Consider the following 57,671-nt stretch of genomic DNA (forward strand, 5'->3'; position numbering starts at 1 on the left):
CTCCTGCCTACCGCTCTAGTCTTCCTCGTGACCACGTTCCTCTGCGGGGCCACCCTCGCCCACCAAGTTGCGGGCTGTATTGACCAACCCGACGTGGGAGAACGCTTGGGGGAAATTGCCGAGCATTCGTTTGTGAAACGGATCGTACTCTTCGGACATCAATCCGACATCGTTGCGAAGTCCGAGCAGCATCTCAAACAATTCGGTCGCTTCTCGCTCACGCCCAGCCAGCGCGTAGTTGTCGGCTAACCAAAACGAGCACAACAAGAACGCGCCTTCGCCTTCGGGCAACCCATCAACGTTCGATTCGGTCAAATAACGAACCACCAGCCCGTCTTTGACCAGCCGCTCTTCGATCAGCCGAAGCGTGCCGATCATCTTGGGATCGTCGGCTTCGACAAAACCGACCAACGGCAACATCAATAGACTGGCGTCCGTTTCCTCGGCACCGTAGGACTGAACGAAGCCACCAAGCTTTTCGTTAAATCCTTTAGCACACACTTCGGCGTGGATTCGATCACGCAACTTTTTCCAACGCGCGGCGTCCCCAGGCATCCCAAAATGCTCGACGTCTTTGACCGCGCGATCAGCCGCAACCCAAGCCATCACCTTAGAATGGGTGAAGTGACGTTGGTCGCCGCGGATTTCCCAGATCCCTTCGTCTGGTTTCTCCCACTGCGTTTCTAGAAACTCCATGACGGCCGATTGCACGCGCCACGCGTCTTCGTCCGGGTCCAATCCGTAACGGCGTGCCAGGTGCAACGTCTCCATGATTTCCCCCGGCACATCCAATTGGTGTTGGCGATAAGCGGCGTTGCCAGTTCGCACGGGCGACGAGTTTTCATAGCCGGGTAGCCATTCAAGTTCCACCTCGGTCAATCGCCGTTCACCAGCAACCCCATACATGATTTGCAACTGCGATGGATTACCCGCTGCCGCATTGACGAGCCATTCCCGCCACGCTTTGGCTTCTTCGGTATAACCGCCAATCAGCAACGAGTAGAGTGTGAACGTCGAGTCACGAATCCAGCAGTAGCGATAATCCCAATTCCGCACCCCTCCGATATGTTCGGGTAGTGAAGTGGTTGCCGCCGCGACAATGCCGCCGGTCGGTGCATATGTCAGCGCCTTCAACGTGATCAGCGACTGCTGTACCTCTTCACGCCATCGCCCTTTGAACGTGCAGCGTCCTGACCATTCTTGCCACCACGCGGTAGCGTCCTCGAGCGTCTGCAGCACATTCTTTTCAAGCGGTGGGGGATCTTGGGTACGGGTCCAAGTCAACTGGAATGCCGCTTGTTGATGCGGGCCAAGGTGAAATTTCGAGACCATCGTTTGGTCTTCGACGTTGACGCGTAGGTCACATGTACAATAAACGCACTCGGGCCCCGCGATCGCTCGAATGCCGCGATCGGTATGCTGGACCCACGGCAAGATCGAGCCGTAGTCGAACCGCAACGCCAAACGACTCTCAACCTCGACTTCCCCCTCAATCCCTTCGACCAACCGAAAAATGTCGGATTCACGTGTCTGTGGAGCCATGAAGTCGGTCAAACGGATCGTTCCCGAGTCGGTCGTGATCTCCGTTTCCAGGATCAATGTCCCTGGGCGATAACGTCGCTGCACTTTTCGAATCGGTTGAGTCGGCGAAATCCTCCAAAACCCGTGGCGTTCATCTCCGAGTAGCGCCGAACAACATGCGGCCGAATCAAAGCGGGGCAGACACAACCAATCCAACGATCCGGTCTTGTCCACCAACGCGGCTCCCCGGCAATCTCCCAATAGCGCATAGTCTTCGATCTTCGAAACCACCGGCAAACCCTCCAAAATCTTCTTCGTGAACGGCAACTCTGCACGGCCAAAATCGTCCTCCGCGACGGTGAACCGTCCGTCGTGGCCGTGGAAAAACTGCCTAGTGCTAATTTCAGACCAACACAGCAACTAGACATCGAGAATATGACGATCCATCAATACGGTTGCCGCTCGGTTTGCCGGAACACCGTTTCATGCGGTTCGAGACGCCAAATCGTCGAAGGGTGTCAGCAACGTGGTGGCATCGAGTCAGACCGATTAAAATTTCCATTTGGATCCGATCGATCCGCCAGCGTCGTTGCCGCAATCGACTTCTGCGCAGCTGCTACAATAAAGAATATTGCTTCGTGGCGGATCAGGTTTGACGCCCTGTTTTGAGGTTGTGTTTTGCCCGGAAAACGACAATAGCGCAACTTAAAAAAACTCGCCGCGAAGAGCCGGAGCATTGATGATTGTTTTTCCAGAATCATCCGTCGGTCATTTTTGACAACAGGGGCCAAATTTGGACGAAAGCACGACCGAATCGGAGACCAACCGCAACGACGCGGACCAAGGCGAAGCGTTTGTACGACTGTTGCTTGAACATGAACCTCAAGTCCGCTCGTTCTTGCGGGGGCTGTTACCATCCTGGAATGATGTGGACGAGGTTGTGCAGGAAGCGAGCCTAGTCGCTTGGCGAAAATTCTCGAGTTTTGAACAAGGCACTGCGTTCGGTGGCTGGTTTCTAACCATCGCGAGATTCGAAGCGTTAAAACATCGCCGCCGAATTGCTCGCACGCCTCTCGTGTTCAGCGATGACATTTGGGAACGGTTGGCGGAAGAATCACCTCAGCACGTTGCCCAGCCGATCTATCGCCAGCACCTCGAAAACTGTCTCGCAAAAATGCCGCCCGACAAACGTGACCTGTTGTTAAAGGTGCATTCGGCGGGCGTGGTGATTCGCGACGTCGCCGTTGAATCGGGTAAAAGCGAACAAGCGTTTTACAAAGTGATCCAGCGACTTCGTGCGAGCTTGGTCCAGTGCATCGCCAACGCGATGAAGACGGCGGAGGCAGTGCCACACCACCACTTGTAACTATGATGTGGTTGACAATGTGGCTTTAGTCGCCCGCCAGTCAATCGCCGAGCTTCCGATTAAGAAGGACGGTTGCTCTTTTCAATATCGCCCGCAAGCTTGCCTCGTCGATGTGCCCCGCACGTTCGATTCAGCGTGTTGCTAATTCGTCGATGATTGTAGTTTCCAGTACCAATAATCGACTCGATCTTAATCGTCCTCAGCTGCTGCGTTTCAATCCGGCGGTGATTCAGGCGTCGAATCACTGGCATGCTCAGGAGCAAATCCCCAAAGCTCCGCCGTGTCGCCTTGCACTCAAAAACCCGAAGGTTCTTTCTCCAATCAATTCGTTGTCGACCGGCAATCCTCGTGCGACAATCTCGGCAGTTTTGAAGCTAACTTTGCCGCCGCGATCTGCTGTCGCCCAAACCACCATGTCACGGTGCCCAAACAAAGTCGAATTGGGAGCCCCCAACACAGACAGCAAAATGGCAATTTGACGAAAGCACCGGCAGTGCGGATCCGCCGTGGACATGCCCTCCCCTCGGGGGCGATGCGGTTGAAAACCGACTACTCGTTGACGCTGGTGTTAGCGTCGTCGCTGTGCAGGTGGGCCGCATAGACTCGCGCGATATCGCCCATGTAATGGTGCGGTGCATCTTTCGCAGCGCGGTCCAGCAGCTTGCGTGCACGCTCGATGTCGCCAGCGGCGTCGGCATAAAGCCCAAGATAAAAGTCGCCATAAAATGCGGCGTCTGCTCGCTCAGGGGTGCCGACTGCGGTCTCATTGACGCGGGCGTTGACAGCTTCGGTATCGCCGCTGGACAACATTTCCAAAATTTGCTGCATCGGGACGCGTCGATCGCCGGGCGCCGGCAGAATCAATTTTTTCGCTTCGTCAAACGAATTGGCTTTGGCGACGCACAAAAAGTGCCACGCCGCATTTTCGACATCGTTCGGATTGACGCTGCGGTGGGCCTCAAACTGTTTCGCTGCTTCCTGAAAATTCCCGGTGAAGTACAACGCGATCCCACGCTGCCAAAGCTCGGGCATCTGTTCGGGGGCAACACTGACGTACCGGTTGAACAATCGCGTGGCCCAATCGACTTTGCCGCTTCTTAGATAGATGTCCGCCGCCAAGCGAACAGCGCGAGCATCTTTGCTGTGTAGACGCACGATCGCATCGGCCGACTCGACCGCAAGATTGCGATTGCCCTCTTGCAAAGCTTTGAGTCCAGACGCCCGAAGCGACGAGATCGACATCGAATTGGCCTCTTGGCCAGGGCAAGCCAGCGAAAGACAGGTCACTTGCATTGCGAGCGATGCAGCCACGCCCAGCAAAAGCGAAGTGGATGGACGTTTTGAGACGAGACGACGCAATTGCATTTCCAAGGCCTCAGCAGAGAGAAGAAGGTGAATCAATCAGCGGGAACCGGCGCGACGATTTCAAGTAGTTCGATCGCGGGATCGCCATCGCAATAGATTAATGCAGTCCTCCCAAAAAGGGTGTCCCCTTTTTCGACTTGCATGATAGAAGCCAGCGAGGGGCCTGCTTCCACTCGCCACAACCCGCACAATTGGACCTGACGAAGCACGTTGTGCTCGATCAATACACGGCCCAGTGGTGTCGTTTCACTCTCGATCCGGCTCCACACCGGTTCGCTCAACTGGTCGACGTTCAATCGGACGATACCGTATTGAACGATTTTCTTGTCATTTTGCGTGACCAAGGTGATTTCACGCGAATACCAATTGTCGACTCGTTTGGTGCGATGCACGACGACATCGACCTTTTGCCCATGGAACGCCTCGACCGTGACGGTCATGTGTTTGTTGTGATCAAGCAATTGGTCAAACGGAGGCGGAACGACCACTAGCGATTCGAACGAGGCGAGTTCCGAGGAAAGGCGGCCTACCGAATCGCGATCCGCCTCTTCGGTCACCGAGTAGAACTGGCCAACGAGATGCTCGATTTCGATGCTAAGTTTTTTAGGCGACATCGAACCCTTCATGAATGCGTGCGTGGTGTGTAGTCAACATCGTGAGCGAGGATGGATCGCTGGCGGACGCTGTTAAAAGTGGTGTGACATTGCGAGCGACATCAAACGACGGGTAGCGAGTTGACCGGTAGCGAGCTGAGCGCGACGACGTTGGGTGTGGGGACTTCCGGACGTTCCAAGACGGTGTCGACCAAGAAGTACAGCAGTCGACGCAACGACTCGGGTTCGAGTTCGTCGGCAATCATTTCGGCGCGGGCTTGATGCTTGTCGACCAACTGCATCGCGGTGTCAAACACGCCTGCCGAGTGATACAACCGCGTGGCGATCGCCAGCCGTTCACTGTCGCTATAGGCATCTGGATTTTCGACCAGATTGATCAACAGTTCTCGCTCGTCGCCTTGCAGCGATTCAAGTGCAAGCGCCCAAAGGATGGTCGGCCGTCCACCGAACAAGTCGCCGCCGGCTGCGAGTTTGTTGTTTTCGTCGCCGGTCCAGTCGCCGATATCGTTCAGAATCTGGAAAGCCACGCCAAGGTTGCGAGAGAAATCGCGGATCGGCTTGCGATACGCTTCGGCGTCTCCGGCCAAGCGGATTCCGCTATACAAGGCCGCTTCAAATGCGGGAGACGTTTTCAGTGCATAGACCTTCAGCGCATCAAGCGGCGAGAGTTGTCGGCTCTTGGAATCTCGCCACAGCAGTTCGGCCCCCTGTCCTTCGGCCAATCGCGTGTGAGCTGTCGCCAACGCATCAAGGACATCAACGCGTGCTTCGGTCGAGATCGAATCATCGGCATCACGCCGACTGAGCAATCGATACCCCAGCCCGATCAAGTAATCGCCCACATTGATCGCCGTGGGCAAACCGAATCGCTGGTGCACGGCTGGTTGTCCATATCGAAACGCATCGTCGTCTTCGATATCGTCGTGGACCAAACTGGCTTTATGGAACGTTTCGATACTCATCGCGGCACGACGCACCGTCACCGGCAACGCGTCCACCGCCTCGGCTCCCTTTTCACTCGTACAATCGCCGCCGATCATTGCATCGTAAGCCGCCAACGTAATGAACGGCCGAGAATGTTTACCGCCGCGGGCTAGAAAGTCGTAGGCGATATGCTCGGTCGCGGCAATCGTGTCAAGCTTGGCAATCGAATCGGGCGTCACCGCGTTGGTTCCTAGCGGCGACTGATCACGCACGCGGGGTGCCAAATCGTTCATCGCATCGGGGGAAAACAACTCACTCGCAGCTCGCATCAAGTGAACGTAGCTTTTTGTTTGCTGAGTTGCCGGGACGTAGGGGGTACGAATCATCTGCTCGACCCAAGATTCGTCGACCTTGGTGTTGCGGCAATCGCTGCTCAACAACGGCACCGCCATGCAAGGGATCCCTGCCAACAGGACTTTGTCGATCGCTTTTTCAAGCACATTCAAACAGGCGACGCCGACCACGGCATCGACGTAACCGCCAATGATGATTTTCAGCACCACGGGCGATCCTTCGGCAACCAACACTCGATATCCCATCTCTTCGGCGATCGAGCGGAAATCGGCGATACTGCACGCCCCGCACTCCTTGCAGTTCATCCCGAATTGATCGTATTCCGCCGGACACCCTTCGGCATGTTTCAAGCAGTGAGGCAGCAGGAACAACCGACGCTCCGGTGGCACCGACGCCAATTGGTCTTTCCAAAACTCGCTGCTAATCATCACCATCATCCACCCCAAGTAGCCTTCGGGCAGATCGGCTTCTTCGAGGAACCGCCGAGCGATCTGTTCCATTTGGTCCTTGGTCAACGGGACCGAGCGGTCAATTCGATTGGCGACTTCGGCGCAGCGTGATCGCAAACTTTCGCGAAGTTCGAGCGTCGGTGGAACGTCTTTCAGGTGGCTCGTTTTGCGACGCGTTGGACGCGATGCCGATTCGGCACCATTGTTCGCGGCATCACTATTCTCGGCGTGATTCTCTGCGGAGGTGGCCGTTTTATTTGAAGTGGTTGCGGTCGACAAACCAGATTCCTTAGGTGGGATCATCAAGGGATGGAGCCGATGGGATCTCTTGCCAACTTTAATCCAATTCGGATCGCAGGAAGCTTGATAACGCAGCGACCGTGAACACGTGTGGATAAAGTTTTTCGTGGTACCAAAGTTTGGCAAAATAAAATCCAATCGGCCAAGGCACACGATGACGTCCATCGTGGACACTTTGCAGTAGGAATTCAACGCCACGGATTATAACTTGTTTCGGGTCGTTCTTCCCAGCACTCAGGCCGGTTTGAGCCAACTCGGTGGAATCCTTTGGCATTTTTCCTTGATCATTCGTGCTAAGACGTCCATTTTTACCAAAAATTGCCGTCAACGCTTCGATCGCGACCGCCGTTTCTTCGACACTGCTGGTCAATCCCTCGGCCGCCCGGATCCCCGCATCACGAATTTGGTCGCGGTTCATCCAGGGTAAAATGGACGCGCCCCCGCCCCATCCGCCATCGGGGTTCTGGCTATCACAGAGGTAGCTGCCCCCCCGGCGAACGGCTTCGTCACTCAAAAATCCAGCCGCCCCCGCCAACAACACCCGCGACGTGCCATAAACCGGATTGTCTTCGTCCGGGCGATCTTGGTTGCCAAACCAAAGCGGTAGCCAACTTCCGTCATCCGCTTGGCTGCGTGTCAAGAATCGTTCGGCGCGATCTTTGGTTGTGGAACTCACCCCATCGATACCGAACGCCCGAAGCGAGTGGGCGGTCAAATCGGTACTGCTGCGATCAAACGGCAATTTTCCCCAGCCGCGGCAAAATGTCGGCCAACCACCATCACGGTTCTGCAAATCAATCAGCCATTGCCGAGCATCCTGGATCGCGTCGTCCATCCGAGCGGCCTGTGCGGGCGAAGCATGACGCCGCATCTGTTTCACTGCCAACACGGCCGCGGGAGTATCATCGCCGTCGGGAACGGCGCCTGACAAATCGGTCCATCCCCAGCCGCCAGGTTGAGCACCGGTAAACGGGTGACGTCGCCGATGTTGACACCCGAGATGCCAATCGACCAACGATGGCGAGAACCACGAACCGTCGTCTTCGGGGTCGCCGGCCAAGGCCGAGACCGCTAGCGACGTGATCCAGGTCGCCAAATTGGTATCGATCGGCCAGCTGCCATCTGCGTTCATTGACTGATGCAGAAAACGAATCGCGTCGCGGCTGACATCACAATCGCCTCGCCCGGTCGCAGCAAGACTCATCAAAACAAAGGATGTCAGCGGCGTCGCTTCCAAATAACCACCGCTGTCGGGTTGCATACGCCGGAGTACCTGCATCGAACGGTTGATCGACGCGGCACGAACCATCCGAAGTGGCAGCCACGTTTTTGAGCCATGAAAGTGTCGTGCCTGTCCGATCGCAACGAGTGCTGGAATCGCATAGCTGACCACCGGCATCTGCAGGACGCGGTACATCGACTGCGGAAATACTGCCGCCTCGAACGGCAAACGGGGAACGTCGTCCCACGAAACCAGACCCGCAATCGCCATGTTCGCTAAAATCGGAACGACAAACGTTTTGTCTTTGCCGTAGCGTCGACGTAGCCCCTCGATCTGTCCTTCGGATTTAATGTAGGACTTCAGCGCCGCAAGTTGGTCCGAATCGAGCCCCACCGATTTGCTTTGCGTCGCTAGCGTCGACGCGGCCAAAACCAGATAGCTGGTCGCAATATTGGAATGGCTGCGATCGGTGTCACCGAATCCGCCGTCGGCGTTTTGCTGCTGCCCGAGGTACTGCATCCCGCACACGATCTGGTCTTCGATCGCAGATGCATTGGCAATTCCGGTCGGAGCATGAATCAGGGTTGCCGACAACGCGCTAACCGCCGTCGCGGTGCTCAACGCGGAAGCCGACAGTTCACCGACCCAGTGTCCGTCGGCGGTTCGCTGCTCTAAAAGCTCGCTGCGCAGTTGGTCCAGCGTGTTGCGGACACGTTGGCGAAGATTCGATTCCATGAAGCTTGTCGGTGGGCGTGAACAGGAGGGTGCAGGGAACCGCATCCTACACGCTAGTGGCGATTTTTACTGCGCCACTGCGCCGGACGGTGCTACCGAAACAACGGAAAAGTTGTCTAGCGGCATAGGTCGCTCGACGCGGCGGGTGACCACGCCACGTTCATAGAGTGTGACCGCCAATCCGGCCGCAAAAAACAGGAACATATTGACCATCGGGATGATCGTGACGTCTTGGAACATGCCGTTACAGAAATAGGCGGCAAACACCCCCAACCACAACAATCCCCCACAACGTATGGCGACCGAATGGCCTTCGTTGCGTGCCAGATTCCAAGCCATGCTGGTGATCGAAATCAACATCACGGACAGCATCGACAAACCAATTAACCCCGAGTCGACTAGCATCGCCAAGAACACGTTGTGCTGGGCATACGGCCGCGCGTCCTCCAGTGGCATGTCGTAACTGCGAATGCTGTGGTACTTGCCCGAGTGCGCAAAGTAGTGCCCAAAACCATGACCAGTGATCGGCCGATCTTTAAACATTTCCCAAGCGACCACCGCCAGCAAGGGACGCAGTTGAATCGATTTTTCGGCATCGGCGGACGTTAGGTTTTTGTCACGTTTCATTCGTAGCAATTGGTCCTTTAACCCCAGCACTCCTGCGCCGCCAATCAGCACCGCCGTGGCGAGTCCGAGGACACGAACCCAACGTGGCGAAAAGATCAGCGCAACCACCGCAATCGTGGCGATCGCTCCCATCCACGCACTTCGTGTTAATGTGCAATAGACGCCTAAAACCAACAGCATGCACAGCAGCAGATAGAAAACTCGCATGCGAAACGTCGACCGGATCACACCCAGCACAGCAATCGCCAACGCGCCGCACATCACAATCCCGTTGCCAGAGGGATTAAGCAGCGGACCACGACCGCGGCCGAAAAATTCCCAATTAGTGGGATCAACGATGTAAGTTGGAAAAACAAGGGCATGCAGCCCCGAGACTTCAAAGAGCGCCATGACCGCCAGATAACAACCGAGCGTCAATAGCACTCGATAGGCCCACTGTAGATCAGACTCTTTGACCTCACTAATGCGAGCGATCACATACAACCCAAGTGGCATCGCGATGCAGAACAACCACTTGGCAATCGGCGGCGGTTCGTTTGCCGGATTGGCTCCGCCGATCATCACGCTGACCAACAACCACACCGTGATTGCAGCGACGGCCGCGTCGACGCGGTTGAGCTGTGGAATTCGAAGCTCGCCCATCCGCCACTGAATGGCCACCAACCCAAACATTGCGATCCACAACAATCGATCCAGGCTAAGTTGAATGGGGCCATTGATCGCAAAAAACGATGGTCCTAATACCGTGCCGATCACCAGCACGAGGGTCGCCATTTGAAACGTCCGCCCCGCATGAATCAGGGGAATCAACCAAACGATCGCTGCAAGTGCGAATAAGACAACGAGAAGCATCATGATAAAGGATTGCCTTAGCGAGTCGTTGCGGCCGAGGAGGAGGGATCCACAGAATAGACCGGGCGTCGGACCTCAGCTCCGGTAAGCTTGATCGCCGAATCGGGAGTCCTACCGCCTGTCACCAACGCGATCACACGTGGAGTGAAACGATTCATCAGCATGGCGGCGGCGAAACAACCGGCCGTCACCCCCGGGGCAAGTACCCAGAACCAAACTCCTTTGTCCAACATTGTTCCTATGATCCGTTCCAACACCGCACGCAGCGGAAACTCGTGTATCAAATAAACAAAAAACGCCGCGCCCGACAATCGAACCAACGCAGGGTGGCGAAGTTTCCATGCGACCATCCAAATCGAGAAACAGCCGCAGAGGATCGACGCCTTATGAAGCAGTAAACTTTCGACGCTGTAGTCGGTGGTGTACCAACAATCAAAATCAGGTCGCAGCATGATGCGAGCGATGATCAAGTCGATCCAAACGATGACGAAACCTAGCACCGTTGGTGTGCTCAGTCGACCGAGCCGATCGAGTGCCTCGCTGTGTTGATTCGCTTCACAGCCAACGCAAAAGAAGAACAGCGTTTCGGTATGTAACAGGTACCATCCATGGACGAGCGGAAACGGCTGATAATGACTCAGCCACAGCAACCCGACTCCCCACAGTCCTGCAGAGGAAGGCAGGCGAACGATTTGGCGGATCACCGGTGCCGCAATGATCAGCACCATCAAATCGCGTAAAAACCACAATTGTTCGGCTGGCGGCCGTAGCAGCCACGTAGCCAGCAGATTCAAGGTCGACATTTCGCCGATGGACTTGCCATCCGCAAGCCGCGAGACCAGCCAAATGGCGGTGGCGAAGCCGCCAAACACCAAATAAGGCAGCAGTACACTGCGACAGCGCTGACGAATTTTTCGTAGGTAACATCCGAGCGACCCGTCATCGCTGCGAAAATAAAAGAATCCGGCAGCAAACGCAAACATCGGAACTGCAAACCGAGCAACACCCCCAATTAAAAATTCTTGGACGAGCTGATTGGTCGAAGCCGCTTCCAGCGATGCGGAAATGGGTGCCGCTGACTGATAATGGATTGCTACAACGAAGACCGTCGCCAATAAGGCAACGACTTGATATGTCTGTTTGGTTTCGGCGGACAGCTCGGTTCGCACGTTTCAGGTTCCGGTCGTAACAGTTTCATCGATTGCAGGGCTGTGATTCATGCGAAGCACGCCATCATCGATGGTGCACTCACACGCACGCTCGCTGAAACATAGTTTACGGTTGATCGCAAACCAGAATTTCTCGGCACAGAGCCCGAGATTTGTGATCGCGCGGAATCACGTGGTGAACGGTTTGTTGATTTAAAGAGCCGCGACGCGTCAGCGGCCGGGTCCCACGCACGCCCCGGTGCCTCGCGGCCCACGGCTCACCGTTTCGAGTTGCGTTTGGACTAAATCAGCAGCCCGCGACCAGGTTTCGCTACATAGTAGATTGAGTTCGAGCAGAGCAGTACAAGAACGTCCTTGCTACATCACGCTTTGCACGGCAAATGCCAACCGCTGCAGCTCACTCGCCAAATCCACGTTGACGACTGCGATACGTGGTGGCAGTTTTAAGGTCGTCGGTGCAAAGTTTAGAATTCCCGAAACGCCTAGCTTGACCAGCAGCGTTGCCACTTCGGCTGCGTTATCGGCCGGCACCGCTAGGATTGCCAAACTCGGTGGTGCCGCTGTTACTACGCGTTCGAGCTCCTTTGCATCAAGCACTCGTACCCCACCAATGGTTGAACCGATTCGGGATGGATCGATATCAAACGCAGCGGTTAATTTGAACCCAAGTCGGCTAAACCCACGATATCTCAGCAACGCGTCGCCGAGCGAGCCGACCCCGACCAATACCACTTCCCATTGCCGGCCCGATCCGAGCACCTGCCCGATCCGCTCGATCAACGCATCGACCGAATAGCCCACACCTCGTTGCCCGATCGTGCCAAGGGCACTCAGATCACGCCGCACCACCGGCGACGACACATTCACCAGCTTGCCCAATTCTTTGCTGTTGATCGTGGTGGTCTTTGAATCGCGAAGTCGATAGAGCTCACGAAAATAAAGGCTCAACCGCCCTACCGCCGGCTGCGGAATCTGTGTTGGAACGTCGTTTGCATGATCTGGTGTTGGTTCAGTCAAGCGGTCATTCCTTCAAAGGAAAGGCCTCGAATTTACATAAGATTCGACAGCGTTTGCGAGCGTTGTCACGACATTCGGCTTTGGGAAACCAAAGTGCAATGTCATGACGACAATCAAAAGTGTAGCTTCTCGCCCGCAAGGAAGTTTGCGGGAAAATTCGAGAATTCTTGAGCTTGGAACTTAATGATAACGAAACTTTAAAACAGACACATTTTTTTAGTCACATTCTTGCGTCATTTCCCGCTTACTCATGGTAGTGACCTACCCAGAACCGGGAATTCGGAGGCAAATAAGATGTATGCAATCAACAACACAGAATCGAACATAAAGCGGACGCTTGACCGGATTCAGTCGATGTTCCGGCTGAATGACCGTTTACGCCGCTACTTGGCTTCATTGGAAATCTCGTTCGAGAATCGATCCGTCGTGCTTCGCGGCAAGTTGCCTTCGGACGAACTCCGCGGAGAACTGGTACCCACGATTCGGCAGGCCGGCATCCTCTGTCAAGTTTGTAACGAAGTGCAAGTGAGTTAGCGAACGCTCAGTCGACGCTGGCACTTACACCATCGGTGCCAGCGTTCCATTTAGACCGCGATCTTATTCGCGTCGAAGACCGCGACCGGGTGTAATCGGCGACTCCTTATCTTCGCGGTCGACTTACGTCTTGCTCTGGGTTGCTAGAACGAACCCCTCACCCGCCACGATTGGATTGCCACAATCCGAGTGATGGGTTTTGAATGAAGTAGAATTCGCTGCCGTCTTCGTCCGTGTGGAAACCGTTCTGCAACGTGTCGACATCATAGCGACGCATCAATTCGGGCAAATTGCCTGGGGTGTAACCGACCGATCGGATTTCTTCATCCGATAAATGCCCGGCCCCATAGACCACCTCGAAACGATTTTCGGGTGAACCATGAATCAAGTGGGCAGCGGCCGAAAGATTAGCAGCCAGGTCTTCGTTCTCGGCCACCAAACGAATGACCTCTTCTCGCGTGCGATATCCGTATTTTCGAATCAGATGATCAATCTGTTCGTCTTCGCCGAATTCTTCGACTGCAGGGCCAAGTACAGTCAATCGTCCACCATCGGCAATAGCCAATCGAGTCCGATAGATCGCCTTGTTGCCCAACCAAGTGCTTTTGAATTCGTTCGGATCCAAATAGGCGACCACATGTTTGGGGGCCTCGGGAATCATCGTGATGTTGACTTGGCTTGCCAACTCTGCGGCTTGAAAGAACGTTTCGTGATCATCGCCGATGAAAAGACCGCGGGTGTGCAAACTGCGGTCAGGCATTTGTTCGATCACCGTCAACGCGTAAACCAGTGGCAGGTTTTTGCAGAAATGATCGGAGGCGTAATTTAGAATCTGACGCAGCGGCGTGTTGGCTTGTCCGAGCGTCTGTTCGATTCCGTAGACCGCACTTAGATAATGGCTTTCGTTGATGCCATCTTTGCCTCCGGTGCCGACGAAGACGTTCTTGTTGTAATTCGCCATCCCGATCACTTCATGCGGCACGACTTGGCCGAGCGAGAAGATCAAATCGTGACCTCCATCGCGTAGCAGTTGGTTGACCTGAGCTTCCCAAGGACGGTCATACATGCCACCAGTGACCTCGGAAACAAATTCCGAGGGAACCGTGCCCAGCCGAACAACATCGTCACGCCACAGATGGGGCCGGAACAGATCATGCGGCACGCCGGGGAACATGTGATTCAATTTGTCCGCCTTCATCGGCGAATGCGTCCCCAAAGCGGGCATGATGTCCTTGACGCGGTCCCCGAGAATCTCGTGGCATAGCACGGTTAGCTCACCGGCGCGGCTGAACAGCCGTGTGTGGTCGGGCGGCAACAACAGAGCCCGCTCGGGCGTTCCAATCGCCGAAAACGTCTGCAAAAGTGCATTGCGAAGGTCTTCGCTGGTTAGCGAACTGTCTTTTGAGCCAGTGGCGAAAAATGTGGTCATTTGTGTTTGGCGACAAGAGTTTTGCGAAACGGAAAAAAGTCAGTTGGCCGCAACCGCTTGACCGGTAAATTACCACGCCGCTGCTGGTCGACAAGTCGTGCAGCCAGCGAGGCTGGCATTCTGCTAAGAAATTTGCCCCGCTCGGCCAAAAGAACCGCAGGCGATTTTCCGGTCGCACAGCACGCTTCCAATTCTCGACAACGTAGGAAGCTGCGTCATATCTAGAGAAAACTTATCTAGCGAAACGCCGCAATCCTAATGTCATCGACCATGTTAGCGGTGCGGTGAAGCATTAGACTGGTGAACTCGGTGGCTTCACCGCGACGAAAACGCTCTCCCCCCTTCGCACCTGTATATTGAAGTTGCGCTACTGCCGTTTTTCCCGGCAAATCACTACTTCAAAACAGCCGAAACGCCTTCGCACCTGCCACGAAGATTCGCTCCTACGTTACCTTCCCTCCTTTCATTGTAGAGTAGCCCACCATGAACCGTGTCCTCCCGATCCTTGCGTTCGCTCTGTTTCCCATCGTCGTCAATGCAGCCGATAACGCGATTGCTACGAATGATTCGCGTAGCAATCCAAGTGAGAATCAAGGTGAACTGGTCCTGGTCGATGTCCAACGAATTTGGAACGCCGCACCCCATAACGCATTCACTGACTTGGTCCGGTTCAAGGATCGGTGGTACTGCGTGTTCCGCGAAGGGTCGGCGCACGTTTCGCCGGACGGGGCCCTGCGTGTGCTGACGTCCGACGAAGGCGTCCATTGGGAATCGGCGGCGCTGGTGACCTCCGATGATTCCGATCTGCGTGATGCCAAAATCACCGTCACGCCAGACAACCGTCTGATGTTGGCCGGTGCCGAAGCGATCGAAACGCCCAATGGGCGGCATCATCAATCGCTGGTTTGGTTTTCTGACGACGGACGCACCTGGAGCGAGAAACAGAAGATCGGAACGTTCGACAACTGGCTCTGGAGAATCTCTTGGCACGATAGCAAGGCTTACGGATTCGGTTACGGCACCGGAGCAAACCAAGGCCAACTGAGTTTTTATCGTAGTGATGATGGCAAGGATTTCGACGCGTTGATCAAACAGGTGGACGCGGGCGGGACCTATCCCAATGAATCTTCGCTCATCTTTTTGCCCGATGACACCGCCTACTGTCTGTTGCGTCAAGACGGCACGCCCAACACCGGACTCCTCGGCACTTCGCAGCCGCCGTACACTGAGTGGGACTGGCAAAGTCTCGACCGACGCATCGGAGGCCCCGATATGATGCAGCTGCCTGACGGCCGAATCATCGCTTGCGTGCGGTTGTACGACAACAAAGTTCGCACTTCGCTCTGCTGGCTCGACCCAACCACAGCAAAATTGACCGAGGCGATCGCCCTACCCTCGGGCGGCGACACCAGTTACGCAGGTATGGTCTGGCACGACGATCACCTGTGGGTCAGCTACTACTCGTCGCATGAAGGCAAAACGAGTATCTACCTCGCCAAGCTCCGCTAAAAAGGTGTCGGACCGTTTTCTGCCCGACACCTTTTTGTCGTCAACGTCCGATTGGCCAGAGTGGTCAGCTCTACAGCCAGGCTGGTTCCCAGCCTTTACGGTACGGTTTGCTGATAAAGTGCTGGGCGTCCGCGTGGTTGCCGATGCTCAGCGATTCGGCATCCCAATGCAGGCTTTGGCCAGGGAACCGGATACCGATCGTGCCAAGCAGCACAGTCTCGGTCAACGGTCCGGCGTAATCAAAGTGCGAAGTGGTTTCCCCCGCTCCGCGACAAGCGTCCGCCCACTGCGTGTAGTGAGGAACCTGATCGATGGGGTCAGCCTGCGTTTGTTCCTTTGTTTTCCTTCGCTGTAACCGCGTTAGCAATTAGATCGAGCGACACGTCAAGATTCCTTCGTTCGGCCGGCGTCACCGCGTTTTCGATGAGGGACCTCAAATCTTCGGAACTGCGGCTGAGCCTCGTTGAAAGTCGTCTTCCCGCCGCTGTCAAATACACTCGCCTCGCGCGACCGTCGATTTTGCAACGCACTCGACGAATATACTCACGCTGCTCGAGCAACTTCAGCATCGCTGCCACCGTGTTTCCGTCCGACGCCATGCGGTCGCCGAGTTCCGACTGCGTGATTCCATCTTCCTCTGCCAGCAGCGACAGCAAAACAAATTGGTCCGCCGTTACGTTGAACGGAGCGAAATGGGATTGCGCCACCCGATGTATCGTCAGATAGGCTCGTCGAAGCCGCATTGGGATAGATTCTTCAAACGTCATTTGTGAACGATCGCTTTGGTGATCTCGTGCTTCGAGGATTGTTGTCATCGCTAAAAACGTAGCAGACCGTTACCACGCTCTCGCATCTTCTTCTTCGGTCGAGGCCGGCTAATGGCCCGCGATTTAGCGGTGCACACAAGGCTCGCGCTTCCCACTTAAAACATTACTACGGGCACGTACTAATAACAAGCCGATCACCTAACCGCTACTCGAATTCAAATCGGACCTCATCCATGGCGCTACACGAATCCCGCACACCCATTGTCCGAAAAGTCTGCGAATCTTCCGATCCCGATGAGCATGGATCCAGTCTACAGCCGGTTCAAAAGCGGGAAGTCGTGTTGCGATTGGAGGCTGAATCGCTTGAAAACATGCGTAAGCGGGCAACGGTTCGGGTCGATCAACCCAAAGGCAGCACGTTTGAAATCATCTGCGACGAGGGCCCGTACTTGGACGGTGACGATACAGCGCCTCCGCCGCTCGCATACTATAGTGCAAGCATCGCGTTCTGCTTTTTAACTCAGCTATCCCGTTACGCGACGGTCAGGAAACTGAAGATCCGCAGCATGAAGCTTACACAGGAAACGCGGTTCACGATGGAAGGCTCTATCATCAAAGGCACGTTGGCTGGCCAAGGTGTTGAAGTCGTCACTCATTTGGATATTGAATCAGATGAACCCGAAGAAGCGATTCGGCAGATGATCGAAGTCGGCAAAAACAGCTGTTTCATTCACCAGTCGATCATGAATCCAGTGCCATCGACGATTCAAGCAAAGGTCAATGGACAGCTTCTCAGCTAGACAGCAAGATTGAGTTGGTTCAGGCCTCGCTTCGAGTGTTGCTGTCACACCCGACTTACTACTTCCGTTTTTGCAACGCGTTAGCACGCATTCTTAAGCTAGCGTCCGTCCATGCGAATGGCTTCGCGGACACGACGAACGAGACTTGTCGCGATAATAAACGCGACGGATCCAAAACCGATCGGAAAGATTGCCGACAGCAAAAACAGAGAGCGTGAAAACTCTTTTGAAAACACACTTAGCGATGGCCGGTCGGGGTCGACGTAACACTGAACAGCTTCTCCGGTCCGGAATGCGTGGATTAGCTTACCGTGCACTTTGAATCCCGGTGCAAACAGCGTGATCTTCTGAGTTCGATGTTTATAACGTTGGCCTTGATACTCATACGAATAGGTAACATACACGGCATCCTTTGCTTTGCCGCGTTTTACAATTTCAATATGCGATACCCGCGCATCCACCAAGACCGCATTTCGAAGTCGCAATGCATCGACGCAGTTCGATATCAGTGCTATTGAACTCCAAATGGCGACCGATATTGATACGATCACCATTGCTAGGACTGCAAGTAAACGAACGCCTCTCAGCGGGACTTGGTGATGATGCATGGGATGTTAGGGGAGTCACTTGTCATCACCAACGGCAATCGTATTCACGATAGAGAAAAAGGTGTCGAACACCTTTTTTAGGTTTTGGGCATTTGGATGGGGACGGTGGCGTTGGATACGCTGCTTAAACCCAGACGGGTTCCCAGCCCTTGCGATACGGCTTGGTGATGTAGTTTTGGCCGTCGGCGTTGTTGGTGATCGCCAACGACTTGGCATCCCAATTGAGAGTCTGGCCAGCGAAGCGGATGCCGATCGTGCCGAGCAGCACAGTCTCGGTCAACGGTCCGGCGTAATCAAAGTGCGAAGTGGTTTCCCCCGCTCCGCGACAAGCGTCCGCCCACTGCGTGTAGTGATCCACACTTTCGACGACCGGCGTTTTGTCCGCCGGAAATTTGTCTTCGGGAAACAATTTGGGCATGGCAACGTGCGGAATCACGAGCGAGCCCTTTTCGCCAACCAGCACCGATCCCGCCGCAGGCAGTGCATAATCGGCGGGGACGTCGCCTAGCTGTTCGCGCGGTGGTTTGGTTCCAACGCCGTCATACCAGGTCACTCGAATCGTCTCGTTGGCGGTGTACTCGGTACCTGGGAACTCGTAACGCACGGTTGCGCTGTCAGTCCATGATTCGGGGAACAATTTGGGTGCTTCAGCGGTCAACGTGTTCGGTGACCCCAGTTTCAGAGATTTGAAAACGGGATCCAAAATATGGCAGCCGAAATCCCCCAGTTGGCCGGTGCCGTACGCTTGCCAACCGCGCCAATTAAACGGGTGATACATTCCGATTTTGTAAGGACGTTCCTCTGCAACGCCTTGCCATAAGTCCCAGCGAACGTTGGATGGTACCGAGTCATTGCCGGTGGGACGATCTAGATGCCGCGGCCACGAAGGGCTACCACTCTGCCACGAATGCACCTCTTTGACCTTGCCGATCAACCCACGATGCACCCAATCCACCGCGGTTCGATACGCCGAGTGCGATTGAATTTGGTTACACATTTGTGTCACCACTTTGTACTTCCGGGCTGCCAACTTCATTTGCCGTGCTTCGTGAACCGAATGGGTGAGCGGTTTTTGGCAGAACACGTGCTTGCCCAATTGCATTGCGGGCAAGGCAATGGGGGCATGCATGAAATCAGGCGTCGACACCAACACGCCTTCGATCTCATTGGACATGTCCAACAACTTTCGCCAGTCGTCGTATTGCCGAGCTTGTTGATATCGATTGGCGGCTTGACCAAGGTGTTTTTCCGAACTGTCGATGTCGCAAAGTGCCACGACTTGCACATGCGGACTGGCTGCGACGCCATTCAAGTCGCTCCACCCTTTGCCGCCGGTCCCCACGCTGGCAATGCTCAGACGATCGTTGGCTCCATAGACTCTTGAATACTGAAACGCTGGCAGCGTGATTGCGGCACCGGCAATCGCAGTGGATTTTAGAAACGAACGACGGTTTCGTGTCGCGGTCATGGCAGGATCCGTGGGTGGAGGGAAATTACGGGAGGGGCGAGCATTTTAACGCAGTGCAATACGCCGGTGTGGTTTGTTCAAAAAAAATGTTCACTCCACGTTTTTCGACCAGCGGCGCATAGTTGCGATCAAATTCTCGTTTGCTTGCCAACAACACAACCATCAATGGAGTCGCGACGAAAACCAGTCGCACGATTACGACGCCCCATTTTGACCCGTTGCGAAACACCGGTACTTCGCTGATCCAGCAGAGCGTTGGTGCGATCATCAACGTCATCGCATCAGCGGCTGAAAGACGTCCAAAGAAGTGACCGATAAAAAGCACTGAAAACAGACTGACTACAGAGATGCCAATCGTCGCATCCGGATAAAGGGGCAACTTGTCTTGGCTGCGTCGGATTGCGTAACCAGCCGTGAGTGCCGTCCCCAGAATCGCGGCGGTCAGCGGGATCGCCACCGCTCCTCCTTTGATGTAGCCCGCCAGCATCACGCTGACGCCTGCGGACTGAATCGACATACAAAGCGCCAACGAAATCGAGACGGTATCTTGAGATCGCCGTGATAACCGGCCAAGCGACCACCAAACAGCAGTGACCATGCCGGCACAAAGTAGCAGGATGCAATCGAATTGCCACCGTTTCCCGTCATCCGGATCGGTCAAGTACACCGATTGATGAATCAAGATCCGCGCCGCCGCTAATGCGAAGCAGAAACGAACGCCCCACTTGATTCGATCGGGCACTCGTTGATGGTTCGTGATCGATTCGATGACCAGAACTGCAGGTAGGACGAGCGTTAAAAATCGGTCGAGCGCACTAGCCGCAGGCCACTGCCACTGCAGCCGCATCGCAATGAATCCAATCCCCACCCCAATCGCAATCGCTATGATGCAAACCAGATTCAATCTAAATGCTGAGACGACACGCAACTTGGTGATCGCCAGCACAAAGAGTGCACTGGCGACCATCGCTATCACAAACGTTTTTGCATACAGCAGCGGTTCGGGCATCCGCTACTTCTTAACGCCTTCACAATCGATCATGACCAGCGCCTTGTCGCCGATCGGACCAATCGCATTTTTGTCAAATCCATAATCGCTGCGTTTCAGTGACAATTCGGTTGAAAACGCGACCCGTTTTTTACCCATGATGTCGTGTTCCTTTCCGCCCATCAACACGAGAGTGATTTCGTTCGTGGTGCCATGCATCGTAAAGTCGCCTTGGACTTCGTAGCCACCATCGATTGGTTTGACACTTGTGCTTCGGAAAGTGATGGTGGGGAACTGCTTGGTGTCGAAATAATCGGGTTGACGAAGGTGCTCGTCGCGGGCCGCGTTGGCGGTGTCGACGCTGTCGGTCTTGATCGTCAATGCGAAGGTCGAGTTGGCAGGGGTTTCGCGATCAATTGAAAATTTGCCAGAGACATCATTGAATCGACCGTGAATCCAGCTGATATCTAAATGACGTGCCTTAAAACTAACCGACGAATGCACAAGGTCATAATCGTATTCATCCGCAGCGGAACATCGAGTCGTATTGCCGCTGAACGAGACAGCCAGGATTAACGTCAGCGCACATGCAAACAGGTGATGGGAAAACAGAGATTGGATCATCGGAGGTATGCTTTGCAATAGTAAGAAGGGGGGTGAACTGCGAACCGTCATCGATCACAGTGTGCACGCCATCGTATTTGCCCACCGAACACGCGTAAAGCAGCACGCATCGATAAGCAGCCAACTTCAAGCATTGCAGCTCAAGCAATCCGGTTTGACCATTCGCTGGGAATTCAGTAATCCAACCTGTCTTGAGCAGGGGGCGTTTCGATCTGTCTATAGAGCAAAACTCATCGAGATAAACTTTTCTTCGAAAAAGTTTGCATTTACTTACTTAATCCTTAACAATCAGGATTCCCTCCTTTTGCCTCTCCCCATTTCCCTCGCCGTTCATCATGAAGCGAATCCTACACGCCTCGTTGTGGTTGGCGTTCGCAGTCGTCTGCGACCGCGGCGATGCTGCTGAGGACCCGACGGCTTTTTTCGAGAAGAAGATTCGCCCCGTCTTGATCCAGCACTGTTACGAATGCCATTCATCGGAGTCCGAAGAAATCGGCGGAAAACTGCGAGTCGACAGCCGAGACGCCATGCGTACCGGAGGCGAATCGGGGCCATCGCTGCAGGTCGGCGCCCCCGACAAAAGCTTGATCATCAAGGCGTTGCGTTACGATGATCTGGAAATGCCCCCCGAGGCGCCACTGCCCGATTCGGTCATCAAAGACTTCGAGACCTGGGTATCGATGGGGGCCGCGGATCCGCGTGAAGATACCGGCAAACCAACGCCGGTCGAAACATTGGACACTGACGCACTTTGGTCGTTCTTTCCTCGGCAAACCCCTACGATTCCGAGCGTTAGCGATCCGCAATGGGCTCGTGATCCGATCGACCATTTCATTTTATCTCGAATGGATGATGCGGAATTGGCCCCCGCCGATGATGCAGGCGCACGGACGTTGGTGCGGCGGATGTACTATGATTTGATTGGTTTGCCACCGACGCTGGCGCAGGTCAACGTCTTTGCCAGCGATTACCAAAAACATCCCGATACCGCCATCAAGCAGCTTGTTGACCAATTGTTGGCGAGTCCTCAATTCGGCGTGCGCTGGGGACGGCATTGGTTAGACGTTGCACGCTATGGCGAATCCAATGGTGACGACGGCTTGGGACGTAACGCGACCTTTCCGCATGCTTGGCGTTACCGCGATTACGTCGTGGATGCGCTCAACGACGACATACCCTATGACCAATTCTTGAGGGAACAAATCGCTGGCGACTTGTTGCCAGCGGAATCGCCAGCAGAACGAAACCGCCAACTGATCGCCACCGGTTTTCTTGCCATCGGGTCCAAGCCAGCGGTGGCGATGAACAAAAACTTTGCAATGGATGTCGTCGACGACCAAATCAACGTCGTTTGCACCGGCGTGATGGGATTGAGCGTAGCATGTGCCCGCTGTCACGATCACAAACACGATCCCATTCCGACTCGCGACTACTATGCGTTGGCGGGAATTTTTTCGAGCACGCAAACCCTGTACGGCGCCGCAGCGAATCAGAAACTGACCGCCCCACCGACGCCGCTGCATGAGCTGAGGTCGCAGTGGGCTGCGAACCAAAAGGAGCCTGATCGATCAAATCCGCCTGACTTTCCGAGCGACTATGCCGCCGTGATCGACTCACTGTCGCCTGAATTGCATGTCCGTCTCGACGCACCGCCCGTTGGATTGACCGTGACGCCCTCGGCAAGCTATTCGGCAAAGACATTTGCATCGGTGAAAGAGACAACCTTAGTTGGCAATATCGACAAGCCCGCTAAGTCGTACTCGGTTTCGTTTTGGTTTCGAAACACGCTGAAGAATGACGCCCGGCCGATAACGGCCTACCTGTTCTCGCGAGGCAAACCGCGAGCCAGCGGACTTCCCGGCGATCATCTAGGCATCGGCGGCAAACACGATTCGTCGCGAAGCGGCAAACTGTTTGCATTCAATGGCAACATCGACAAAACCTCTGTCGCGGGCGAGACCATCATCCCCGAGGGCAGCTGGAACCACGTCGCGTTCGTCCGCAATGGCGACCACGTGAAGGTGTTTCTCAATGGCCAGCTCGAAATCGACACCCCGATGAAAGCCACCTTTGGCGACAATACGGAGTTTTGTCTGGCCAACCGAAGCGATGATTTTGCACCGCTTACAGGAAACGTTGCCGCGTTCGCGTTGTTCCCGACTGCATTGACCGACGATGATGCGATCCTGCTACATTCAGCATCCGGCCAACCACGCGGGGTTCGAGTGGTTCCGCCGTATGGTTTTGCGATGGGAGTGCGTGAGAAAGGGAAATCAAGCGATTGCAAGATCCACATCAACGGCCAGGGTAATCAACTCGGCCCGATCTCGCCACGCGGGACCTTGACGGCGTATCAATTGATCAACGTAAACAGCGACTTTGCTGCGGCCGAAATGCAGATCGCTCCTGAACGCAGTGGTCGTTTGGAATTAGCCCATTGGTTGACCTCACCCGATCATCCACAAACGGCCCGCGTGATCGTGAATCGAATTTGGCAGCACCTGTTTGGCCAAGGCATTGTCGCGACTCCCGACGATTTTGGTGTCTACGGGGCTCGCCCATCGCACCCACAACTACTCGATCATTTAGCCAACCGGTTTGTCCATCAAGGCTGGTCTATGAAACGCTTGATCCGCGACATTATCTTGTCACGGACTTACCGATTAGACAGCAACGGCGACAGCGAACATCGTCGGATCGATCCAGACAATCATTATTTCGCGCGACATCTGCGGCGACGATTGGATGCGGAATCATTGCGGGATAGCGTTCTGCAAGTGTGCGGGACGATTGACTATTCACCGGAACAGGGATCCGCAATCGATGATATCGACGTGCTGATCAATTGGCCGCCAGGCAATGCGACCGACCTCCATCGCGACAGCAACCATCGCAGTTTGTACCTGTGTATGCTTCGCCACGCTCCGCCGAAACAGCTGGCGGCGTTTGATCTGCCGGACGGCGTTGGGATCATGGGCAAACGGGATGTTACGACGCTTCCAACCCAATCACTGTTCTTGCTGAACAGTCCGTTCGTCGTCGAACAGGCAGCACACTTGGCGTCGAACGTGTTGAAAGCGAATTGCCCTAACGACCGCAGTCGGGTGGAACATGTATTTGCAACTGTACTGCAACGCGAACCCAATGAATCAGAGGTCCGCATGTCGCTTGCGCTGATTCAACAGCTTAGTGCCACCGACGTCCAGACAGAAACGAAAAGCGACGTGACCCACCGCAGCAAAGCATGGGCGGCCTTTTGTCACGCATTGCTGATGACGAACGAATTTCGATACGTGGATTGAGAGCGGACATGATTTCACGAAGAACGATGTTGCAAACCGCGTCCTGTGGTTTTGGCTATTTGGCGATGCAGTCGCTGTGTCAATCGCAGGCTGCTACCGCGACGGTAGGTAGAACGAGTCTGACCACCAATGCAATCCGCCCACGAGCCAAACGTGTCATCTTTATGTGCATGAGTGGCGGACCTGCGCAAATGGATACGTTTGATTACAAGCCGCAAACCGGCAATAAGAAACATCCCGGTTCGGTCTTTCCGTTTGCTCAACGTGGCGAAAGTGGCTTATGGATTTCGGATCTCTTGCCGGAGACGACAAAGCACGCCGATCGGCTGTGTGTGATCAACGGTATGCACGCCGATACCGGCAACCATGCGCAATCGTTTCTGCAACTACATACCGGCGAAAAACTTCGAAAACGTCCTAGCATGGGTTCATGGATCTCGTATGGGTTGGGCACCGATAACCAAAATTTGCCCGGGTTCGTCAGTCTCAATGCGGCCAAACCCTCGGTCTACAGTAGCGTTTTCTTACCCACCGAGTTTGCTGGGACGCCGATTGGGACCAACGGCGAAGACATGTCCAAGGCCATGATCCGCGATATCTCGGGCACGCATTTGCCAGCCGACGTGAAACGGCAGCAATTGGACTTTGTGCAAGCGATGAACCGCGATCATTTGGACGCTCGGCGTGGGGATTCGGAACTAGAGGGAGTGATTGAGTCGATGGAACTGGCCTTTCGCATGCAGTCGACCGCGCCCGAACTATTGGATTTGAGTCGCGAAACCGAAGCGACACTGCGGCGTTATCGCGTCGGAAAGAAATTGTCAGTCGGCACGTGTCGTCCTACCGATTTTGGGCGTCAGTGTTTACTCGCTCGCCGGTTTGCCGAGGCGGGGGTGCGTTTTATCGAAGTCAATCATGGCGGCTGGGATCAGCACAACGACCATCGACGCGACTTAAAGGCAAATTGCGAAACAATTGACGCCCCAATCGCCGCACTCCTTGAAGATCTCGCTGCACGCGGTTTGTTGGAGGACACGTTGTTGGTGTGGGGGGGCGAATTTGGCCGCCCTGGCTTGATCCCGGACGATGGCAAAGACGCCTCAGGCCACAATTCTAACGGGTTCACGTTTTGGTTAGCCGGCGGCGGCGTCAAACAAGGCTACGTGCACGGCAAGACCAATGAAACCGGTTCGCGAGCCGTCGAGGGCAAGGTGCACTTTCGAGACTTGCACGCCACGATATTGCATCTGTTGGGGCTGGACCATCAACAGTTGACGTTCGAGCACGGCGGCCGCCAACATCGATTGACCGGTCACGAAGAAGCCAAAGTCGTTCACGAACTATTCGCCTAAATTTTCCTTGGAAACACCATTGTCGATCAATCCATTTCGAATCTCTGCGTCACCTCGCTGTCAAATTGTCCCGCTTCCTGGCAATCAGGTCTCTTTTGCAATCGATGGGACCGAGCGACTGCGATGGCACGCGCCCGAAGACGCACCTCGTCCGTTTTTCTTTCCGTTGACCGGTCCTTCGGGAATCCCGTTAACGCGGATGGGGCACCCGGGAGCACCGGATCATGACCATCATCGATCCGTATGGTTCGCACACCACAAAGTCGCGAATCACAACTTCTGGGCGGACACACCCTCCTCAAAGATCCGACAAACCCAGTGGTTGGCGTATGACGATGGCGATGACGAAGCGAGGATGGCGGTCCAGCTCGAGTGGCTCGCCGGCCCCGAATTGCACCCCGTGATCAAACAGGACTTGTTGGTGGCTGTTGCTCCCGCACCCGGCGCAGGAGTTTTTGTCGAACTGCAAACATCACTCCGATCGGTGGCAGAGACGATCGAATTAGAACAGACCAATTTTGGGCTGCTGGCGGTACGCGTCGCCAAAGCCATCTCGGCACGTTTCGGGGGCGGGGTGATCACTGGAGCGAACGGCCAACAAGGCGAAAAGGCGTTGTTCGGTATGCCGTCGGCGTGGATCGATTACAGCGGCGAGATAGACCAAGGAATCGTTGAAGGCATCACCTATTTCGACCATCCGAGCAACGGAAGATTCCCAAGTAAGTGGCACGTTCGCGACGATGGTTGGATGGGAGCATCGGTTTGTCGCGATGGAGCGGTCATGCTGTACAAAGACAAGCCCACCACGTGGCGTTACCTATTGCACGCTCATCCAGGCGCGATGAATCATGACGTTGCTTCACAAGTGCAAGACGATTTCCATAATCGTTCGCCGATGCGTTTGCAGAAAGGCGGTGTTTCTCAGGCCTATACGATCGAGCGTTCCTAGCGGCGCGGTCGACACCACGTTTTGCCCTACTGCTTGGCACCAAAATCAACCCAATCGGCTCTCGATTCGCTGCGGGCGGACTTCTTGATCGCGATAAGCGCAGGCGTCCGCCTCGCTGCAAACCGCTTCGTCGTGGAAAACACCCGATGATTGTCGACGTCGACCACCGTCGGATGCGGTCCCTCGGCGACACGAATTCGCTCGGAACACTACTCCGCGAACGGTCAGATTCAGGCGTCTGGCATTCCAGTCCGCATGGATTGACATGAATTTAGACGGTACTGTCACTGTCGTTTGAAGCCGCAATTGACGCGTTTTTTGGCTAAAACTCCGGCAAACTCGTCAAATCTTCGATCTTTTCAAAAATTCTTTGTCCAAATTGCGGCCACGTCGGAGTGGTTAGGCAAGGGAAGACGGTCCGCGTCGGTTCCGTAAGGGTCTGAAGCCCATTATTGACGCCGCCATGCCGCAAAAATTGCGGAACCACCGAACGTCACTTGTTGAAGGAAAGAAGCAACAAGCTGCGTGTTCCCTTACTTAAGTACTAATTCGAACGTTGCGGAGCAGCTTGGATGTCAGATATTGAACTGAACGAACTGATCGCGGCATGGCTGGATGGCCGTATCAGCGAATCCGAATCGGAATTGCTGCAACAGCGACTGCGTGAATCGGCGGAAGCTCGAGCGACGTTTCTCGAGTTCTCGAAACTCGATGCCGGACTGCGGGAAGTGGCTAGCGGTGATCTCGTCGCGAACCACGATTTCGAAAATACGGCGTCCGATTCCGTTGGCCAGCCAACCCCGCTCGACACATCACCGGTCACCAACCACCGTTTTGTCTGGGTTCAGCTTGCGGTCGCTGCATCATTGTTGATGGTCGTCGGTGCGGTGGCCTACCAGCTTGGCAAGTCCGATTTGTCGGGTTCGATCGCCGCGGGATCCGCAGGTGTCGAGTCGGCAGCCACAACCGCAGCAGCGACGACGGCTGAACGCACGATTGCTGGCTACGCCACCCTCCGCCGAGTCGCTGACATACGCTGGTCCCAAAACCACAGCCCGTATCGCGAAGGGGATGTCTTACCCGCCGGGGTGCTGCAATTTGACGAAGGCATCGCGGAAATCGATTTTTTCTGCGGAGCAACCCTTGTGGTCGAAGGTCCTGCAAAGATGGACCTCGAATCCGATTGGTCCGTTCGCATGTTGGCCGGTCGGATGAGAGCGAATGTCCCCCCAGCAGCACGAGGATTCGTGGTCAAGGCAGCGGATTCGGAAATCATCGATTTGGGAACCGAGTTTGCCTTGGAAGTCGGTCCCGAGTCCGCTCGCGTCAAAGTCATCGACGGTGAAGTCAAACTCCGCGGCGGTGAGCATGACGGGAACCACTTGACCACGGGGCAAGCCCGACGATTGGCGGGAACCGAGGATGCCGAAGACTCGTTTTCAAATCTCAGCACGGTCACCGATGTGCGGATGCGACATGAACTCGAGCAACGCGAGCGTTTTTCGCAGTGGAAATCGTACTCCGAACGGTTGCAAAGCGACGATCGGCTGATCGCTTATTATCCAATCGCCCAGCTGCAAGACGAACGCAGTGTTCCCAATCTGGCTCACACCGGCAGCCAATTTGACGGTGCGATTGTTGGTTCGGTCAATCAAACCACCGGGCGTGTCGGCGGCAATTCGACGGGACTTGATTTCAGTCATCCCGGTGCACGCGTCCGTACGTTGATTGATGGCGAATACCAAGCATTCACGTTTATGTGTTGGGTTCGGATCGACAGTCTTGCTCACGTCTACAACGCGTTGTTCATGGCCGATGGCTACGAAAACGGCGAGCCTCACTGGCAAATTGATAGTGAAGGCCGCGTGATGTTTTCAGTCATGGTCGATGACAGCGCCGAAGTAATTTACTACAGCAAAGTCGAAGAGGCAGTGGTCCGCGACGCAGGGCGACACCGTGTCTATCGCACGCCGCCGATCTGGGATCCATCCAAAGCGGGACGCTGGATGCAAATTGCCGCGGTGTATGACCCCGCCGCGATGCGAGTTCTGCAATACGTTGATGGGCAAATCGTCAGCGATGCTTCCATTCGCGATGACCTGCTGGTCAAACGGCTGCATATCGGTGCGTCCGAGATTGGGAACTGGGGACAACCATTTCGCAAAACGCCCCGTTTTGCCATTCGCAATTTGAACGGAACAATAGACGAATTGGCAATCTTTGACGCCGCGCTGAGTTCCGAAGAGATTCAAACGATGTACGAAAACGGCAAGCCCTCGGGATATTGACCAATCCCCAACGTTTAATGTCACCGCCAACCATTCAATTCAAGTTTCTGATTTTCCCATCATTGCAAATCATGATCATTCAACATCACTCCATCCTTGTTCGTATGCTGTTAGCCGCTGTCATCAGCGTCGCGTTCCTGAACACAACGACGTACGGCGACGAAATTGACTTTCAACGCGACATCCAGCCGATCTTCAACGAGAGCTGCGTGGATTGTCATGGACCGGACGAGCAAGAGTCGAATTTTCGCGTCGATAGCCGCGTGGCGTTGCTAAAAGGAGGCGACTATGGTGATCCCGGAATCGTGCCGGGAAACGCGGCAAGCAGTTTGCTGATTTCCGCCGTCTCGTACGAGGATCCCGATCTGCAGATGCCTCCAGACGAGAAGTTGAGCGATGAAAAGATTGCCTTGCTACGCGAATGGGTCAAACAAGGCGCAGTTTGGCCGGGACAAATGGAGGCCAAAGTCGTCCGTGAAAAATCAGACCATTGGTCGTTTCAACCGGTCGTGCGTCCGGAAATCCCATCGGTAGCAACGAAAGTGAATTCGGCAGCGACGGTTTCCAGCAAGCACGCGGTCGAGCCCTCGCCGATTGATTCGTTTTTGCTCAACCGTTTACACAACGAGGGACTCTCCTACTCGGAACCAGCTGACCCACGATCGCTGATTCGGCGAGTTTCGATCGTTTTGACCGGACTGGCACCGACTCCCGAGCAGGTCGAGTCGTTTGTATCGGCGTTCGGTCAGGATGCCGACGCGGCTTATTCCGAGCTAGTCGAGCGGCTGTTGGATTCGCCCCACTTCGGCGAACGATGGGCTCAACATTGGCTGGACGTGATTCGTTGGGCTGAAACCAATGGATCCGAAAGCAACATGTATCGCAAAAATGCATGGATCTATCGCGACTATGTGATCCGCGCATTCAACGAAGACAAACCGTACGATCAATTCTTGTTTGAACAAATCGCCGGCGATACGGTGGGGCAAGGAGACGCAACGGGGTATCTCGTATCTGGGCCGCACGTCCCCGCAGCCACCGTCGGGCAAGAACCGACGGCGCGTCGCCAAGCGCGTGCCGACCGCATGGACGAAATTTTGCAAACCGTGGGTGCAAGTGCGATGGGAATGACGATCGGTTGTGCCCGTTGTCACAACCACAAATTTGATCCGATCTCGATCAAAGACTATTACTCGATGGCAGCCGTCTTCCAGGACATCGAATTTGGTAGTCGGTTCCCGGAACTCGCCGACACTCATCCTCGCAAGGTTCGCGGCAAAGAATTGTATTCGCAGATCAACCAACTGCGTCAAAGGCTTCGATCCATGGGGCCGTGGGACGAACATTGGATTGGTTTCAAGGAAGTGCGATTTCCCGAGACCCAAACCCAAGCCGTGCGGTTGACGTTCACGAAGAACGCGGTTCGTGTGGATGAATTAGAGATCTTTGGCAGCCAAGAACGCGGTCGCAATTTTGCGTTAGCATCCGAAGGCACCAAAATCGAAAGCCCCGAAGAGATGGCCGTGCCGCGAGGTCCGCTCGACAACATCAACGACGGTGAATATGGCACCGACGGTTGGGCTGGCAAAAAGCCCGAAGGCAGCGATGACTATCCGTGGGTGACCTTTACGTTCAAAGAAGCTCGTGACATCAACCGGATTCGCATGAGTTCGAATCGCGGCGATTTCCTTGAAACGGACTATTTGACCGGGTTGAATTTCGTCTATGTCGATCCTTACATCGTCGAGGTGCAAACCGAAGACGGCCAATGGAAACAGGTTGCGGGAACGAAACACTTTCAATCACTCGACAAACAGCACCCATCGCGCACCGCGATCAGCAAAGAACTGCAACAATTGATTGAACTCGCCAACGAAGAAGGCCCCAAACCAAGTTTTGTCGGTCGCTTCGTCAAACCAGTGACGACATTTGTGTTCCGACGCGGTAGCCCTGAAACCCCAGGCGAAGAGGTTCCGCCGGCTGGATTGAGCGAGCTCGAAGGCGATCTAGGACTCCAGTCCGATTCGCCGGGCAAGCAGCGTCGTAAGGCGTTTGCCCAGTGGCTTACCGACCCCGAACATCCGTTAACCGCTCGAGTGGCGGTGAATCGGTTCTGGCATCACGTCTTTGGCCAAGGCATCGTGGCGACGACCGCTGATTTTGGTGCTGCCGGAGCCCAACCGACCCATCCTGAACTGTTGGATTGGTTGGCAGCCGAGTTCGTCAATCCCGCCCTAACCCATTACCGCGGCGGCGATACAGCGGATTCGTCACAACGCGATCATAACGACGACTCGCCCGATCGCACTCGTTCCGCTTGGTCGATGAAACATATGATCCGGTTGATGGTGATGTCAAAAGCGTTCCGACAATCCAGTCTGCCGCGAGAGGAAGGACTGGACGTCGATGCGGGTTCGGCACTGCTATGGCGTTTTCCTCCGAAACGCGTCGAAGCCGAAGTGATTCGCGATTCAATCCTGCAAGCGTCGGGTGTATTGGACACGGCGTTGGGTGGCCGAAGCTTCCGCATTCACAACGTCAAACAAAAGTACTCGCAGTGGGAAATCGTCGATAACCATGGACCGGAAACATGGCGACGGATGATTTATCAGGAGCGGATGCGGCGTGTCGACGACCAGATGTTTACTGCGTTTGATTTCCCCGATTGTGGACAGGTGCAAGCAAAGCGGCCGGTCTCCACGACTCCGCTGCAAGCATTGAATCTGTTGAACAGCGATTTCGTGATCGATCAATCGCGACGCATCGCCAAGCGGGCAGAAAAAGAGAGCCGAGGTGACGTGGCCGAAGCGGTACGGCGATGCTTCGAGTTGCTTTTAACCCGCGAACCGACGTCGGATGAACTTGACGCCAGTTTGGATTTGGCAAAACAGCACGATCTAGCGATGGTTTGTCGCTCGCTGATCAACGCCAACGAATTTGCATTTTTGCCGTAAATCGCAATGCGACGGCTACGGAACTGGGGGATCCCCGCCATGACCGCGGTGGACAGAACCGCTTTGAGCTTCGATTGGAACCACACACCCAAAAACTTGATGCGAGAACGAAATAATGAGTAATCCTGAAAAACTATCACCGCTTGGACGTCGTCTACTGGATCGCCGCGGTTTCCTGCACACCGCAGGACTCTCGACCAGTGCGATGGCGCTTGCGAGTCTTCTACAGCAGGACGGTTTGTTGGCGTCCGACAATACGGCCGCATTTGGGAACAAACCCATTCGTCCGGTCATCGACCCGAGTCGTCCGTACGCCGCTCGCCCGCCCCATTTCCCAATGCCCGCAAAACAGGTGTTGGTGATCTATCTGCCTGGAGCCGTTAGCCATGTCGACACGTTTGACTACAAACCCGAACTCGCCAAGTTGCATGGTCAAAAACCACCGGGCATTCCCGCGGTGACGTTCGAAGGCCCGACTGGCAACATCGCCAAGCCGTTTTGGGATTTCAAGCCTCGCGGAGAATCGGGCAAGATGGTTTCGGACTTGTTGCCTCATTTGGCGCAGCACGTCGACGACTTTTGTTTCTTTCACGCGTTGACGACCGACACCAGTGCTCATCCGCAGGGCGAGAACTTTATGAACACTGGGTTCACGATGGAAGGGTTCCCATCGTTTGGGGCTTGGGTCACCTACGCTCTTGGAACCGAGAACGAAGAACTGCCTTCGTTTGTTGCGATCAATGACCCGCGAGGGATGGCGAGAAGCGGCAAGAACAATTTTGGGAACGGATTTTTGCCGGCCGCGTTTCAAGGAACCGATTTCAGTGCGACGACGCCCCCGAATAATTTGCATCGTCCTGAATCGCTCACCCGCGCCGCCGATCGCGGCACGATCGATCTGTTGCAGCGACTCAACGCACGGCACTTGAACAAGTATCCCGAGGACGCTGATTTGGCCGGACGAATTGCTAGCTACGAATTGGCGGGCAAGATGCAAACCACCGTGCCCGATGTGATGGACATCTCCGGTGAAACTGCCGCGACGCTGAAAGCCTATGGCGTCGAGGGCGGCAGCAAACTACGAGGCGAATATGCCCAGAACTGCATCTTGGCTCGTCGGTTACTCGAAAAGGGAGTCCGCGTCGTCCAATTGTTCAACGGCAGCGATCCCTCGGGCGGAAACGGCATTACCAACTGGGACTCTCATTCGGACATCGAGAAAACGCATGCGATGCAGGCGGAGATCATGGATCAACCGACCGCGGCCCTGTTCGCCGATCTGAAGCAACGCGGAATGCTCGAAAACACGCTGGTGGTTTGGGCCACCGAATTTGGACGGATGCCATTTTTGCAAGGCAACGGTACTGGACGTGACCACAACCCAAGTGCGTTTACTTGCTTCTTGGCTGGAGCGGGGGTCAAGAAGGGATTCAGCTACGGCGAAAGCGACGAATTTGGCTTCAAAGCTGCAATCAACCTGACAACGGTTTACGACTTCAACGCAACACTGTTGCATTTGATGGGGCTCAATCACGAACGTTTGACCTTCTATCACAACGGGATCGAGCGGCGGCTTACCAACGTGCATGGACACGTCGTGCACGACGTCTTGGCGTAACCAGTCTTGGCGTAACCAGTCTTGGCGTAACCAGTCTTGGCGTAACGTCATCCGATTTCCCTCGGATGACAGCTTCTCGTGTTGGATGATGCCGAATACATGCGGCTGATGATCAAATTTTAATCGCAGCTTCCCTTCCTTTATCTATTGGACTTCGTTGCACATGTCCTCCTTCGCCACGAATAAATCCGTAGTCATGACGATTGCCGTCTTGCTCGTTCTCGCCGGATTGAAATCAGCCATCGCGGCAGAACCGCCACGACCGAATATTGTTTTGATCATGTGTGATGATCTTGGTTACGCGGACGTCGGTTTCAACGGAGCCACGGATATTAAAACGGCGGCACTGGACCGCTTGGCACGTAACGGAACGGTGTTCACATCGGGGTATGTTGCCCATCCATTTTGCGGACCGAGTCGAATGGGAATGATGTCTGGACGGTATCCGCACGCGATGGGAACTCCCTTTAACCTGCCGAATGCAGGTGTCGAGGTCCAGGGAACCGAAGGACAAGGGATCCCAGTGGACGAGACACTGATCAGCACGGTGCTTCAGGAAGCGGGTTACTTCACCGGAGTGATGGGGAAATGGCATTTAGGAGACGATCCTCCGTTTCACCCCAACCACCGCGGATTTGACGACTTCTATGGTTTCTTGGGCGGCGGACATGAGTATTTCCCCGAGCACTACATGGCGACCTATCTCCGTCAAAAGAAAGCCGGAAAAACGCTGTTCAATGAATACGTGGTTCCGCCCGAACACAACGGCACCCAGGTCAACGAGACCGAATACATGACCGACGCGTTGTCGCGAGAAGGCGTTCGGTTTGTTAAACAAGCTGCCGAGATGGACAAGCCGTTTTTCCTTTTTCTCTCTTACAACGCGCCCCATACACCGCTGCAGGCGAAAGAAGAAGATCTCGCGTTGTATGCCCACATCAAGGACGAGAAGCGTCGCACGTATGCCGCAATGGTGCATGCGGTGGACCGTGGTGTCAGCGAGGTCGTCGCCGCACTCGAGCAGACGGACGAACTGAAAAACACGTTGATTGTGTTTCTCAGTGACAACGGGGGCAAAGAAGGAGCCGGCTCGGACAACTCGCCGCTGAAAAAGGGTAAAGGGAGTGTCTACGAGGGCGGTTTTCGCGTCCCAATGTTTTTCCACTGGCCCAACGTCGTTCCTGCGGGAAAGCAATTTGACTATCCGATCACGTCACTGGACTTCTATCCAACGTTTGCAAAATTGGCTGGAGCGACGATCCCAGAGAACAAGCGGCTCGACGGCAAAGACATTTGGGACGACTTCTTAGCAGGACGTAATGCACGCGACGGCCAACCCATTTTTGCAATGCGTCATTATGCAGCCTTCAGCAATGTAGGGGTTCGCCTAGACCAGTGGAAAGCGTGCTGTATCGGTAAACGTTGGGAGCTTTACAACATGGACGAAGACATCCAGGAAGAGAACGACCTCAGTCGATCGACCCCCGAGGTGTTGCAAACGATGATATCGGCCGCAGAAAAATGGAGTCACTCGCACATCCAACCGTTGTGGTTTTATACCAATCAGGGAGCCAAGCAATGGGCTGAAAATGACATGCCCAATTGGAAAGCGATCTTCGGCAATGAATGACCTGCGGTGAGCATGCCCATCGCCCCCAACAACCATCTTATCCCCCAACAACCATCTCTTTTTGTAAAGCAACACCGTGTTCAAATTTCGAAACAGGACGCTGGCCATCGCTGTCGTCGCGATCGCCATTTCCTTATCGGCACAGGCCGATCCGCCTCAACCATTTGGCGACGTGCTCAACTCCAGCGTCGGCGATTGGGAGCTAATGCCAGGCTTTTCCGATGAATTCAACGGGCAACGGATCGACACTCGGAAATGGAACATCGACACCGAAGACTGGGGGACGTGGAGCTGGGATCCTGAAAACGTCCGTGTGGAAGACGGATCCTTGCTTTTGCAAATGGTCCAGGAAACGCATCAACGTGACAAGCAAAAACTCGATTACAAATCGGGGATCGCACGCACGCATCACACCATCACCTACGGGTACTTCGAAGCACGGATAAAAGGATGTGCGCGTTTTCCCGGAGCATCACCCGCATTTTGGCTGCACAGCAAAGGCCCCCAGAATCGCTATCGGGCCAAGGATGGTGAAACGGTTACCTATTCAGAAATCGACGTGGTTGAGTTGCAGCAAAGCGAATTCGACAACAAAACCAAGAAACATCATGGCGTCCATCACATCGACTGTAATCTTCACACCCAGCTTCTCCGAAACGCTCAGAAGCAATGGATTCGTCCGAATACGAATCCGGAAATGTGCAAAAATGAATTCATCGCTCCTTGGGATCCTCGTGACGACTTTCATGTGTACGCAGTGGAAAACAGCGAGCAGTGGATCGTCTGGTACATCGACGGAAAGGAAATTGGAAGAAAACCGAACCTGTATTGGCATCTCCCTATGCATGTGACGCTATCACTAGGACTTCGCTACCCCTTTGAAGGATACAAAGACGGCAACCGTGTTCCAGTTTACGAAAAGACCACGACCGATGGATTCCCGACCGCGATGTCGGTTGACTATGTTCGCGTTTGGCAGAACGTAGCCGCCAAGCAAAGCGAGTCGAAATTGCGACAGTCCCAACAACAAACGGCTGGCGTCGACAAAGCGTCCTCTACAACGAAACCGATCAAACCAACGCTGCAAACTAACATGACCAAAGCTGAGTTTGTCGCGATGGAAAAAGAAAAATGGAATCGTGCGGGTTGGGCCTGGGACCAAGCCAAGGTCGAATCAAATTTTGACGAGATGGATACCAATCATGACGGCATCACGTCCGGCATCGAGCGACAACGGTGGTTTGCAAAGAAAAAGGAATCCGCAAACCAATAGTTCGGAGACTCTCGACGGGGCCAAACATCTCAGGAGGGCCTCGAGTCAGAAAGAAACAGCAACGCCCTCTCCACCGCCAGAATCAGAAAAATTAAGATCACCAACAATGTCGCACTGACAGCGGTCCTTTCCGCGTTCGGATTGTTCGCGGCGAACGATTCCGCAAACGCGGTCGCCCGAGACCAATCCACAACGAAACCCAACGTGTTGTTCATTGCCGTCGACGACCTGCGTCCCGAACTTGGGTGTTATGGATCGGACATTGCGATCACGCCCAATCTGGACGCCTTGGCAAATGACGGGTTGCTATTTAACCGCGCGTATTGCCAGGAAGCGATCTGCAGCCCGTCTCGAGCGAGTCTGATGACCGGTGCACGTCCGGACACGATTGGTGTGGTTGAAAACAACGCGATCTTCCGCGAACTCAATCCCGATATCGTCACGCTGTCCCAGCATTTCATCGCCAACGGCTACGAAGCAGTGCACTGCGGAAAAATCTTTCACAACCCTGCTCATGCTGACATGGCTAACTCGTGGAGTCGTGCGCCCTCTAAAAAGAATCTGAAACTAAAGCCGCCGACATCGACCTATGCCTTGCCCGAGAATCAGGCGATTCAGAAGCGGAACCTCGCAACGCTACAAGCAAAATATGGCGAGGGCATTCGCGGCTGTGGACTCGTTCATGGGCCCGCCTATGAATGTGCCGATGTTCCTGACCAAGCTTATCGAGATGGTTACAACACCGACCTTGCGATTGCGACCCTAAGGGAGATGGTGGATGACGGCGAAAAGCCATTCTTTCTAGGGCTCGGTTTTTTCAAGCCGCACCTCGAGTTCATCGCTCCGAAACGCTACTGGGATTTGTACGATCCAGCGGACATTCCACTGGCGACGCACGACGAAGCTCCGATTAACGGTGCGGCAATGGGTCTGCATGCATCGTTTGAATTGCGAGTCCGCGACGGCATTCCGAAAACGGGACCGATCGATCCCGAATTATCCCGCACGCTAAAACACGCCTACCTCGCCTGTGTCAGCTACATCGATGCTCAAGTGGGTCGCATGATCACCGCCCTCGAAGAATCGGGCCAACGTGAGAATACGATCATCATTGTGTGGGGCGACCACGGTTGGCATCTCGGCGACATGGGCGTTTGGGGCAAGGCGACCAACTATGAAATCGCAACTCGAGTGCCGCTGATCATCTGGACGCCGGACATGCCCAAGCACAACCGAGGCAAGGCAACCGATGCACTCGTCGAACTCGTCGATATGTACCCGACGCTTTGCGATTTGGCGGCGATATCGAAGCCATCGCATCTCGAAGGAACCAGTTTCCAGCCTCTGCTCGAGGATCCCGAACGTGATTGGAAAACTGCCGCGTTTAGTCAGTTTCCCAACCCCGCGCTGCGTGAATGGGCGGCCAACCCACTACAGCCGAGCATGCGAGAAACCTTCTTTGGTCCGTTGATCGAGCAAGTCGAATCGAAAATCATCTCGCAACAGGGGGATAAATGGGATCGTGATTTGTTCGAGAATCATTTGATGGGTTACACGATGCGAACCGATCGCTATCGACTTGTGGTATGGAAAGACACCGAACACCCCGACGCTGTTCCGGTCGACGTCGAGCTCTACGATCACGTGGAAGACCCAAATGAAACGGTAAATATTGCCGACAAATCGCCTGAACAGGTCGCAAAATTGCTGCAACAATTCAATGCCGGCTGGAAGGGAAATCGACCTTCGAGCCGTCAATAACCGGCGTTCCAGAAATCGAATGAATGTTTCGCCGATCGCGGACTCCGCTCGCATTCGGTCTGCATGCAATCTTTCGACCAAACGAGTCCGGCAGTAAAAACGTCATCCAAGTTTTTGCCGCAATGTTTTTCATTTGCTGTAAGGGGGGATGCGATTTTCAAGTAGTTCCCTACAAATAAGACTCGAATCCGCGCCCACCGAAGCCACGGCGGTAGATTGGGCATCAGGGGGGCGATCTTTGATATGAACATTAAAAACTTCTAGGAGACTCCGATGAAAAGCTACTTGATCGATTCTGACAAAGGCATTGATGCGATCCAAAAAGTGGACGTCACCGAGGTGAGCCCGGGGGCCGGCGAAGTCAAAGTCAAGATGAAGGCGGCATCGTTGAACTACCGCGATCTGATCGTCGCTGGCGGAGGATACATTCGCAACGACACGCGGCCCGTGGTCCCGTTGTCCGATGGCGCGGGCGAGGTGACCGAGGTTGGCGCGGGCGTCACACGATGGAAGGTCGGTGATCGGGTCAGCCCGATTTTTATGCGTGATTGGATCGACGGCGCGGTTGATAGCGCCAAGTTGAAAACCGGTTTAGGGGGCGGCGTCGATGGAGTGCTTGCCGAATCGATGATCGTGCGTGAGCAGTCGTTGGTGGCGATTCCCGATGGGATGTCCTTCGCGGAAGCTGCCGCCGTGCCTTGCGCCGGCGTCACGGCATGGCATGCGTTATTCGAATCAGGAAATTTGCAGCCGGGGCAAACCGTGCTGTTGTTGGGAACCGGCGGCGTGTCGATTTTTGCACTGCAACTTGCAAAAGCCGCAGGAGCCCGCGTGATCATCACGTCGTCAAGCGACGAAAAGATCGAACAAGCCACCGCGATGGGCGCGGACATGTCCGTCAACTATTCCAAACATCCCGAATGGCACAAACATGTACACGACTTGACCGGCGGTAACGGCGTCGACCATGTGGTCGAAGTGGGAGGTCCGGGAACCCTCGAACGTTCGATCAAATCTGCTGGCGTCGGCGGCCATGTCCACTTGATCGGTGTACTCGATTCACCCGGGGCCAAAATCAGTCCGATGTTGAGCGTGTTTAATCTGTTGACCATTCGCGGTATCTATGTCGGCAGTCGCCAGATGCATCAGCGAATGCTCGCGGCAATGACGGTCAATCAAATTGCTCCGGTGATCGACAAAACGTTTTCGTTCGACGATGCCATCGCAGCCTACCACTACTTTGCGTCGCAAAAGCATGTTGGCAAGGTCGTCATCGAATTCTAGGAATGACCGTGACGGCCGCGGACGCACTGAAAACAGTCGCCCTGGCGTCAGACCGTTCCAACGCGTCGAGCATCTTTGTATAAGATAGACGTTCATGCTTCCCAACTCACCAGCATATTACACGTCTATCTTTAACAAATATGAAATACTCGCCCTGTCTTGTCCTAGGTTTGTTCGTTCTCGCATTGGCCAGTCCGCAACACGCATCCGCCGCAACTCAACGCAATTTTGTGTTTATTTTGGTGGACGACCTCGGTTGCAAGGACCTTGGCTACGCGGGCAGCACGTTTCATGAAACGCCGCACATTGATGCATTGGCGGCGTCGGGAATGCGATTCGACCAAGGTTATGCTGCATGCCAAGTTTGTAGTCCGTCGCGCGCCAGTATCATGTTAGGCAAAGCAACGCCTCGACACGGGATCACCGATTGGATCGGCGCGGCAAGCGGCATGAAGTGGAACCGTGACGATCGTGTTCTGCCCGCCGAATACGAGCATGCTCTGCCCAAGCAAGACACGACGCTGGCCGAAGCCTTTCGTGAAGCGGGCTACACCACATTTTTTGCCGGCAAATGGCATCTTGGAACCAAGGGATCATGGCCCGAAGATCATGGTTTCATGATCAACAAAGGCGGCTGGGATGTCGGCAGTCCCAAGGGTGGCTACTTTGCACCATGGGAAAACCCGCGACTCGAAAGCGGCCCCGATGGTGAATCACTGACGTTGCGATTGGCCGAAGAAACGGCATCGTTCATCCAGTCGAGCCAAGACAAGCCGTTCTTGGCGTATCTATCGTTCTACACCGTTCACGGGCCAATCCAAACGACCGAAGAACTGTGCAATAAATACCGCGACAAGGCCGAAAAGATGGGGCTAACCGACAACGAGTCTCGCTTTACGCTGCAACGTCGTCTGCCGGTACGGCAGGTCCAGGACAACCCGATTTACGCCGGCATGGTAGAAACGCTTGACAACGCCGTCGGAATTGTCATGCAGAAATTGAAGGAAACAGGACTCGACAAAAACACCGTCGTCATCTTTACCTCCGACAATGGTGGGGTTTCCTCGGGGGATGCCTTTTCAACAAGTCTATTGCCGTTTCGTGGCGGCAAAGGAATGCAGTGGGAAGGCGGGATACGTGAACCCTATATCATTCATGTTCCGGGCATGACCCAATCGGGTTCCTCTACCGATACACCGGTAATCGGAATGGATTTCTATCCGACGATGTTGGAATTGGCAGGGCTGCCGCTGCGTCCCGAGCAACACGTCGACGGCGTTAGTTTGGTGCCGGTATTGAAGGGCGACTCCATCGCTGACCGGGATTTGTTTTGGCACTACCCTCACTACGGCAATCAAGGGGGTGAGCCATCGTCAATCATCCGCAGCAAAGACTGGAAACTGATTCACTATTACGAGGATGGTCGCAACGAGTTGTACAACTTGGCCAATGACGAAAGTGAACAGACCGACGTCGCGACAAAGCACCCCGAACGTGTCGCGGAAATGTCCAAGCGGCTCGAGGGTTGGCTGGCCGAGACCGGAGCCAAAATCCCTCAACCCGATCCACGGTTCACGCAAGCGAAGTTCGACGCGAAAATGAAGAACGTCCGCGAGAAGTTAATGCCAAGGCTCGAAAAACAACACGCCGACTATCTCGACAAAAGCAAGAAGCCCAGCCCCAATTGGTGGGGCAGCGCCAAGGATTGATGCAGTGTGGATGAATCGCGCGCGTAGCAGAACTTGTAGCGAAACTCGCCAAGAGTTTCGGACCGGGACAACCAGCGTCTCATCAACGGGATTTGTCGAAATCGGATCAGGAACAACGTCATCGTTGAATGATCCGAAAACAGATCGTCTCGCCCGCGATCTTGACACTCAAAAGCCTTCGCGACGTTTTGCGACGCGACGATTCATGGTTCTTGACGGTAATAATCCAACAACGAATACAGTTCATCGCGCGTCTGCATTTCATCGATCAACTCTTGTTGCGACCCAGTGGCACGGATCGTTTGATACACCCGAGCGGCAGCGGCGTTCATCGCTCGGAATGCTGTCAGCGGATAGAGCACTAATTTGACGCCCGCTTCACGAAGTGCGTCGATGCTGAACAGCGGCGTCACACCGAATTCGGTCAGATTTGCCAGTACGGGCACCGAGACGGATTCGGTGAAACGAAGGTAGTCTTCGAGCGATGGGATTGCCTCGGCAAAGATCATGTCCGCGCCGACATCCACGTAGCGATTCGCTCGCTCGATCGCCGCCGCGATGCCTTCGACCGCGACCGCGTCGGTGCGTGCCATGATGACAAAGCTAGCGTCGGTTCGCGAATCGAGCCCTGCTTTTAAACGGTCAAGCATCTCCGCCGTTGTCACGAGCTGTTTTCCGGGACGATGCCCACACCGCTTGGCATCCACCTGGTCCTCCAGATGCATTCCTGCGGCACCAGCACGCGTCAACTCGCGAACCGTTCGCTCGATCATCAGCGAGCTGCCCCAACCGGTATCGGCATCAACCAATAGCGGCACGTCGACCGCCGCGGTGATTCGCCTCGTGTCTTCCAAAACGTCTTGCAATGTGGTTACGCCCAAATCGGGCAATCCGTGCGATGCACTGGAAACCCCCGATCCCGACAAATAGATCGCACGAAACCCAGCCTGGCGTGCCAATAGTGCGGTAATGGCATTGATCGTGCCGGCGATCTGCAGCGGACGCTCCTGGTCAACCGCTGCACGTAATCGGGCACCCGCGGTGGAAGGCTCGGGTTTTGCCATGATGCGTGCTTTCAATGAGGGACCAATGGAAGTGAGGCGACAACGCTGTGAAAGCTTCTCCGCCGCCCGCGTCGATAATTGCGTATAATCAATTGTATCACTAGCGGGAAGGAGTATCGTGATGGCGACTGTTTCCACTGATCCCACAAACTCGCGGGCCACGTTAAGCGGCGTCCCCGTCAAGCCGGTGTATTGCGAAGATGACTTGGCCGATTGGGATCCCGAAACGCAACTAGGGCGACCAGGCCAATTTCCCTACACTCGCGGCATCCACGAATCGATGTACCGTGGCCGTTTGTGGACGATGCGTCAATTTGCCGGTTTTGGTCGGCCATGTGATACCAATCGCCGTTTTCATTTTCTACTCGAGCAAGGACAAACGGGACTCAGCACGGCATTCGATTTGCCAACCTTGATGGGCATCGACAGCGATGACCCACGATCACTCGGCGAGGTCGGCAGACTCGGAGTCGCGGTCGATACAGTCGACGACTTGTTCGCCTTGTTCGACGGAATCGACCTCACCCAAGTGTCGGTGTCGATGACCATCAATGCACCGGCGATCGTGGTCATGGCGTTCTATTTGTCGGCCGCACGACAACGCGAATGCGATTGGCGGAAACTGCGAGGCACCATCCAGAACGATATTTTGAAAGAATTTCACGCTCAGAATGAGTATGTGTTTCCACCCGAGCCTTCGGTCGGATTGGTCGTTGATTTGATTGAGTTTTGTTCGCAACATGTCCCCCAGTGGAACACGGTTTCGATCAGCGGGTATCACATCCGCGAAGCCGGTTCGACGGCGGCACAAGAATTGGCGTTCACGTTGGCTGATGGCGAACACTACGTTCAACAGTGTTTGAAACTTGGGCTCGATATCGATTCATTCGCTCCCCGATTAAGCTTCTTTTTCAACGCGCACAACGATTTGTTTGAAGAGGTTGCGAAATACCGCGCCGCTCGCCGTTTGTGGGCGAATCGCATGCGAGATCGATACGGAGCCAAAACCGAAGCTTCCTGCAAATTGCGTTTTCACGCTCAAACCGCAGGCTGTTCATTACAGGCAGTGCAGCCCGAGATCAATTTGGTCCGCGTCGGCTATCAAGCTCTCGCCGCCGCACTGGGAGGTTGTCAATCGCTGCATACCAATTCGATGGACGAGACGTTTGCGCTGCCTAGTGAGCATGCCGCCACGCTCGCGCTGCGGACTCAGCAGGTATTGGCGTCGGAAACTGGCGTGACCAACACGGCGGACCCGCTTGGTGGCAGCTATTTTGTTGAATCGTTGACGCAGCAGATGGTCTCGGCCGCCGAGGACTACTTTGACAAGATTGAAGAACAGGGCGGCATGATTCCTGCGGTCAATAACGGCTTCTTCCGCCGCGAAATTGCGGAATCCGCCTTCGCTTATCAACAAGCCATTGACTCCGGTGCGAACGTGGTCGTCGGTGTCAATGCATTCCAGTCATCCACCGAACCCGAAATCGCGTTGATGCAGTTTGACGAATCGACTGAATCCGCACAAATTGCGAACCTGCAGAGAGTCAAGGCAGCCCGCAGCGACCAGGACGTCGCTCGTTCCCTGACTCGACTGAAGCGTGCGGCCAAAGCCCGCCAGAACGTGATGCCGGCGCTGTTGCAATGTGCCGATGATCGAGTCACCGTGCAAGAATGTATGGATGCCATGGCCGAAGTGTATGGACGTTTCCGCTCCGACGCTAATTGGTGAGGTGTAAGTCTGATGACGCTAGCTCCATCGGGCAGCCAACGCCCTGACATTCGTTCCACGAGTCCCAAACGGATCTTGCTTGCCAAAGTTGGACTCGACGGCCATGACCGCGGAGTCAAAGTGGTCGCTCGTGGATTACGCGACGCCGGGTTCCATGTGATCTACAGCGGATTGTGGCAGTCGATCGACGCGGTAGCCGAGGCGGCTCAGGACGAAGATGTCGATTGGTTGGGCGTCAGCATCCTTAACGGTGCCCACATGACGCTCGTTCCTGCACTGCTACAAGAGCTACATCGCCGCGATCTGGATCATATCGGCGTTATCGTCGGCGGGATCCTTCCGCAACAAGATCAACAGAAATTAATCGATCTCGGAGCTCGCGGTTGTTTTGGTCCCGGTACATCCATCGAGACGATTGTGCAATTCCTCAGCTAGGCCCACACCACCATGTCGCATCTCTCGCTACGCAACGACATTGCCACCTTGGTCGAACGTCTCCGTGGGGGCGACCGATGGTCATTGGCGAGATTGTTGACGCTAGCGGCTTCGCCTGAGCTGCATTCACATTTGATGGATCACCTCGAAAACAGTACCGCGTCGACCGACCAAATCAGTCCTACACCGGTCATCGCGGTTACCGGAAGTGCGGGCGTTGGCAAAAGCAGCTTGTTGTGCCGGTTGTCAGCTGCGTTTGCAGAACATGGCTACTATGTCGGCGTGCTTGCCTGTGATCCTGAGAGCCCGCTTAGCGGAGGTGCCGTGCTTGGAGATCGCTGCCGTATTGCAGCCGGAGCGACTTCACCCACGATGTCCCATCGCGTGTTCATTCGGAGCGTCTCCACCGAATCGGGCACGCAAGGTGTCGCAGGCAATCTTTCCGTGATGCTGCGGATCATGCAAGCGTTTGGCTTTGACCGTATCTTTGTCGAGACCGTGGGCAGCGGGCAAGGCGACGTGGCGATCCGAGAATTGGCCGATGGTGTCGTCTTGGTGGTCCAGCCACAAACCGGTGACGCCCTGCAATGGGAAAAGGCAGGCGTGCTGGAGATCGCCGATGTGATCGTGGTCAACAAAGGTGACCTGGCGGGCGCAGACCAAACCGTTGCCGACATCCATGCACAACGGCCGACCAAGATGGGTCGCGACGTCCCTGTGATAAAGATTTCTACGAACTGCGGAACCGGCATCGACGATCTTTGCAACGCAATCATCCCGCTTACCATCGTCGTTCGTTCTGATCGTGGAGCGATCAACGATAAAAAATCCAGTCACATTCCTAGGTCATCGATGTCATCTTCGAAACACCAAACTGATTCGTTACTCGAACAGATTGCCGATTATGTCTGCGGACCTGCAAACTTTGCTGACGAGGCTTGGTCGACCGCGCGGTTATGTTTGCAAGACAGTCTCGGATGCGGATTGTTGGCGCTGAATTATCCTCAGTGCACAAAGTTGCTTGGTCCGGTTGTTCCCGGCGCCACGCTCGCCGGCGGAGCTCGAGTGCCCGGCACTTCCTACGAACTGGATCCCGTCACCGCCGCATTTAATGTGGGCTGCATCATTCGCTGGCTCGATTACAACGATACATGGTTGGCGGCCGAGTGGGGACATCCGTCGGATAATTTCGGCGGGATCCTGGCCGTCGCCGACTACCGCAGCCGCCACGGCCACGCCATCATGGTACGCGATGTCCTTGCGGCGGCAATCAAAGCGTACGAGATCCAAGGCGTGATCGCCCTTGAAAATGCGTTCAACCGAGTTGGACTTGATCACGTGCTGCTGGTGCGAGTGGCCACGACGGCCGTCGTCACTGAAATGTTGGGCGGTTCCCGTGAACAAATCGTCAACGCCGTCAGCAACGCTTGGATCGACGGCGGGGCACTTCGGACCTATCGACACGCACCGAATACCGGTTCACGCAAAAGTTGGGCGGCAGGCGATGCAACCCGTCGCGGCGTGCAACTTGCTGTATGGGCGATGACGGGCGAAATGGGTTACGCCACTGCATTGACCGCAGCACACTGGGGGTTCCAAGACGTGTTGTTCGACGGGCGGACGATCCAGCTTACCAGGCAACTGCAAGACTACGTGATGCAGAACATCTTGTTCAAAGTCGCTTTTCCCGCCGAGTTTCATGCCCAAACCGCCGCAGAAGCCGCAATCACCCTGCACCGCCAAATCGGAGATCGCTGGGACCAGATCGATCGCATTCGTATCGAAACCCAAGAACCAGCGATGCGGATCATCAACAAAGCGGGCCCACTCACCAACCCCGCCGATCGCGATCATTGTCTGCAGTACATCACCGCGGTGGCGTTGTTGCACGGTCGCCTGGATTCCGATCACTATGAACAAGCAACCGCGGACGATTCTCGAATCGACCCGCTACGCCAACGCATGCAAGTGATCGAGCACCCTCAATATACCGCCGATTACCTTGATCCGGAAAAACGATCGATCGCAAATTCCGTCCAAGTCTTTTTCCGTGACGGCACTCACACGGAGCGAATCGAAGTTGAATTTCCACTCGGTCACCGCCGACGCCGACTAGAAGCGAGACCGCGACTGCAAGAAAAATTCCGTCTCAACGCAGCGACCCGGTTCCCTCGGGATCGCGTGGACTTGTTGGCATCACAGTTTGAAAGTAACTCGATCGACGAGCTACCGGTGAGTGAATATCTGGATAAGTTTGTTGAATGAGCAATTGAAACATACAATACAACGTGTGCGATACGCATCCAGCGTGCGATCGAAGCGGCGCAGCGGGACCGATCGGATGTCGCGTTGTGGGTGACGAAACACTCTGATGCGTCATGGGGATAATGGACACGCATCAATCGTTGCCGTGCACTTCGTGACGCTCGGGAACATGATTCGTTGTGGTAGCAATGTCTTAGCCAGGAGAAATCGGTGCCAACGTTGCGGGAGCTTACCGACGCTTTGATTCGCCAGGAGCAGACGCTTCGGCAGGGCGGCGGTGAAGAAGGGCAACAGCGGCAATTGCGACACGGACGCTTGCCCGTGCGGAGCCGTTTAGAGTTACTATTGGACAAGGATTGTCCGTTTTTCGAACTCGGTTTATGGGCCGCCCATGGAATGTACGAAGAATGGGGCGGCGTGCCGGCGGCCGGACTTGTCACCGGAATAGGTTACGTCGCTGGCCGAGCCTGCTTGATTGCCGCTAATGACGCCACCGTCAAAGCGGGCGCGATGTTCCCGCAGTCGGTCAAGAAGTTATTGCGAGCTCAGAAGATTGCCGCCCAGTTTCGTTTGCCGTTAATCTACTTGGTCGATTCCGCAGGGGTGTTTTTGCCGCTGCAAGACGAGGTGTTTCCCGACGAAGACGATTTTGGTCGGATCTTCCGAAACAATGCCGTACTGTCTGCCGCCGGGATTCCTCAGTACGCCGCCGTGATGGGCAACTGCGTCGCCGGCGGTGCCTATTTGCCGGTGCTTTGTGACAAGATGTTGATGACCGATGGCAGTCAACTCTGTTTGGCAGGGCCTGCACTCGTCAAGGCCGCAATCGGACAAACCGTGGACCCCGAGGATCTCGGGGGCGCATCAATGCATTCAGCGATCAGCGGCACGGTGGACTTTCACGAACCCGACGATCCCGCTTGCTTGAAGCGTTTGCGGTCATTAGTCGAACTGTTGCCGGAAACCACCAAGCGCGTTGTCGAGACGGAGGTCGAATCCGATTCGCGTTTTTATGACATTGTTTCCGGCGAGGGACGAGAAGAGTATGACGTTCGCGACCTATTGCGACTGATCGTGGACAACGACACATTGCAAGAATACAAATCCGAATTTGGACAAACGCTGGTGACCGCATTCGCCAAGATTGGATCGCATGCAATCGGCATTGTGGCAAACCAAAAACGCCGCTGTCGAACCGCGAGCGGCGAAATCCAAGTTGGCGGAGTGATCTATCCCGACGCCGCAGACAAGGCCGCTCGTTTTGTGATGGACTGCAACCAGACCAAGCTGCCGCTGCTGTTCATTCAAGACGTCCAAGGATTCATGGTCGGGATGCAGGCAGAGCAATCGGGGATCATTCGCGCGGGGGCTAAATTAGTCAATGTTGTCAGCAATTCGGTCGTGCCAAAATTGACGGTCATTGTTGGCGGATCCTATGGCGCAGGACACTATGCGATGTGCGGCAAAGCCTACGATCCCGCATTGATCTTAGCCTGGCCGTCGGCCAAGTACGCGGTCATGGGCGGCAACCAAGCGGCCGAAACGCTACTGGCACTGCAACTGCGTGAATCACAGCGGGCGGGACGAACACTGCAGCCAAACGAAGTCTCTGAGTTACGGCAATCGATCCAGACACGATACCAAGAACAAACCGACATCCGCTTTGGCGCCGCTCGCGGATGGGTCGATGCGATCATCGTCCCTTGCGAAACCAAATTGTGGTTGCATACCGCTTTGGAATTGCTGCCTGATACTGAGAATCGTGATTTTCGAACAGGAGTCCTGCAGGTTTAGAAATAGCGGCTCTGTGCACCACACAGACAAAGTCATTCCCCAACAATGGATCTCTACTCATGGTTCGCTCGGTACGCATTGGCAACGCACAAGCCTTCTGGGGCGACCGTAGCACTGCGGCATCCGAAATGCTGGCCCTGGAACCCGAGCTCGGTTTTCTGACGCTTGATTATCTCGCCGAAGTTTCGATGTCGATTCTCGCGTCGCAGCGACAACGAGATCCCCAATCCGGTTACGCAGCCGATTTTGTCGATGTCATCCGTTCCCTGGTTCCCTACTGGGCTGCCGGCGGGACCTGTCGCGTGATCGCCAACGCCGGGGGACTCAATCCGATGGCATGTGCTCACGCATGCCGCGACGTCATCGAGTCGACCGGTTGCCCAGCGCTACGTATCGGTGTCGTCACTGGCGATGATGTCTTAATCCCACTTCGCAGCGCCACCGAATCGCAAGTAAACAAACCGTTTGCCAATTTGGATACTGGCGTCGCGATTGACAGCATCCGCGATCGCCTTGTCACCGCCAATGCCTATCTAGGTGCTGCCCCGATTGCCGAAGCACTGGACACACAGGCCAACATCGTCATCACCGGCCGCGTTGCCGATCCGTCAATGGTCGTTGCCGCATGCATGCATCATTTTGAATGGACCGACAACGACCTCGACCGCCTAGCGGGCGCGACTGTCGCAGGCCATTTGATTGAATGCGGCACGCAAGTCACCGGGGGAATCTGCACCGATTGGCTTGAGGTTCCCAACCCGTCGCGTCTCGGTTTTCCGATCGTCGAAGTGGCCGACGATGGCACCTGCATCGTGACAAAGCCGACCGACACCGGCGGCCACGTGACTGTGCACACCGTCAAAGAGCAACTCGTCTATGAAATCGGTGATCCGGATCACTATCTCAGTCCCGACGTCACGGTCTCATTCACGGAGTTGCAGGTGGACGAAGCATCCACCGATCGCGTGCGTGTATGGGGAGCGATCGGTAGGCCTCGTCCTGCACAGTACAAAGTCAGCGCAACGTATCGAGACGGCTTTCGATCGGCGGGAATGCTGACCATCGTGGGGCGTAATGCAAAACAGAAAGCGATGCGAGCTGGTGAAATGGTGCTCGATCGACTGCGAGAGTCAGGCGTCGATGTGCGAAATCATTTGATCGAATGCCTCGGCAGTGGTGCTTGTGCCACCGGGTTTAACACGGCTAATTTCGTTTCCACCGCGAAAACCTTTGACGAGGTCGTACTGAGGATCGCAGTGGAAGTCGACGAGCAGCAAGACGCCCAGCGATTCACCAGAGAAGTGATGCCGTTGATCACTGCGGGGCCCCAAGGCACAACCGGCTACGCGGAAGGACGCCCGAGAGTTCATCCAGTGATCCGTTATTGGCCTTGCTTGATACCACGCGACGAGGTGCAGGCAAGCGTGGAAATCATCGAGACCGAGGCCGCAAGGAAGCTCACCAACGCTATTTGGCCGCGGCCAACGGCTTACCCGTCTTCGTCAGATCCTTCGATCCAAAATCATTTGCACGATTCGGAACCGACGTGTTTGTACGATATCGCGATGGCCCGGAGCGGCGACAAGGGAACCGGGGCAAACATCGGCGTGATCGCACGCAAGCCATCCGCGTGGGAGTTTCTGCGTCCTTGGTTAACGGCAGAACGTGTAGCTCACTATTTTTCGATTCAGGATGTTGAATCAGTCGATCGATTTGAACTACCCAAGCTGCAGGCCCTCAACTTTGTGATCCGTGGAATTTTGCAGCAAACGCTGCGGACCGACGCCCAAGGCAAAACGCTCGGACAAATCCTGCTGGAAATGCCACTACCCAAATCCTCACCCGACACCAAGAATTTCACTCCCCGGAAATGAACGCCATGGCAAACGTCATTCTCAGCGAATCCCCTGAACTGGGCATCCAATCTGTCATGCTGAATCGTCCGGAGCGACGTAACGCATTGAGTATCGAGTTGCTCGAATCGCTATGCCAAGAACTGGATCGTCTTGAAACGACACGTGATTGTCGCGTCGTTATCCTCGGCGGTGCCGGGCCCGTCTTCTCATCGGGACTTGATCTACGCGAAGCCGCGGAGACATCGTTGGTGCAGCGTTCAGCGAGTATCGTGAAACAAACGTTGGATCGACTGAGATCAACGCCGCTTGTCATCGTCGCGGAAGTCCAGGGCGGCGCGTTCGCCGGAGGTGCTGGCGTGATGGCGGCTTGTGATATCGTGATCGCCGCAGAGGATGCCAAAATCGGCTTCCCCGAGGCTCGACGTGGATTGTTGCCCGCACTGGTGATGAACGTGTTGAGACACAAAGTCCGCGAAGGAGACCTGCGTGAGCTGCTGCTCGTCGGAGAACCGATTACCGCATCTCGCGCACAACAAATTGGTTTGGTCCAGCGCATCGTGCGGGCAACCCAACTGCGGGGAACGGCGTTTATGGTAGCACGCTCGATCCTTGCGGGTGGCCCCGACACGATCCGCAAAACCAAGTCGCTACTGAGTTCGGCATTCGCCGACAACGTCTCTGGCGACGCAACCGAATTGATCGATCTGCATCTGGCCGCTCGGCACAGCGACGAGGCTCGCGAAGGCTTGGCGGCATTCAACGAAAAGCGAGATCCAAAATGGCCATAGATCACAATGTTCAAAATACGCAGCGACTTGCACAACGTGAACAACAAATGCGGAAGGCCGAGGAGTTACTCGGATCATTGCCACAAGCATTGGGAATCGCCAAAGGGTTGTTCCACGGTCGTTTCATTCACAATTGGGTATTTGCCTATCCAGCGCTGACGATGCAGCAGCGTGCGGACGTGACCGAAGCGGAGTTAAAGCTAATTCAATTCTGTGATGCCAATCTTGACCCTCAACAGATCGATCGCGCCGCCGACATTCCTCGGCATGTCATCGACGGACTTGCCGAACTCGGACTACTGGGGATGACCGCCCCCGCTTCATTCGGAGGCCGTGGTTTTTCGCAAAAGCAATATTGCCGTTTGCTCGAAGTGATTGGTTCGCGATGTAGTTCGACTTCGATTTTTGTCAACGCACACCACTCCATCGGCATGCGCGGACTTTTGTTATTCGGCAGCGACCAACAAAAACGAAAGTGGTTGCCCGATCTTGTGAATGGCAAAAAATTAGCCGCGTTCGCGTTGACGGAACCCGAGGCGGGATCCGATGCGTCCAATGTGCAAACCACCGCCACGCCAACACCCGACGGTTCCCATTTCGTGCTCAATGGGCAGAAGCGTTACATCACCAATGGCGCCATCGCGGATGTGTTGACCGTGATGGCAAGGACGCCAGTCGAAGGGAGCGACGAAACAGCAATCACTGCCTTTTTGGTCACACCCGACATGCCTGGGTTTCATGTTACCGAGCCTCGGATGGAAAAGCTTGGAATCCGCGGAACGGCAACCGCGAAATTGGCTTTCGAGAACCTGCATGTGCCCCGTGACAATATTCTTGGCCCGCTCGGTAAAGGTCTGAAGGTGGCGCTGACGGTGCTTGATTTTGGACGCACCACCTTCGGCGCTTGTTGTACCGGGGCCGCAAAAACCTGTTTACGACTTGCCAACGATCATGCACGTCAACGCCATCAATTTGGCCGATCTCTCGCCGAGTTCGAATTGGTCCAAAAAAAGCTCGCTCGCATGGCGGCGTGGACGTATGCGATGGAGGCGACCACGACCGTCACCGCAGGGCTGATCGACCGTGGACTCGAAGACTACATGTTAGAAACCGCGATGTTAAAGGTATGGAGCACCGAGCGGCTGTGGACGATCGTCAACGACGCCTTCCAAATCTACGGTGGCGCCGCCTATTTTACCGATCAACCACTCGAACGCATGCTCCGCGATCATCGCATCAACCAAATCGGCGAAGGCGCCAACGAGGTGCTGATGTCGTTCATCGCGTTGACAGGGATGCGGGGGCCTGGGATGAAGATGAAAGAGGTCAACGACGCAATCAAACATCCCATTGGTGGATTCGCCACCGTCGGGCACTTTGGAATCGACGCGGTGCGTTTGCGATTGCGAGCTCCTGCCGTCCCGGTGCGTTCACCGGCACTGCGGCCTGCCGCCCGGCGGCTGGGCAAACAGATCAAGCGGTTGGGGACGACCGTCCAGTGGACTCTGGTGCACCACCGCGAAGAGATTCTCGATCGTCAACTGTTGTTGGAGCGGATCGCCTGGATCGCGATGGAGCTGTATGCAACCGCCAGTTCTCTGAGTCGTCTCGATAGTGAACTTGTCAATGGAGACCGCAGCCACACGGCCACGGCAAACTATTTTATCGCGGATTCGCTGCGACGTGTCGATCGTTGTTTCCGAAATCTGCGTGACAATGATGACGAACGTCTACTGGCGGCCGCACGCGAACGATGACGCAGGCGTTACTTGGCAGCCAGACGAACGCCGCCGTCCAATCGCAACGTGGATCCGTTCAGCATCGAGTTTTCCAGCACATGCGAAACCAACATCGCGAACTGATGCGGCTGCCCTAGTCGCTTCGGAAAGACACATTGATCGATTAACGATTGGCGAACCTTTTCCGGAGCCGCCTGCATCATCGGAGTCTCAAACACTCCTGGGGCAATCGAAACAATCCGTATGCCATGTTGCGCCAATTCGCGTGCTAACGGCAGCGTCAGCGAGGCCACCGCTCCTTTCGATGCCGCATAGGCAGCTTGCCCTATTTGGCCTTCGAACGCGGTGACCGATGACGTCGTCACCATCACGCCACGCTCACCATCGGAATCCGGTTCACACGCTGCAATCGCGGCTCCGCACAACCGCAGCGTATTAAACGTGCCAATCAAGTTGACATCGATCACTCGCCGAAATGCGTCCAGCGATGCGACGCCTTCACGTGGCAACAAACGTTCGGCGTGCAATACGCCTGCACACGTCACCGCGGCACGCAGCGGGCCGAACTGCTGCTGGCCAGCATCGATCGCCGTTTGCAGCTCGTTCTCACTACACACATCGGTCTGCGAAAAGACGATTTGCCCCGCAAATTCGCGAAGCACCGCATCCTGGGGTGGTTGCATGTCGGCAATGATAATCCGTGCGTGTTGCCGAGCTAGATTGGCGACGCAGGCAGCCCCCAATCCGGAACTGCCGCCGGTCACCAACACACAAGCATTCTGGATCTGCATGATGCCGCATCCTCGCAATTAAGGAACGTTTCGCGACGATCGCAATCGCTAATTGACCTTGCAATCCATCGGAATCCCTAGATCCATTCTAGCGGAACCGAGGTTCAACTGCTGCAGCCAAAATTGCGGGGCAAAACCGCTGACGTTTAGACATGAGGATTAGTTGGTACTCAATCCGCCATCGACCAGACAAACCGATCCGGTCATCCATTTTGCATCACTGGACGCCAAATGAACCGCCAGTTTGGCTACGTCTTCGGGTTCTCCCAGCCGGCCTAGCGCGAACGATTGACGGACAAACTCGTCGTACTCGGCTTTGCGTTGCTCTGAGAACGACGCAATCATCTTTTGGGTCAGCGGCGTATTGATCGTGCCCGGAGCGATCGCATTGACACGCACGCCGACGGGGCCGAGCTCCAATGCAAGTGCTTTCGTCAGCGAATTCAGTCCTCCTTTGGTCATCGCATAGACCGACGCGGGCCGGCCCGGGATCAAGCGATGCGCGGATGTTGAAGAGATGTTGATCACGTTGCCTTGGGCTTTAACCAGCAACGGCAACAGCGTCTGCGTCAATAGAAACGGCGTCAACAGGTTCAGCTGCACCTGAGCCTGGATTTCATCCTGGCTAACCTCGGCAAAATCGGTAAACCGAGCTATCCCCGCATTATTGACCAACACGTCCACGGTGTCCCAAGACTGCGTGATCTCAGCGTAAACCTGCTGAATCGCGGAGGGGTCGGTAAGATCCGCGGCGGTAAAGTGGACGGTGGCACCGCTCGCACGCAGTTCATCGGCTGCGGACGCCAATTTTTCGCCGTCCCTTGCAATCAGCCACAACTCGGCCGCCTCCCTTGCAAACGCGGTGGCAATGGCCAATCCGATGCCATCACTGCCGCCTGTAATCACTGCCTTGAACTTTTGGAGACGCCCGTTCGCCATGGTGAGAGCCCTTTTTCGTTGTCTGTGAACCTGTAGATAGGATGACGTGAATACAATGCCCCGTCTACAGACACATCACGATGCAACAGGTTCGCCAGCGATTAGGTCAAAGGCAATCGGGCGATAGCGGAATCAACATTCAGCTTGGCAGCGTTGCGTTGTGATAGATTTCTTGGACGTCGTCGCAGTCGTTCAGCATCGCCATGAACTTGTCGAACATCGGCATGTCGTCGGGAAGCAGTTCGGTGCGAGTATGCGGGACGAACGTGATTTCTTCGACATCGAACTCGGTTTCCGGCAGCGTGTCCAGGATCGCCTGTTTGGCTTTGTAGAATTCGGTGGTCGGAGCGAACACGGTAACTTGTCCGTTTTCGCATTCGACATCCGTCACGTCGACGTCCGCCATCAGCAACGTTTCGAGGACTTGATCCGCACTGTCACCTTTGAAGGACAGGATGGCGAGGTGTTCGAACGCATGGGCGACCGATCCCGGGGCCCCCATTTTAGAACTAGTCTTGGTAAAGCAGTTGCGGACATCGGTGATCGTGCGATTGTTGTTGTCGGTCAAGCAATCGATGATGACCGAGCATCCACCGGGGCCGAACCCTTCGTAACGAGCCGCGACATAGTCCTCGCCCCCCACGCCGCTGGCCTTATCGAGTGCCTTTTCGATCACGTGTGCTGGGACCTGATCCTTTTTGGCTTTTTCGATCAGGCTACGGAGCGAGGAGTTCGCGGCCGGCCCGCCGCCATTTTTTGCCATCACATAGATCTGTTTCCCGTATTTGGAATAGACCTTTGTCTTTTGTGCCGCGGTCTTGGCCATTGAAACCTTGCGAACTTCAAAGCTTCTACCCATAGCGTGTTTCTCGTGGATAATGAAGGGAATAATGCAGAATTGGAGGGTGCGTTGTAGCTGTCGTCGACCAACGGTGCCCAGAGGAAATTGGAGCGAGTGGGCAAGGCGTCTCAAATACAGGCGAGTCATTTTCCCAGAAAACCCGGCGTTCAACCAGCGGTCAACGCCGCACCGCGATGGACGTTCACCCGCCCGGCAACCGTCGCCCCCAGAACAAGGAAGAATCCCCGACTGCCCCATGCGGCTACCCATCTTCCTGCCCGCTCATTTTCCTGCCCAATTCAATTACCGACGTCGCCACCAGTGATTCCACACCGCCACTCGCGTGCCCCTTGATCTCGGCCAAGTCCAATCAACGCCGATGTATCGGCGGGCAGGAACATGGGTGGGGCAGGAAAATAAGGAAGACTAGAAAGACCCGCGGCATCCCATCTTCCTGCCCCCCACATTTTCCTGCCCAAATCAATAACCGACGTCCCCCCCAGCGCCCCCACACCGCCGCTCGCGTGCACACAATCCGGCCGATTCCAAACAACGCCGATTCATCGGCGGGCAGGAACATGGGTAGGGCAGGAAAATAACGCAGGTTGGACAGGCCCACGGCATCCCATCTTCCTGCCCCCCACAATTTCCTGCCCAACTCAATTACCGACGTCGCCACAAGCGATCCCGCACCGCCGGTCGTGTGCACTCGATCCAGCCAAGTCCAAACAACGCCGATGTATCGGCGGGCAGAAACATGGGTAGGGCAGAAAAATAAAGAAGACTGGACGGTCCTGCGGCATCCCAACTTTCTGCCCCCCACATTTTCCTGCCCAACTCAATTACCGACGTCGCCACCAGTGATCCCACACCGTCGCTCGCGTGCACACAATCCGGCCGATTCCAAACAACGCCGATGCATCGGCGGGCAGGAAAATGGGTAGGGCAGAAAAATAACGCAGACTGGACAGACCTGCGGCATCCGATCTTCCTGCCCCTCACATTTTCCTGCCCAATTCAATTACCGACGTCGCCACCAGTGATCCCACACCGTCGCTCGCGTGCACCCGATCCAGCCACGTCCAAACAACGCAGACGTATCGGCCGGCAGGAACATGGGCAGAGAAGGAAAATAAGGCAGGTTGGGCAGGCCCACGGCATCCCATCTTCCTGCCCTGCTCATTTTCCTGCCCAAATTAGTACCGACATCGCCCCAAGCAACCCCGCACCGCTGCTCACTTGCAACTGATCCCGCCATGGCCAGAGGTTACTGAGCTTCCGGCAGGCTATCCACGTATTGATAGCGAGACTCTGCTCCAGCGGTTGCGGATAAACCGGCGACGGGATGCTGGTTTTCACTTGCCGGAAGATTCCGATGTTGCTATTAACCGCCGAAAAGCCCCATCCTCCTTGATCCCCACTCAACACGGACCTGAGCAAACACCTTATGGGAAAACCCCAAGCCAAAAACGACGCCGCCACCGAAACGATCACTCAGGAAACTGACACAGCGACGGCGGAAAAATCTCAAGACGACGCAGTCACAACGGAGACGCGCGGCAGCGAACCCGCAGCGAAAGAGACGCCGGCCAAACCAGCCAAGGACGCTGCAGCAAAAGAAGCGTCTGCAAAAGACACCCCTGCAAAAGAGACTCCCGCCAAGGAACCGTCTGCAAAGGAGACGGGCAGCAAAGAAAAATCCGCCAAACCACCGGCAGCCAAGCCTGCAAAGGCGACGCCCGTCACCAAGAAAGAGCCCAACGTGCGTCCGAAAAAGTCCGCAACATCGGGGAAGAACGGCTCGCTGCTGCCGTCGGAGCATCAACTCGAACACCTGAAAGCTGCGGTGTTGGCCGCTGGCAGCAGCGAAAATCTGCTCGAAATCCTCCAGCATGTCGAAGAAGCTGGCGGAAAGGTCGCTGTCGAAGAAAGTATCGAAGCCTACCGAGTCCTCAAAACCGTGCTCGACGAGTAATCCTCATAGGGCTTCAAGCGGCCTTTTTCATCCCCCCCAACGCGGCATAGCGTTGCCACGGCCGCACTGATCGGAAATAGCTTCGTCATTCGA

At 55.2% G+C, this 57,671-nt stretch carries 42 protein-coding genes; 23 read left to right on the forward strand and 19 right to left on the reverse strand.

The genetic code is table 11. The features are described from left to right. Window positions 1–15: 15 nt before the first annotated feature. Complete coding sequence (locus ABEA92_RS19065; protein ID WP_345685445.1) at window positions 16–1,812, reverse strand: glycoside hydrolase family 15 protein; 1,797 nt, start codon at window positions 1,810–1,812, stop codon at window positions 16–18. 502 nt (window positions 1,813–2,314) lie between these two features. Here ABEA92_RS19065 and ABEA92_RS19070 point away from each other — a divergent pair. After that, complete coding sequence (locus tag ABEA92_RS19070) at window positions 2,315–2,887, forward strand: sigma-70 family RNA polymerase sigma factor (RefSeq protein ID WP_345685446.1); 573 nt, start codon at window positions 2,315–2,317, stop codon at window positions 2,885–2,887. A gap of 549 nt (window positions 2,888–3,436) precedes the next feature. On the opposite strand, the gene ABEA92_RS19075 is transcribed toward ABEA92_RS19070, so the two are convergent. The 7 genes from ABEA92_RS19075 to ABEA92_RS19105 form a co-directional block, all read right to left on the reverse strand. Continuing rightward, a complete protein-coding gene (locus ABEA92_RS19075; protein ID WP_345685447.1) occupies window positions 3,437–4,252 on the reverse strand; it encodes a tetratricopeptide repeat protein in 816 nt (271 codons plus the stop codon). A gap of 32 nt (window positions 4,253–4,284) precedes the next feature. Next, window positions 4,285–4,866 carry a hypothetical protein gene (locus ABEA92_RS19080; protein WP_345685448.1) on the reverse strand — a complete coding sequence of 194 codons (582 nt, stop codon included), beginning with the start codon at window positions 4,864–4,866 and terminating at the stop codon, window positions 4,285–4,287. Between the two features lie 101 nt (window positions 4,867–4,967). After that, complete coding sequence (locus tag ABEA92_RS19085) at window positions 4,968–6,896, reverse strand: polyprenyl synthetase family protein (RefSeq protein ID WP_345685449.1); 1,929 nt, start codon at window positions 6,894–6,896, stop codon at window positions 4,968–4,970. Between the two features lie 34 nt (window positions 6,897–6,930). Beyond that, window positions 6,931–8,850, reverse strand: a complete 1,920-nt coding sequence (locus tag ABEA92_RS19090) for a prenyltransferase/squalene oxidase repeat-containing protein (RefSeq protein WP_345685450.1) — start codon at window positions 8,848–8,850, stop codon at window positions 6,931–6,933. Between the two features lie 66 nt (window positions 8,851–8,916). Continuing rightward, window positions 8,917–10,332, reverse strand: a complete 1,416-nt coding sequence (locus ABEA92_RS19095; RefSeq protein WP_345685451.1) for an O-antigen ligase family protein — start codon at window positions 10,330–10,332, stop codon at window positions 8,917–8,919. 14 nt (window positions 10,333–10,346) lie between these two features. Next, window positions 10,347–11,498, reverse strand: coding sequence for an acyltransferase family protein (locus tag ABEA92_RS19100; protein ID WP_345685452.1), 1,152 nt, complete (start codon window positions 11,496–11,498; stop codon window positions 10,347–10,349). A gap of 357 nt (window positions 11,499–11,855) precedes the next feature. Next, entirely contained in the window at window positions 11,856–12,515 is a 660-nt protein-coding gene (locus tag ABEA92_RS19105; protein ID WP_345685453.1) for a redox-sensing transcriptional repressor Rex, read from the reverse strand. A gap of 294 nt (window positions 12,516–12,809) precedes the next feature. Here ABEA92_RS19105 and ABEA92_RS19110 point away from each other — a divergent pair, with 294 nt between their 5' ends. Next, window positions 12,810–13,049: a hypothetical protein gene (locus ABEA92_RS19110; protein ID WP_345685454.1), complete on the forward strand. Its 240-nt coding sequence runs from the start codon at window positions 12,810–12,812 to the stop codon at window positions 13,047–13,049. A gap of 157 nt (window positions 13,050–13,206) precedes the next feature. Here ABEA92_RS19110 and ABEA92_RS19115 read toward each other — a convergent pair whose 3' ends face one another. Beyond that, entirely contained in the window at window positions 13,207–14,478 is a 1,272-nt protein-coding gene (locus ABEA92_RS19115) for a nickel-dependent putative hexonate epimerase (RefSeq protein ID WP_345685455.1), read from the reverse strand. Window positions 14,479–14,961: 483 nt separating this feature from the next. Here ABEA92_RS19115 and ABEA92_RS19120 point away from each other — a divergent pair, with 483 nt between their 5' ends. After that, complete coding sequence (locus ABEA92_RS19120; RefSeq protein ID WP_345685456.1) at window positions 14,962–15,987, forward strand: sialidase family protein; 1,026 nt, start codon at window positions 14,962–14,964, stop codon at window positions 15,985–15,987. Between the two features lie 70 nt (window positions 15,988–16,057). On the opposite strand, the gene ABEA92_RS19125 is transcribed toward ABEA92_RS19120, so the two are convergent. After that, entirely contained in the window at window positions 16,058–16,213 is a 156-nt protein-coding gene (locus ABEA92_RS19125) for a hypothetical protein (RefSeq protein WP_425572460.1), read from the reverse strand. Between the two features lie 91 nt (window positions 16,214–16,304). Next, window positions 16,305–16,730: a MarR family winged helix-turn-helix transcriptional regulator gene (locus ABEA92_RS19130; protein WP_345685457.1), complete on the reverse strand. Its 426-nt coding sequence runs from the start codon at window positions 16,728–16,730 to the stop codon at window positions 16,305–16,307. Between the two features lie 257 nt (window positions 16,731–16,987). On the opposite strand from ABEA92_RS19130, the gene ABEA92_RS19135 reads away from it, so the two are divergent. Next, the gene (locus ABEA92_RS19135; RefSeq protein ID WP_345685458.1) at window positions 16,988–17,554 is read left to right on the forward strand and encodes an OsmC-related (seleno)protein; all 567 of its coding nucleotides are present in this window, start codon (window positions 16,988–16,990) and stop codon (window positions 17,552–17,554) included. A gap of 98 nt (window positions 17,555–17,652) precedes the next feature. On the opposite strand, the gene ABEA92_RS19140 is transcribed toward ABEA92_RS19135, so the two are convergent. The 4 genes from ABEA92_RS19140 to ABEA92_RS19155 all read right to left on the reverse strand — a co-directional run bounded on the left by ABEA92_RS19140 (window position 17,653) and on the right by ABEA92_RS19155 (window position 21,242). Next, complete coding sequence (locus tag ABEA92_RS19140) at window positions 17,653–18,039, reverse strand: DUF3592 domain-containing protein (RefSeq protein WP_425572461.1); 387 nt, start codon at window positions 18,037–18,039, stop codon at window positions 17,653–17,655. 247 nt (window positions 18,040–18,286) lie between these two features. Next, the gene (locus tag ABEA92_RS19145) at window positions 18,287–19,630 is read right to left on the reverse strand and encodes a Gfo/Idh/MocA family oxidoreductase (protein WP_345685460.1); all 1,344 of its coding nucleotides are present in this window, start codon (window positions 19,628–19,630) and stop codon (window positions 18,287–18,289) included. Between the two features lie 25 nt (window positions 19,631–19,655). After that, window positions 19,656–20,639, reverse strand: coding sequence for a hypothetical protein (locus tag ABEA92_RS19150; RefSeq protein WP_345685461.1), 984 nt, complete (start codon window positions 20,637–20,639; stop codon window positions 19,656–19,658). Between the two features lie 3 nt (window positions 20,640–20,642). Continuing rightward, window positions 20,643–21,242 carry a YceI family protein gene (locus ABEA92_RS19155; protein WP_345685462.1) on the reverse strand — a complete coding sequence of 200 codons (600 nt, stop codon included), beginning with the start codon at window positions 21,240–21,242 and terminating at the stop codon, window positions 20,643–20,645. Window positions 21,243–21,577: 335 nt separating this feature from the next. Between ABEA92_RS19155 and ABEA92_RS19160 the strand changes: the two genes are divergently transcribed. From ABEA92_RS19160 to ABEA92_RS19210, 11 genes are all read left to right on the forward strand, one after another. Continuing rightward, window positions 21,578–24,544 (forward strand): DUF1553 domain-containing protein, encoded by a 2,967-nt coding sequence (locus ABEA92_RS19160; RefSeq protein WP_345685463.1) that lies wholly within the window; start codon window positions 21,578–21,580, stop codon window positions 24,542–24,544. Window positions 24,545–24,552: 8 nt separating this feature from the next. After that, the gene (locus tag ABEA92_RS19165) at window positions 24,553–25,896 is read left to right on the forward strand and encodes a DUF1501 domain-containing protein (protein WP_345685464.1); all 1,344 of its coding nucleotides are present in this window, start codon (window positions 24,553–24,555) and stop codon (window positions 25,894–25,896) included. Between the two features lie 19 nt (window positions 25,897–25,915). Continuing rightward, a complete protein-coding gene (locus tag ABEA92_RS19170; protein ID WP_345685465.1) occupies window positions 25,916–26,845 on the forward strand; it encodes a DUF6807 domain-containing protein in 930 nt (309 codons plus the stop codon). Between the two features lie 572 nt (window positions 26,846–27,417). Next, window positions 27,418–29,133 carry a LamG-like jellyroll fold domain-containing protein gene (locus ABEA92_RS19175; protein WP_345685466.1) on the forward strand — a complete coding sequence of 572 codons (1,716 nt, stop codon included), beginning with the start codon at window positions 27,418–27,420 and terminating at the stop codon, window positions 29,131–29,133. 71 nt (window positions 29,134–29,204) lie between these two features. Then, window positions 29,205–32,087 carry a DUF1553 domain-containing protein gene (locus ABEA92_RS19180; RefSeq protein ID WP_345685467.1) on the forward strand — a complete coding sequence of 961 codons (2,883 nt, stop codon included), beginning with the start codon at window positions 29,205–29,207 and terminating at the stop codon, window positions 32,085–32,087. Window positions 32,088–32,202: 115 nt separating this feature from the next. After that, window positions 32,203–33,705 (forward strand): DUF1501 domain-containing protein, encoded by a 1,503-nt coding sequence (locus tag ABEA92_RS19185; protein WP_345685468.1) that lies wholly within the window; start codon window positions 32,203–32,205, stop codon window positions 33,703–33,705. Between the two features lie 196 nt (window positions 33,706–33,901). After that, window positions 33,902–35,335 (forward strand): sulfatase-like hydrolase/transferase, encoded by a 1,434-nt coding sequence (locus tag ABEA92_RS19190; RefSeq protein WP_345685469.1) that lies wholly within the window; start codon window positions 33,902–33,904, stop codon window positions 35,333–35,335. A 76-nt stretch (window positions 35,336–35,411) separates the two neighbouring features. Continuing rightward, the gene (locus tag ABEA92_RS19195; protein ID WP_345685470.1) at window positions 35,412–36,608 is read left to right on the forward strand and encodes a kappa-carrageenase; all 1,197 of its coding nucleotides are present in this window, start codon (window positions 35,412–35,414) and stop codon (window positions 36,606–36,608) included. A gap of 204 nt (window positions 36,609–36,812) precedes the next feature. After that, on the forward strand, window positions 36,813–38,369 hold the full coding sequence (locus ABEA92_RS19200; RefSeq protein WP_345685471.1) for a sulfatase: 1,557 nt from the start codon (window positions 36,813–36,815) through the stop codon (window positions 38,367–38,369). Window positions 38,370–38,642: 273 nt separating this feature from the next. Then, window positions 38,643–39,653, forward strand: a complete 1,011-nt coding sequence (locus ABEA92_RS19205) for a zinc-dependent alcohol dehydrogenase family protein (RefSeq protein WP_345685472.1) — start codon at window positions 38,643–38,645, stop codon at window positions 39,651–39,653. Window positions 39,654–39,793: 140 nt separating this feature from the next. Next, entirely contained in the window at window positions 39,794–41,362 is a 1,569-nt protein-coding gene (locus tag ABEA92_RS19210) for a sulfatase (RefSeq protein ID WP_345685473.1), read from the forward strand. A 203-nt stretch (window positions 41,363–41,565) separates the two neighbouring features. On the opposite strand, the gene prpB is transcribed toward ABEA92_RS19210, so the two are convergent. Continuing rightward, a complete protein-coding gene (prpB, locus tag ABEA92_RS19215) occupies window positions 41,566–42,426 on the reverse strand; it encodes a methylisocitrate lyase (RefSeq protein ID WP_345685474.1) in 861 nt (286 codons plus the stop codon). A 121-nt stretch (window positions 42,427–42,547) separates the two neighbouring features. On the opposite strand from prpB, the gene ABEA92_RS19220 reads away from it, so the two are divergent. The 7 genes from ABEA92_RS19220 to ABEA92_RS19250 all read left to right on the forward strand — a co-directional run bounded on the left by ABEA92_RS19220 (window position 42,548) and on the right by ABEA92_RS19250 (window position 53,050). Then, window positions 42,548–44,155: an acyl-CoA mutase large subunit family protein gene (locus ABEA92_RS19220; protein WP_345685475.1), complete on the forward strand. Its 1,608-nt coding sequence runs from the start codon at window positions 42,548–42,550 to the stop codon at window positions 44,153–44,155. A 12-nt stretch (window positions 44,156–44,167) separates the two neighbouring features. Next, window positions 44,168–44,590, forward strand: coding sequence for a cobalamin B12-binding domain-containing protein (locus ABEA92_RS19225; protein ID WP_345685476.1), 423 nt, complete (start codon window positions 44,168–44,170; stop codon window positions 44,588–44,590). 12 nt (window positions 44,591–44,602) lie between these two features. Beyond that, complete coding sequence (locus ABEA92_RS19230; RefSeq protein WP_345685477.1) at window positions 44,603–46,855, forward strand: bifunctional 2-methylcitrate dehydratase/aconitate hydratase; 2,253 nt, start codon at window positions 44,603–44,605, stop codon at window positions 46,853–46,855. Window positions 46,856–47,065: 210 nt separating this feature from the next. After that, window positions 47,066–48,649, forward strand: coding sequence for an acyl-CoA carboxylase subunit beta (locus ABEA92_RS19235; RefSeq protein ID WP_345685478.1), 1,584 nt, complete (start codon window positions 47,066–47,068; stop codon window positions 48,647–48,649). A 59-nt stretch (window positions 48,650–48,708) separates the two neighbouring features. Then, complete coding sequence (locus ABEA92_RS19240; RefSeq protein WP_345685479.1) at window positions 48,709–50,523, forward strand: acyclic terpene utilization AtuA family protein; 1,815 nt, start codon at window positions 48,709–48,711, stop codon at window positions 50,521–50,523. A gap of 5 nt (window positions 50,524–50,528) precedes the next feature. Further along, a complete protein-coding gene (locus ABEA92_RS19245; RefSeq protein WP_345685480.1) occupies window positions 50,529–51,293 on the forward strand; it encodes an enoyl-CoA hydratase/isomerase family protein in 765 nt (254 codons plus the stop codon). Continuing rightward, the gene (locus ABEA92_RS19250) at window positions 51,284–53,050 is read left to right on the forward strand and encodes an acyl-CoA dehydrogenase family protein (RefSeq protein WP_345685481.1); all 1,767 of its coding nucleotides are present in this window, start codon (window positions 51,284–51,286) and stop codon (window positions 53,048–53,050) included. Before ABEA92_RS19245 ends, ABEA92_RS19250 begins: the two co-directional genes overlap by 10 nt. Window positions 53,051–53,058: 8 nt before the next feature. Here the strand turns inward: ABEA92_RS19250 and ABEA92_RS19255 are convergent, their stop codons facing one another. The 3 genes from ABEA92_RS19255 to ABEA92_RS19265 form a co-directional block, all read right to left on the reverse strand. Then, window positions 53,059–53,823: an SDR family NAD(P)-dependent oxidoreductase gene (locus ABEA92_RS19255; protein ID WP_345685482.1), complete on the reverse strand. Its 765-nt coding sequence runs from the start codon at window positions 53,821–53,823 to the stop codon at window positions 53,059–53,061. Window positions 53,824–53,982: 159 nt separating this feature from the next. Continuing rightward, window positions 53,983–54,762 carry an SDR family NAD(P)-dependent oxidoreductase gene (locus tag ABEA92_RS19260; protein WP_345685483.1) on the reverse strand — a complete coding sequence of 260 codons (780 nt, stop codon included), beginning with the start codon at window positions 54,760–54,762 and terminating at the stop codon, window positions 53,983–53,985. A gap of 139 nt (window positions 54,763–54,901) precedes the next feature. Further along, on the reverse strand, window positions 54,902–55,621 hold the full coding sequence (locus ABEA92_RS19265) for a YebC/PmpR family DNA-binding transcriptional regulator (RefSeq protein ID WP_345685484.1): 720 nt from the start codon (window positions 55,619–55,621) through the stop codon (window positions 54,902–54,904). Between the two features lie 1,429 nt (window positions 55,622–57,050). Between ABEA92_RS19265 and ABEA92_RS19270 the strand changes: the two genes are divergently transcribed. Continuing rightward, a complete protein-coding gene (locus ABEA92_RS19270; RefSeq protein ID WP_345685485.1) occupies window positions 57,051–57,578 on the forward strand; it encodes a hypothetical protein in 528 nt (175 codons plus the stop codon). Window positions 57,579–57,671 lie beyond the last annotated feature (93 nt).

Source organism: Novipirellula caenicola (genome assembly GCF_039545035.1).
GTDB classification, from domain to species: domain Bacteria; phylum Planctomycetota; class Planctomycetia; order Pirellulales; family Pirellulaceae; genus Novipirellula; species Novipirellula caenicola.

Bases quoted from the DNA above. Each gene is read 5' to 3' on its own strand.
- ABEA92_RS19225 (WP_345685476.1), top strand. From the start codon at position 44,168: ATGACGCTAGCTCCATCGGGCAGCCAACGCCCTGACATTCGTTCCACG.
- ABEA92_RS19160 (WP_345685463.1), top strand. From the start codon at position 21,578: ATGAAGCGAATCCTACACGCCTCGTTGTGGTTGGCGTTCGCAGTCGTC.
- ABEA92_RS19150 (WP_345685461.1), bottom strand. From the start codon at position 20,639: ATGCCCGAACCGCTGCTGTATGCAAAAACGTTTGTGATAGCGATGGTC.
- ABEA92_RS19145 (WP_345685460.1), bottom strand. From the start codon at position 19,630: ATGACCGCGACACGAAACCGTCGTTCGTTTCTAAAATCCACTGCGATT.
- ABEA92_RS19250 (WP_345685481.1), top strand. From the start codon at position 51,284: ATGGCCATAGATCACAATGTTCAAAATACGCAGCGACTTGCACAACGT.
- ABEA92_RS19110 (WP_345685454.1), top strand. From the start codon at position 12,810: ATGTATGCAATCAACAACACAGAATCGAACATAAAGCGGACGCTTGAC.
- ABEA92_RS19265 (WP_345685484.1), bottom strand. From the start codon at position 55,621: ATGGGTAGAAGCTTTGAAGTTCGCAAGGTTTCAATGGCCAAGACCGCG.
- ABEA92_RS19230 (WP_345685477.1), top strand. From the start codon at position 44,603: ATGTCGCATCTCTCGCTACGCAACGACATTGCCACCTTGGTCGAACGT.
- ABEA92_RS19115 (WP_345685455.1), bottom strand. From the start codon at position 14,478: ATGACCACATTTTTCGCCACTGGCTCAAAAGACAGTTCGCTAACCAGC.
- ABEA92_RS19260 (WP_345685483.1), bottom strand. From the start codon at position 54,762: ATGGCGAACGGGCGTCTCCAAAAGTTCAAGGCAGTGATTACAGGCGGC.
- ABEA92_RS19120 (WP_345685456.1), top strand. From the start codon at position 14,962: ATGAACCGTGTCCTCCCGATCCTTGCGTTCGCTCTGTTTCCCATCGTC.
- prpB (WP_345685474.1), bottom strand. From the start codon at position 42,426: ATGGCAAAACCCGAGCCTTCCACCGCGGGTGCCCGATTACGTGCAGCG.
- ABEA92_RS19075 (WP_345685447.1), bottom strand. From the start codon at position 4,252: ATGCAATTGCGTCGTCTCGTCTCAAAACGTCCATCCACTTCGCTTTTG.
- ABEA92_RS19255 (WP_345685482.1), bottom strand. From the start codon at position 53,823: ATGCAGATCCAGAATGCTTGTGTGTTGGTGACCGGCGGCAGTTCCGGA.
- ABEA92_RS19270 (WP_345685485.1), top strand. From the start codon at position 57,051: ATGGGAAAACCCCAAGCCAAAAACGACGCCGCCACCGAAACGATCACT.
- ABEA92_RS19175 (WP_345685466.1), top strand. From the start codon at position 27,418: ATGTCAGATATTGAACTGAACGAACTGATCGCGGCATGGCTGGATGGC.
- ABEA92_RS19205 (WP_345685472.1), top strand. From the start codon at position 38,643: ATGAAAAGCTACTTGATCGATTCTGACAAAGGCATTGATGCGATCCAA.
- ABEA92_RS19220 (WP_345685475.1), top strand. From the start codon at position 42,548: ATGGCGACTGTTTCCACTGATCCCACAAACTCGCGGGCCACGTTAAGC.
- ABEA92_RS19240 (WP_345685479.1), top strand. From the start codon at position 48,709: ATGGTTCGCTCGGTACGCATTGGCAACGCACAAGCCTTCTGGGGCGAC.
- ABEA92_RS19085 (WP_345685449.1), bottom strand. From the start codon at position 6,896: ATGATCCCACCTAAGGAATCTGGTTTGTCGACCGCAACCACTTCAAAT.
- ABEA92_RS19090 (WP_345685450.1), bottom strand. From the start codon at position 8,850: ATGGAATCGAATCTTCGCCAACGTGTCCGCAACACGCTGGACCAACTG.
- ABEA92_RS19155 (WP_345685462.1), bottom strand. From the start codon at position 21,242: ATGATCCAATCTCTGTTTTCCCATCACCTGTTTGCATGTGCGCTGACG.
- ABEA92_RS19135 (WP_345685458.1), top strand. From the start codon at position 16,988: ATGGCGCTACACGAATCCCGCACACCCATTGTCCGAAAAGTCTGCGAA.
- ABEA92_RS19080 (WP_345685448.1), bottom strand. From the start codon at position 4,866: ATGTCGCCTAAAAAACTTAGCATCGAAATCGAGCATCTCGTTGGCCAG.
- ABEA92_RS19095 (WP_345685451.1), bottom strand. From the start codon at position 10,332: ATGATGCTTCTCGTTGTCTTATTCGCACTTGCAGCGATCGTTTGGTTG.
- ABEA92_RS19180 (WP_345685467.1), top strand. From the start codon at position 29,205: ATGATCATTCAACATCACTCCATCCTTGTTCGTATGCTGTTAGCCGCT.
- ABEA92_RS19185 (WP_345685468.1), top strand. From the start codon at position 32,203: ATGAGTAATCCTGAAAAACTATCACCGCTTGGACGTCGTCTACTGGAT.
- ABEA92_RS19165 (WP_345685464.1), top strand. From the start codon at position 24,553: ATGATTTCACGAAGAACGATGTTGCAAACCGCGTCCTGTGGTTTTGGC.
- ABEA92_RS19210 (WP_345685473.1), top strand. From the start codon at position 39,794: ATGAAATACTCGCCCTGTCTTGTCCTAGGTTTGTTCGTTCTCGCATTG.
- ABEA92_RS19190 (WP_345685469.1), top strand. From the start codon at position 33,902: ATGACGATTGCCGTCTTGCTCGTTCTCGCCGGATTGAAATCAGCCATC.
- ABEA92_RS19245 (WP_345685480.1), top strand. From the start codon at position 50,529: ATGGCAAACGTCATTCTCAGCGAATCCCCTGAACTGGGCATCCAATCT.
- ABEA92_RS19130 (WP_345685457.1), bottom strand. From the start codon at position 16,730: ATGCGGCTTCGACGAGCCTATCTGACGATACATCGGGTGGCGCAATCC.